Origin of the sequence: Belliella calami (genome assembly GCF_022549695.1) — a bacterium.
Taxonomy (GTDB): domain Bacteria; phylum Bacteroidota; class Bacteroidia; order Cytophagales; family Cyclobacteriaceae; genus Belliella; species Belliella calami.
Genome location: NZ_JAKZGS010000003.1, coordinates 288358 through 346028 on the forward strand (window position 1 = coordinate 288358; position 57671 = coordinate 346028).

At 36.6% G+C, this 57671-nt stretch carries 61 protein-coding genes (2 of these 61 only partly in view); 35 read left to right on the forward strand and 26 right to left on the reverse strand.

Translation table 11 applies throughout. The annotated features are described in order from the left end of the window. The 7 genes from infB to MM236_RS05925 all read left to right on the forward strand — a co-directional run. Positions 1 to 1970 carry the 3' portion of a translation initiation factor IF-2 gene (infB, locus tag MM236_RS05895; RefSeq protein ID WP_241274018.1) on the forward strand. The gene continues 1057 nt to the left of window position 1, outside the view, so the window shows 1970 of its 3027 coding nt (coding positions 1058–3027); the start codon falls outside the window, past its left edge; it ends in the stop codon at positions 1968 to 1970. 658 nt (positions 1971 to 2628) lie between these two features. Then, the gene (locus MM236_RS05900; protein WP_241274019.1) at positions 2629 to 3168 is read left to right on the forward strand and encodes a hypothetical protein; all 540 of its coding nucleotides are present in this window, start codon (positions 2629 to 2631) and stop codon (positions 3166 to 3168) included. Between the two features lie 507 nt (positions 3169 to 3675). Next, positions 3676 to 4788 (forward strand): hypothetical protein, encoded by a 1113-nt coding sequence (locus tag MM236_RS05905; protein WP_241274020.1) that lies wholly within the window; start codon positions 3676 to 3678, stop codon positions 4786 to 4788. A 113-nt stretch (positions 4789 to 4901) separates the two neighbouring features. Continuing rightward, on the forward strand, positions 4902 to 5141 hold the full coding sequence (locus tag MM236_RS05910) for an addiction module protein (protein WP_241274021.1): 240 nt from the start codon (positions 4902 to 4904) through the stop codon (positions 5139 to 5141). A gap of 72 nt (positions 5142 to 5213) precedes the next feature. Further along, positions 5214 to 5432 carry a type II toxin-antitoxin system RelE/ParE family toxin gene (locus MM236_RS05915; RefSeq protein WP_241274022.1) on the forward strand — a complete coding sequence of 73 codons (219 nt, stop codon included), beginning with the start codon at positions 5214 to 5216 and terminating at the stop codon, positions 5430 to 5432. Positions 5433 to 5471: 39 nt separating this feature from the next. Continuing rightward, positions 5472 to 5657 carry an addiction module antidote protein gene (locus tag MM236_RS05920; RefSeq protein WP_241274023.1) on the forward strand — a complete coding sequence of 62 codons (186 nt, stop codon included), beginning with the start codon at positions 5472 to 5474 and terminating at the stop codon, positions 5655 to 5657. 90 nt (positions 5658 to 5747) lie between these two features. After that, positions 5748 to 6911 carry a hypothetical protein gene (locus tag MM236_RS05925; protein WP_241274024.1) on the forward strand — a complete coding sequence of 388 codons (1164 nt, stop codon included), beginning with the start codon at positions 5748 to 5750 and terminating at the stop codon, positions 6909 to 6911. On the opposite strand, the gene MM236_RS05930 is transcribed toward MM236_RS05925, so the two are convergent. After that, positions 6912 to 8537: a carbon starvation CstA family protein gene (locus MM236_RS05930; RefSeq protein WP_241274025.1), complete on the reverse strand. Its 1626-nt coding sequence runs from the start codon at positions 8535 to 8537 to the stop codon at positions 6912 to 6914. It lies immediately after the preceding gene. A gap of 267 nt (positions 8538 to 8804) precedes the next feature. On the opposite strand from MM236_RS05930, the gene accD reads away from it, so the two are divergent. The 7 genes from accD to MM236_RS05965 all read left to right on the forward strand — a co-directional run bounded on the left by accD (position 8805) and on the right by MM236_RS05965 (position 15600). Continuing rightward, positions 8805 to 9647: an acetyl-CoA carboxylase, carboxyltransferase subunit beta gene (gene accD / locus MM236_RS05935; protein WP_241274026.1), complete on the forward strand. Its 843-nt coding sequence runs from the start codon at positions 8805 to 8807 to the stop codon at positions 9645 to 9647. Positions 9648 to 9788: 141 nt separating this feature from the next. Then, the gene (nqrF, locus tag MM236_RS05940; RefSeq protein WP_241274027.1) at positions 9789 to 11093 is read left to right on the forward strand and encodes an NADH:ubiquinone reductase (Na(+)-transporting) subunit F; all 1305 of its coding nucleotides are present in this window, start codon (positions 9789 to 9791) and stop codon (positions 11091 to 11093) included. Positions 11094 to 11181: 88 nt separating this feature from the next. Continuing rightward, a complete protein-coding gene (locus tag MM236_RS05945; protein WP_241274028.1) occupies positions 11182 to 12333 on the forward strand; it encodes a formimidoylglutamase in 1152 nt (383 codons plus the stop codon). 1 nt (position 12334) lies between these two features. After that, complete coding sequence (locus MM236_RS05950) at positions 12335 to 12565, forward strand: cytochrome b5 domain-containing protein (RefSeq protein ID WP_241274029.1); 231 nt, start codon at positions 12335 to 12337, stop codon at positions 12563 to 12565. 1 nt (position 12566) lies between these two features. Then, positions 12567 to 13424 (forward strand): N-acetylglucosamine kinase, encoded by an 858-nt coding sequence (locus MM236_RS05955; protein WP_241274030.1) that lies wholly within the window; start codon positions 12567 to 12569, stop codon positions 13422 to 13424. Continuing rightward, on the forward strand, positions 13405 to 14211 hold the full coding sequence (gene murQ / locus MM236_RS05960; RefSeq protein WP_241274031.1) for an N-acetylmuramic acid 6-phosphate etherase: 807 nt from the start codon (positions 13405 to 13407) through the stop codon (positions 14209 to 14211). The genes MM236_RS05955 and murQ overlap by 20 nt, the downstream gene beginning before the upstream one ends. A 93-nt stretch (positions 14212 to 14304) precedes the next feature. Next, the gene (locus MM236_RS05965) at positions 14305 to 15600 is read left to right on the forward strand and encodes a pseudouridine synthase (protein WP_241274032.1); all 1296 of its coding nucleotides are present in this window, start codon (positions 14305 to 14307) and stop codon (positions 15598 to 15600) included. Positions 15601 to 15677: 77 nt separating this feature from the next. On the opposite strand, the gene MM236_RS05970 is transcribed toward MM236_RS05965, so the two are convergent. The 3 genes from MM236_RS05970 to MM236_RS05980 form a co-directional block, all read right to left on the reverse strand. Continuing rightward, positions 15678 to 16256 (reverse strand): hypothetical protein, encoded by a 579-nt coding sequence (locus MM236_RS05970; RefSeq protein WP_241274033.1) that lies wholly within the window; start codon positions 16254 to 16256, stop codon positions 15678 to 15680. A gap of 648 nt (positions 16257 to 16904) precedes the next feature. Next, positions 16905 to 18176, reverse strand: a complete 1272-nt coding sequence (gene serS, locus MM236_RS05975) for a serine--tRNA ligase (RefSeq protein WP_241274034.1) — start codon at positions 18174 to 18176, stop codon at positions 16905 to 16907. Between the two features lie 52 nt (positions 18177 to 18228). After that, positions 18229 to 18900: a hypothetical protein gene (locus MM236_RS05980; protein WP_241274035.1), complete on the reverse strand. Its 672-nt coding sequence runs from the start codon at positions 18898 to 18900 to the stop codon at positions 18229 to 18231. Positions 18901 to 19074: 174 nt separating this feature from the next. On the opposite strand from MM236_RS05980, the gene MM236_RS05985 reads away from it, so the two are divergent. Both MM236_RS05985 and chrA read left to right on the forward strand, forming a co-directional pair. Continuing rightward, positions 19075 to 20055, forward strand: a complete 981-nt coding sequence (locus MM236_RS05985; protein ID WP_241274036.1) for an isopenicillin N synthase family dioxygenase — start codon at positions 19075 to 19077, stop codon at positions 20053 to 20055. A 3-nt stretch (positions 20056 to 20058) separates the two neighbouring features. After that, the gene (gene chrA / locus MM236_RS05990) at positions 20059 to 21255 is read left to right on the forward strand and encodes a chromate efflux transporter (protein ID WP_241274037.1); all 1197 of its coding nucleotides are present in this window, start codon (positions 20059 to 20061) and stop codon (positions 21253 to 21255) included. A gap of 171 nt (positions 21256 to 21426) precedes the next feature. Here the strand turns inward: chrA and MM236_RS05995 are convergent, their stop codons facing one another. The 3 genes from MM236_RS05995 to MM236_RS06005 all read right to left on the reverse strand — a co-directional run bounded on the left by MM236_RS05995 (position 21427) and on the right by MM236_RS06005 (position 24541). Then, entirely contained in the window at positions 21427 to 22599 is a 1173-nt protein-coding gene (locus MM236_RS05995) for an ATP-binding protein (protein WP_241274038.1), read from the reverse strand. A gap of 123 nt (positions 22600 to 22722) precedes the next feature. Next, positions 22723 to 23607, reverse strand: a complete 885-nt coding sequence (locus MM236_RS06000) for a lysylphosphatidylglycerol synthase transmembrane domain-containing protein (RefSeq protein ID WP_241274039.1) — start codon at positions 23605 to 23607, stop codon at positions 22723 to 22725. After that, complete coding sequence (locus MM236_RS06005) at positions 23600 to 24541, reverse strand: glycosyltransferase family 2 protein (RefSeq protein WP_241274040.1); 942 nt, start codon at positions 24539 to 24541, stop codon at positions 23600 to 23602. The genes MM236_RS06000 and MM236_RS06005 overlap by 8 nt, the downstream gene beginning before the upstream one ends. A 163-nt stretch (positions 24542 to 24704) precedes the next feature. Here MM236_RS06005 and MM236_RS06010 point away from each other — a divergent pair, with 163 nt between their 5' ends. Next, positions 24705 to 26345 (forward strand): ArnT family glycosyltransferase, encoded by a 1641-nt coding sequence (locus tag MM236_RS06010; protein WP_241274041.1) that lies wholly within the window; start codon positions 24705 to 24707, stop codon positions 26343 to 26345. A gap of 33 nt (positions 26346 to 26378) precedes the next feature. Here the strand turns inward: MM236_RS06010 and MM236_RS06015 are convergent, their stop codons facing one another. The 7 genes from MM236_RS06015 to MM236_RS06045 all read right to left on the reverse strand — a co-directional run bounded on the left by MM236_RS06015 (position 26379) and on the right by MM236_RS06045 (position 32942). Next, positions 26379 to 27890 (reverse strand): ArnT family glycosyltransferase, encoded by a 1512-nt coding sequence (locus MM236_RS06015; protein WP_241274042.1) that lies wholly within the window; start codon positions 27888 to 27890, stop codon positions 26379 to 26381. Between the two features lie 81 nt (positions 27891 to 27971). Then, positions 27972 to 28277 (reverse strand): ribosome hibernation-promoting factor, HPF/YfiA family, encoded by a 306-nt coding sequence (gene hpf / locus MM236_RS06020; protein WP_241274043.1) that lies wholly within the window; start codon positions 28275 to 28277, stop codon positions 27972 to 27974. 29 nt (positions 28278 to 28306) lie between these two features. Next, entirely contained in the window at positions 28307 to 29191 is an 885-nt protein-coding gene (locus MM236_RS06025) for a tyrosine-type recombinase/integrase (protein WP_241274044.1), read from the reverse strand. Between the two features lie 826 nt (positions 29192 to 30017). Next, complete coding sequence (gene rpsU / locus MM236_RS06030) at positions 30018 to 30212, reverse strand: 30S ribosomal protein S21 (RefSeq protein WP_241274045.1); 195 nt, start codon at positions 30210 to 30212, stop codon at positions 30018 to 30020. Between the two features lie 161 nt (positions 30213 to 30373). Continuing rightward, positions 30374 to 30616 carry an ATP synthase F1 subunit epsilon gene (atpC, locus tag MM236_RS06035; protein ID WP_241274172.1) on the reverse strand — a complete coding sequence of 81 codons (243 nt, stop codon included), beginning with the start codon at positions 30614 to 30616 and terminating at the stop codon, positions 30374 to 30376. Between the two features lie 88 nt (positions 30617 to 30704). Beyond that, entirely contained in the window at positions 30705 to 32207 is a 1503-nt protein-coding gene (atpD, locus tag MM236_RS06040) for a F0F1 ATP synthase subunit beta (protein ID WP_014771203.1), read from the reverse strand. Between the two features lie 240 nt (positions 32208 to 32447). Next, the gene (locus MM236_RS06045; RefSeq protein WP_241274046.1) at positions 32448 to 32942 is read right to left on the reverse strand and encodes a C40 family peptidase; all 495 of its coding nucleotides are present in this window, start codon (positions 32940 to 32942) and stop codon (positions 32448 to 32450) included. A gap of 81 nt (positions 32943 to 33023) precedes the next feature. Here MM236_RS06045 and MM236_RS06050 point away from each other — a divergent pair, with 81 nt between their 5' ends. Together MM236_RS06050 and MM236_RS06055 are read left to right on the forward strand one after the other, a co-directional pair. Next, positions 33024 to 33992 (forward strand): tetratricopeptide repeat protein, encoded by a 969-nt coding sequence (locus tag MM236_RS06050; protein ID WP_241274047.1) that lies wholly within the window; start codon positions 33024 to 33026, stop codon positions 33990 to 33992. Position 33993: 1 nt separating this feature from the next. Further along, positions 33994 to 34242: a hypothetical protein gene (locus tag MM236_RS06055; RefSeq protein WP_241274048.1), complete on the forward strand. Its 249-nt coding sequence runs from the start codon at positions 33994 to 33996 to the stop codon at positions 34240 to 34242. Between the two features lie 108 nt (positions 34243 to 34350). Here the strand turns inward: MM236_RS06055 and coaE are convergent, their stop codons facing one another. The 7 genes from coaE to MM236_RS06090 form a co-directional block, all read right to left on the reverse strand. After that, positions 34351 to 34959 (reverse strand): dephospho-CoA kinase, encoded by a 609-nt coding sequence (gene coaE / locus MM236_RS06060; protein ID WP_241274049.1) that lies wholly within the window; start codon positions 34957 to 34959, stop codon positions 34351 to 34353. Beyond that, a complete protein-coding gene (locus MM236_RS06065) occupies positions 34952 to 35917 on the reverse strand; it encodes a YbbR-like domain-containing protein (protein WP_241274050.1) in 966 nt (321 codons plus the stop codon). The genes coaE and MM236_RS06065 overlap by 8 nt, the downstream gene beginning before the upstream one ends. Positions 35918 to 35925: 8 nt before the next feature. Next, positions 35926 to 36243 (reverse strand): preprotein translocase subunit YajC, encoded by a 318-nt coding sequence (gene yajC, locus MM236_RS06070; RefSeq protein ID WP_241274051.1) that lies wholly within the window; start codon positions 36241 to 36243, stop codon positions 35926 to 35928. Positions 36244 to 36245: 2 nt separating this feature from the next. Next, positions 36246 to 36782: a DUF1573 domain-containing protein gene (locus MM236_RS06075; RefSeq protein ID WP_241274052.1), complete on the reverse strand. Its 537-nt coding sequence runs from the start codon at positions 36780 to 36782 to the stop codon at positions 36246 to 36248. Between the two features lie 10 nt (positions 36783 to 36792). Continuing rightward, complete coding sequence (locus tag MM236_RS06080) at positions 36793 to 37095, reverse strand: YtxH domain-containing protein (RefSeq protein ID WP_241274053.1); 303 nt, start codon at positions 37093 to 37095, stop codon at positions 36793 to 36795. Between the two features lie 10 nt (positions 37096 to 37105). Then, a complete protein-coding gene (nusB, locus tag MM236_RS06085) occupies positions 37106 to 38290 on the reverse strand; it encodes a transcription antitermination factor NusB (protein ID WP_241274054.1) in 1185 nt (394 codons plus the stop codon). A gap of 143 nt (positions 38291 to 38433) precedes the next feature. Next, positions 38434 to 39534: a Glu/Leu/Phe/Val family dehydrogenase gene (locus MM236_RS06090; protein WP_241274055.1), complete on the reverse strand. Its 1101-nt coding sequence runs from the start codon at positions 39532 to 39534 to the stop codon at positions 38434 to 38436. A 145-nt stretch (positions 39535 to 39679) separates the two neighbouring features. Between MM236_RS06090 and MM236_RS06095 the strand changes: the two genes are divergently transcribed. From MM236_RS06095 to MM236_RS19840, 4 genes are all read left to right on the forward strand, one after another. Further along, complete coding sequence (locus MM236_RS06095) at positions 39680 to 41470, forward strand: ABC transporter ATP-binding protein (protein WP_241274056.1); 1791 nt, start codon at positions 39680 to 39682, stop codon at positions 41468 to 41470. 87 nt (positions 41471 to 41557) lie between these two features. Then, entirely contained in the window at positions 41558 to 41875 is a 318-nt protein-coding gene (locus tag MM236_RS06100) for a hypothetical protein (RefSeq protein ID WP_241274057.1), read from the forward strand. Between the two features lie 219 nt (positions 41876 to 42094). After that, the gene (locus MM236_RS06105) at positions 42095 to 43990 is read left to right on the forward strand and encodes an ABC-F family ATP-binding cassette domain-containing protein (RefSeq protein ID WP_241274058.1); all 1896 of its coding nucleotides are present in this window, start codon (positions 42095 to 42097) and stop codon (positions 43988 to 43990) included. A gap of 16 nt (positions 43991 to 44006) precedes the next feature. Then, positions 44007 to 44363 carry a DUF6922 domain-containing protein gene (locus MM236_RS19840; protein WP_439648010.1) on the forward strand — a complete coding sequence of 119 codons (357 nt, stop codon included), beginning with the start codon at positions 44007 to 44009 and terminating at the stop codon, positions 44361 to 44363. On the opposite strand, the gene MM236_RS06110 is transcribed toward MM236_RS19840, so the two are convergent. The 4 genes from MM236_RS06110 to aroQ all read right to left on the reverse strand — a co-directional run bounded on the left by MM236_RS06110 (position 44311) and on the right by aroQ (position 47929). After that, complete coding sequence (locus tag MM236_RS06110; RefSeq protein ID WP_241274059.1) at positions 44311 to 45021, reverse strand: DNA alkylation repair protein; 711 nt, start codon at positions 45019 to 45021, stop codon at positions 44311 to 44313. The two genes, MM236_RS19840 and MM236_RS06110, sit on opposite strands and share 53 nt — an antisense overlap. Before the next feature lie 831 nt (positions 45022 to 45852). After that, on the reverse strand, positions 45853 to 46434 hold the full coding sequence (locus MM236_RS06115) for a MarC family protein (protein ID WP_241274060.1): 582 nt from the start codon (positions 46432 to 46434) through the stop codon (positions 45853 to 45855). 7 nt (positions 46435 to 46441) lie between these two features. Beyond that, on the reverse strand, positions 46442 to 47500 hold the full coding sequence (locus MM236_RS06120; protein WP_241274061.1) for an aminotransferase class V-fold PLP-dependent enzyme: 1059 nt from the start codon (positions 47498 to 47500) through the stop codon (positions 46442 to 46444). Between the two features lie 9 nt (positions 47501 to 47509). Then, positions 47510 to 47929 carry a type II 3-dehydroquinate dehydratase gene (gene aroQ, locus MM236_RS06125; protein WP_241274062.1) on the reverse strand — a complete coding sequence of 140 codons (420 nt, stop codon included), beginning with the start codon at positions 47927 to 47929 and terminating at the stop codon, positions 47510 to 47512. Between the two features lie 339 nt (positions 47930 to 48268). On the opposite strand from aroQ, the gene MM236_RS06130 reads away from it, so the two are divergent. From MM236_RS06130 to xerD, 12 genes are all read left to right on the forward strand, one after another. Further along, positions 48269 to 48499: a hypothetical protein gene (locus tag MM236_RS06130; protein ID WP_241274063.1), complete on the forward strand. Its 231-nt coding sequence runs from the start codon at positions 48269 to 48271 to the stop codon at positions 48497 to 48499. 498 nt (positions 48500 to 48997) lie between these two features. Further along, a complete protein-coding gene (locus MM236_RS06135) occupies positions 48998 to 49411 on the forward strand; it encodes a hypothetical protein (protein ID WP_241274064.1) in 414 nt (137 codons plus the stop codon). A gap of 616 nt (positions 49412 to 50027) precedes the next feature. Further along, on the forward strand, positions 50028 to 51050 hold the full coding sequence (locus tag MM236_RS06140; protein ID WP_241274065.1) for a PDDEXK nuclease domain-containing protein: 1023 nt from the start codon (positions 50028 to 50030) through the stop codon (positions 51048 to 51050). 759 nt (positions 51051 to 51809) lie between these two features. Then, the gene (locus tag MM236_RS06145; protein WP_241274066.1) at positions 51810 to 52067 is read left to right on the forward strand and encodes a hypothetical protein; all 258 of its coding nucleotides are present in this window, start codon (positions 51810 to 51812) and stop codon (positions 52065 to 52067) included. 14 nt (positions 52068 to 52081) lie between these two features. Beyond that, positions 52082 to 52405, forward strand: a complete 324-nt coding sequence (locus MM236_RS06150; protein WP_241274067.1) for a hypothetical protein — start codon at positions 52082 to 52084, stop codon at positions 52403 to 52405. A gap of 36 nt (positions 52406 to 52441) precedes the next feature. Continuing rightward, a complete protein-coding gene (locus MM236_RS06155; protein WP_241274068.1) occupies positions 52442 to 52885 on the forward strand; it encodes an SIMPL domain-containing protein in 444 nt (147 codons plus the stop codon). Beyond that, entirely contained in the window at positions 52882 to 53877 is a 996-nt protein-coding gene (locus tag MM236_RS06160) for a hypothetical protein (protein ID WP_241274069.1), read from the forward strand. The genes MM236_RS06155 and MM236_RS06160 overlap by 4 nt, the downstream gene beginning before the upstream one ends. A 259-nt stretch (positions 53878 to 54136) precedes the next feature. After that, a complete protein-coding gene (locus MM236_RS06165; RefSeq protein WP_241274070.1) occupies positions 54137 to 54361 on the forward strand; it encodes a hypothetical protein in 225 nt (74 codons plus the stop codon). Between the two features lie 243 nt (positions 54362 to 54604). Beyond that, positions 54605 to 55444 (forward strand): DNA damage-inducible protein D, encoded by an 840-nt coding sequence (gene dinD / locus MM236_RS06170; RefSeq protein ID WP_241274071.1) that lies wholly within the window; start codon positions 54605 to 54607, stop codon positions 55442 to 55444. A gap of 529 nt (positions 55445 to 55973) precedes the next feature. After that, positions 55974 to 56210, forward strand: coding sequence for a hypothetical protein (locus MM236_RS06175; protein ID WP_241274072.1), 237 nt, complete (start codon positions 55974 to 55976; stop codon positions 56208 to 56210). A gap of 2 nt (positions 56211 to 56212) precedes the next feature. Beyond that, a complete protein-coding gene (locus MM236_RS06180) occupies positions 56213 to 56530 on the forward strand; it encodes a type II toxin-antitoxin system RelE/ParE family toxin (protein ID WP_241274073.1) in 318 nt (105 codons plus the stop codon). A 104-nt stretch (positions 56531 to 56634) separates the two neighbouring features. Beyond that, entirely contained in the window at positions 56635 to 57537 is a 903-nt protein-coding gene (gene xerD, locus MM236_RS06185) for a site-specific tyrosine recombinase XerD (RefSeq protein WP_241274074.1), read from the forward strand. 1 nt (position 57538) lies between these two features. On the opposite strand, the gene MM236_RS06190 is transcribed toward xerD, so the two are convergent. Beyond that, positions 57539 to 57671: the final stretch of a hypothetical protein gene (locus MM236_RS06190; RefSeq protein ID WP_241274075.1), read on the reverse strand. The gene runs 548 nt beyond the window's last position; the window shows 133 of its 681 coding nt (coding positions 549–681); the start codon falls outside the window, past its right edge — the gene reads right to left on this strand; the stop codon is at positions 57539 to 57541.

Consider the following 57671-nt stretch of genomic DNA (forward strand, 5'->3'; position numbering starts at 1 on the left):
GTCCTCAGGGAAGACCGGGACAAGGTGGCAGACCGGGACAAGGTGGACACGCTGGAGGAAGAGTTCAAAAAGCTGAGCCTACTCAAAAAGAAATCCAAGATCAAATCAAACAAACACTTGCTAGATTGCAAGGTGGTAAGTCTGGTGGAGGAAAAGGAAAAAATAGAAGAGACAAAAAAGCTGAGAGAAGTAGAGATACTGAGGAGGGCTTTGAAGAAAACAAAATCCTTAAAGTAACCGAGTTTATCTCTGCAAATGACCTAGCTTCATTGATGGATGTGTCGGTAAACCAAGTGATTTCTACTTGCATGTCTCTTGGTATGTTTGTATCAATCAATCAGAGACTAGATGCAGAGGCGATTACAATCATTGCTGATGAATTTGACTTTGAAGTTGAATTTACCAAATCTGATGAAGAGGAAAATACAATAGTAGAAGTAGATAATCCAGAAGATCTAGTTACTAGAGCACCGATTGTGACGATAATGGGTCACGTCGATCATGGTAAGACTTCCCTTCTTGATTTTATCAGAAGGGCAAAAGTTACTGATGATGAAGCAGGTGGAATCACCCAGCATATCGGAGCTTATGATGTAATGACGAGTACTGGTGAAAAAATCGCTTTCCTTGATACACCAGGTCACGAAGCATTTACAGCGATGAGGGCTAGAGGTGCCAAAATCACTGATGTTGCGATTATCGTAGTGGCTGCGGATGATGATATCATGCCTCAGACCAAAGAAGCAATCAACCACGCGCAAGTAGCTGGTGTTCCAATGATTTTTGCGATCAACAAAATTGATAAACCAAATGCAAATCCTAACAAGATTAAGGAGCAATTGGCAAATATGAACCTATTGGTAGAAGAATGGGGTGGTAAATATCAGTCCCAAGATATCTCTGCAAAAGTAGGTACAGGTATAGACGAACTACTTGAAAAAGTTTTGCTTGAAGCTGAAGTTCTTGAGCTGACAGCGAATCCTGACAAAAATGCGGTAGGTACTGTAGTAGAAGCATCCCTAGATAAGGGTAGAGGTTATGTGACCACAGTGATGGTTCAGGCTGGTACGCTTAAAGTAGGTGATGTGATGCTTGCAGGTCAGCATTATGGTAAGGTGAAGGCGATGTTTGACCATAAAGGTAAAAAACTGAAAGAAGCTGGACCTTCTACGCCTGTTCAGGTTTTGGGACTTAGTGGAGCACCACAAGCTGGTGATACATTCAAAGTTTATGATACCGAGAGAGAGGCTAGAGAGATTGCCAACTCAAGGGAGCAGATCCAAAGAGAGCAAAGTATGCGTACCAAGAAGCACATCACACTTGATGAAATTGGACGTAGATTGGCTATCGGTAGCTTTAAGGAACTCAATATCATCATCAAAGGTGATGTGGATGGTTCAGTAGAAGCACTTTCTGATTCCTTGTTGAAGCTATCGAAAGATGAAGTGTCTGTCAATATCATACACAAGGGTGTTGGTCAGATTTCCGAATCAGATGTATTGTTAGCTTCGGCTTCCGATGCGATCATCATCGGTTTCCAAGTAAGGCCTTCTCCGAATGCGAAGAAAATCGCCGAACAGGAAGAAATTGAAATCAGACATTACTCTATCATCTACGATGCGATCAACCAAATCAAGGATGCGATCGAGGGAATGCTTGAGCCAGAATTTGAAGAAATCATCACTGGTAATATCCAAGTGAGAGAAATATTCAAAATCTCTAAAATTGGTACTGTCGCTGGTTCTTATGTTACTGATGGTTTCATTACCCGTAAGAATAAGATAAGAATCATACGTGATGGTATTGTGGTTCATGATGGAGAAATCGATCAATTGAAGAGATTCAAAGACGATGTCTCTGAAGTGAAAGCTGGCTACGAATGTGGTATTTCGATCAAGAAGTTTAATGACATCTTGGTAGATGACACCATCGAAGGCTACACTATGCAAGAGATCAAGCGTAAGAAATAGGATAACTATTAACCATATCAGAGGAACTTCCGCAAGGAGGTTCCTTTTTTTGTTTATATTCTAGTTTTTCCCGAAGATCAAAGTAGGTTCAGAAGAAATATTAATTGGTTTAAAATCATATGAAATCAAGCCTGCCTGGGGCAGACAGGCATGACGAAGAACTTCACACACTGGGATGATTATCAATCATGCGAGATTCCATAGCCTGTCCCGACCAATCGGGATGACCTCTGAAAAACAAATTATAAACACATGAAAGATGCCCTTCACCTTTTATTACAAATTCTAATTACAGGCTGTATCCTTTCCTTAATTCTTGGTCTTTATAAGCCTGTTTTGGTACTTTGGTTCCTGGATAGGTTTAATAGGTTGAAAGTGTTGAAAGTGTATGGTTTGTCATTATTGATATTGGCCTTTTTGATGTTTGTAAATAAAATTATATAATTATCCGCAATTTCACCAGAAGGTAAATAAAACAATTGGATCAAGCGGATAATTCGTCGACGGATGACAGTTGACAGTCGACAGCTGAATTCAAAATTTGTACCTAATTAAATATGGGTACTGGTGTGAAAGCGTATATTCATATAAAATTATTTAAGTTTCTTTTGTTTCACTTAAATTTTGCTAATTTTATAGACCCAAATAACTAATAAAGTTGAGAAAAATTTTAGCCATATTACTTTTAAGCGTTTTTGCTTTGTACCATTTCGGCTACTATGGTTTTTATTATACATTTTCGTTTCAACTTGAATCTCTGTGGACAGAGAAGATTTTCGATACAGATGAAATAGAGGAAGAGATCATGGAGATTCCTATTTCTGTCCCATACATGGCAGATCAAGACGAATTTCAGACTACCAACACTACATTTGAGAAAGATGGACAAAATTATCGGGCAGTCAAGCAAAGATATGCCAATGATACTTTGCAGGTTATCTATGTTCCAGATACAGCCAAAAACAAGCTGGACTCGGTTGTGAAAAAATGGATAGCTTCATTGGTTTCGGATGAAATACCTTCTGAAAACGGCAATTCTTTACTTTCCAAAATTTTCATCAAGGATTACACAAAACCAAATCAAGAATTTGTTGTTCCATTGGTGCTGGAAGAAGAAAGAAAATACATAGGGTTTATTTTTTCGACTTATAATGATTTGAATCTGAGTAATCACACTCCTCCTCCAGAGCTTGTTTGATTTTTAAGCCATTCATTTTGGTTATTTCATTTAGTTATTCACAAAGCAGTATTGCAGTATTAGTGTATCAAATCTATGTTTTTTCAAAGGGGTTTGTTGGACATGGATTGATAGCTGATGTGTGCGTGTTTTGATTTTCTAAATGAATTAAGATTTTCATACTTAGTTTTTTTTGATTGGGTTTTCCGATTCGGTGGAAATATGAATCAAAGACTTAGGTATGATTTTAATCAATCTTGAAGGCTGTCCCATAAGTGATTCCATAAACTTTATTCCCAAGTAATGTTAGTTTCAGCTTAAAGCTCTTTGCTTTTCCGTGCCTTTGTGGCTTGAGTATTCAAGATTCCCACAAATACACGAGCAGGAGAGTTTAGTAAGTTGATTTCAATGCATCATTTGAGCTTAGGGAAATTGGTTTTGCTTTTTGGACAGCCTCCAAGATTCCAATTCTGACATGGTTTGATTTTTCAGAATTCAAACAAATTTTAAAATAATCAAAAAATTTATATGAAAAGATTTATACCAATAATCCTAGGAATGCTATTGCCATTTGTTGCTCAAATAAACGTTAATGCCCAAGGCTGTGTAGCGATCCGACAATTTTCCGGGATCGGAAATGCAGTAGGTCAGGGGAATATCCTTGAAAAGGGAGAATGGAACATTAGCTCTAATTATAGATATTTCAAGTCATTCCGCCACTTCAGCGGGACAGAAGAGCATCCAAATAGGGTTGCAAACAACACAGAGGTGATCAACTGGTCACATGGTGTTGACCTGAATGTAAGTTATGCGATTTCAAATAGAGCTTACGCCGTAGTTTCATTGCCATTCGCTTACAATGAACGAAGTTCTTTGTACGAGCATGGGAGGAATTCCCGTCACATGACTTATTCCAAAGGCATCGCAGACATGCGAGTGGGGGCAGGGTATTGGTTGCTTTCTTCTGAAAAGGCTCGTAAGGGAAATACTGCTGTTGGGTTAGGAGTTAAACTTCCTACTGGTGATTACAATGCTCAAGGTACGTTTTACAACGTAGGTCCAAATGGAACTTCAGAAGTGAGACCTGTAGATCAGTCCATTCAATTGGGAGATGGAGGCTGGGGATTGATTGTAGATGCCCAAGGTATTTGGAATCTGCCGTCAAATTTCTTTTTGTACTATGATGGCTTCTACATGTTCAATCCTCGAAATACCAATGGGACGAGAACCAACAGGGGAAGGGCTTCGGAAGGAATCATGAGTGTTCCCGATCAGTTTGCATTCAGGGCTGGAGTATTTAAGCCTATTCCGGTTATCCATGGACTTGGGATTTCTCTTGGAGGACGTGTTGAGGGTGTCCCTGTTAGGGATATAATTGGAGACAGTGATGGCTTTAGAAGACCTGGCTATATTGCCTCTGTTGAACCGGGGCTTAGTTATATGTTAGGCAATTTCACCACGACATTGACAGTACCAGTGGCGTTGATCAGGAATAGAACCAGAAGCCTAACAGATATTGCCGATTCCACTCCAGACAATCGTAGGCATGGAGATGCTGCCTTTGCAGATTATTTAATCAATGTGAATTTGGCTTGGAGGATTCCCAAGAAAGTGAAAGGGGTGTTTAATAGTATTGATTGATTTACAGTGTAAATCTATTTCTACATCAGAGTTGTTGCACAGAGACACTTTCCAGATGGGTGAATCAATTAAATAAATAAATCGTTAACTTTAAGCAACAAAATACAATCGATATGGATGTGCAATCTGTTAAAATCGAACTCATCCATTGGCTTGCAGAGCTTCAAGACAAATCTGTCCTTAAAAAACTTCAGGTACTGAAAGAACAACAAGAAAATTCATTCGAATTAAGTACAGAACAGCAAGAGGAATTGGACATCAGGCTTGAGAAATATGAAAAAGGGGAAATGGAGTTTTCCTCTTGGAAAACTATAAAGAACAAGATAAAAACTAGCCCAAAAGATGCTTTATAACTATCGTTTGTCTGAAGAGGCGGAGTCTGCGTTTATCACTCCTATCTTTGGTATGAAAGGCAAAAAGAAGGTTTGGGAGATGAATTTTTAGACGCACTAGATGCAGCGGCCTTAGCTATAACCAATAACCCGACAACTTATAGAGTTCGTTATAAAAAGAAAGTCAGGTCTTTTGTTGTAGACCGTTTTCCTTACTTGGTTCTGTATGCTGTTAATGGAAATAATATTGATGTGATATCAGTGTTCAACACAAACCAGAATCCTAGAAGATGGGAAAAAAGAGTTAAATAAATGAGTCCTTGATTGGAGTGATAAATAGTTTGGAATGATGTGATTAATGCAATTGGACATATTGCAAAAGCAATCGGAATGACAAAAATTGCCGAAGAAACTGGAATGAGCAGGCCGAGTTTATACAAAGCATTATCTGAGGGAGCAAAACCGCAATTTGCTACGATAATGAAAGTTTTAAAAGCGATTGGTGGACAAATTCAAGTGAATCCGATATCAACGTAAAGTAACATAAACAGAATAAAATAGTATAAGTGATGGTTTGATTGATTTCGAATTACATGAAAATTCATGCTACGATTGTTTTATGAATATATGACAGCTTTTTTTAAAAATATTTGGAGCTTTCTCTTGTCTTTGTTTTTGATCTTTTCATGTACAGAAGACAAGGGAATACTTGAAGAATCGCTTGCACAAAATATAGCATTAGAAATAAATAATTCTTTACTTTTCACAATGAGTAGAGAAGATAGTCTTTTAGTTGAGAAAATTGAGAGCTTTATTTCCCTCTACAATGATAGTCAATATAAGGTTTCAGATGATTGGTTATTTGTGGATACTTTAAGTGTTTATCCTTATTTTGAATTTTACTCAAATATAGTAGAATCAAACTCAATACAAGTTCTAGCATTTTCTAACAAAGAAAAATATAAATGTGTCAAACTCGCATTTATGAAGGACAAAAATATTGAGGCAATTATTAATATCCCAGCAATGTTAAAGGAGAATGAAGAGTATATTTTGCTTAATTATTATGATCTTTATTCAAGAGTTACACCTGAGCAGTTTGATGGTAATAGGTATTTTAATCACTCTTCTAGTCCATTAGATCAAAAAAAGATAGAAGAAATGCATGAATTAAATGGGAAGCTATCTATATTTTTTGGGTTTTCTGAGCTTAAATTTGATTATTATCTTTTTGATAATGCTGAAAAACTATTTACAGCTTTAGGGTATGACTATAGTCCTGATATGTTCAGTAGATATCAGAGCAATTCATTCTGCAGACCTGCAGATATGTCTATCTTTGCAGGTAATGGATCAGCTTATCATGCTCATGAATTGACTCATTTATATGTGCATACGTTTGTTGGTAATGGTAATCCTAATTTAGACAACCCCAACAGCTTTCTTGACGAGGGCTTTGCGACCTACTTTGGAGGGTCACAAGGATTCGATCTAAAAGAATCTACAGAAATCACAAAACAATATTTCAGGCTTAACAATGTCTATTTTGATGATGTTAAAAAGTTCAATCTTTTAATAGATGAAATAATTAGTTTTAAATATGTTTTTTTTGGAAATTTCATTAAGTATCTTATTGATTTTCACGGCCCAGAGTATGCACTTCACGCTCTCAAAACATACAAGACAGATGATGAGCTGGACTTATTGATTGATTCGCATAGACTTCCAGATGAGACATTTAATGATTTTGTTTTGAGAATAATTATGTCAAATAATTTCGATAATGAATGATTAGTTTTTCAGGTTCATCTCTCTTCTTATACTTTTCACTGCCAGATAAATAAGCGCAAAAGAAAGTAGAAATAGCACAATAGCAATTCCAGCTAGTACATATACCTGATCTTGATAATTTTTCCAAGCAAATAATGCCAAAGAAGTCAATGTCACAGTGAACATAAAGAACATTGGGATCAGGACAAATGTGGCATTGGTTTTTTGCTTCATCAACCAAACTGAAATAGTCAATAATGCCAGTGCTGCTAGCAATTGGTTTGCAGAACCAAAAATTGGCCAAAGAATGCTAAATCCTCCTGAACCCAAAAGCAAAACTGCTAAAACGACAACGATCGAAGTGGACAGATATCTATTTTGAGCGACTTTTGCAACCTTAGGGCTTTTGATGTCCTCAAAATACTCCTGAAGTGTGAATCTTGCCAGTCTCGTACAGGTATCCAAAGTCGTCAAGGCAAATGCAGCTACCGTGAGTGCTACAAAACCAATAGCAAAGTCTTCTGAGATCCCCAAACTTGAAATAATATTGCCCAAACCATTGGCAAATAGCGGAACAGGCCCAAGTGTTTCTATTTTTTCTAAATACTCTGACCTAGTCAATACAATAACTGCTGCTACTGCAATGATCGCTAAAAACGATTCAATTAGCATACCTCCAAAACCTACTAATTTCGCATCACTCTCCTTATCAAGCTGCTTGGAGGTAGTGCCAGAAGCCACCAGTGAATGAAAACCACTGATTGCTCCACAGGCGATCGTGACGAATAATACCGGAAAGATATAGCCAAGATTGTCTGAGCTGATATGTACCTCGTTGTCCATGACGATCGTAGGGTTTGCAATAAATACTCCGATCACAGCTGCGAGAATAAGTCCATATAGCAAAAAGCTATTTAAGTAATCTCTAGGTTGCAAAAGCATGGAGACAGGTGCGACCGATGCGATAAACGCATAGATCAAAAGTATGTAAATCCATATTTGATAATCCAAAGCTATCGGGAGCTGCATGCCCAAATAGACGAAATAGTACATCAATACAATTCCGATCACTGAAATCACTATAAATGCTATTTTCTTATCCCCAATGATTTTATTGATAGTACCAAAAACGATAGCCAAAATGATAAAAAAGAGAGAGGCAGATGCTACTCCGGGGTTGCTGACAAAGGTTTTGGCAATGATATCTGCAAATACACCAATAATCAGGATCAATGTAGAGAAGCTAAAGAGAATAAAAAGCTGCTTCCCTTTAAAGCCAATTGTGTTTTGAATAATCACACCAATAGATTTTCCTTGGTTTCTAAGCGACGCAGCCATGCTTCCCAAATCATGGACAGCTCCAAAAAAGATCCCACCAATCAAAATCCAGATTACTGCCGGAATCCAACCAAAGGTCAAAGCGATAATCGGTCCTACGATAGGGCCTGCACCTGCAATAGAAGCAAAATGATGCCCCAATACCACAATAGGTTTGCTTGGGATATAATCTACGCCATCAGAAAATTCATGTGATGGAGCCGTTCTTTTGTCGTTGAGCTTGAATTTATTATAAACATATTTGCCATATACAAAATAAGCTGCAATCAAGATGACAGCTGATATGCTCAACAAAGAGATTAAATTCATGTTTTGGGTTTTTCAGTGATTTAGACTTTGAATATCTCTCTTAATAAACAATTTACAAACAGTTTACTTAATCAATGAAGATTTTTGTCCGCTTTTTTAGAGATATTCAATAAGTTTAGAGTCTTGAAAAGTTTATTAAAATACTGTAAAACAATTGTTTATATTTTGAACTGGAAGGAACATAGGATGTTAATTTTATTTAATGGATATAACCTATAAATTTGTAGTCCCTGAATTTTATCTTTGGGGTTTTAATAAGAATAAAATATGGCTTGGTTTAAGAGAACAGATAAAGGAATTAAAACCTCAACTGAGGAAAAGAAAGATGCTCCCGACGGTCTGTGGTACAAGACCCCAAAAGGGAACATTATCCATACCCGTGAATTGAAGCAAAACTCTTATGTATGTCCTGATGATGATTATCATGTCAAAATTGGTTCAAAAGAGTATTTTGAGATTTTATTTGATGGTAATAAATTTAAAGAGCTGGATGAAAAATTGACTTCTGGTGACCCTTTGAAATTTACAGATACGAAACCTTACACATCGAGAATAGAAGCGACAATTTCCAAAACTGAGCTGAATGATGCGGTAAGATCAGCAGTTGGAAAGATAAATGGTTTGGATCTTGTGATTTCCTGTATGGATTTTAACTTTATAGGAGGGTCAATGGGATCAGTCGTTGGTGAAAAAATTGCCAGGGCGATAGATTATTCACTGAAAGAAAAGATTCCTTTTTTGATGATTTCTAAATCTGGTGGCGCAAGAATGATGGAAGCGGGTTTCAGTTTGATGCAAATGGCCAAAACATCTGCCAAGCTTGCATTGTTAGATAAAGCAGGAATTCCTTATATATCATTATTGACTGATCCTACAACTGGGGGAGTCACTGCCTCGTATGCGATGTTGGGTGATTTTAATATTGCCGAACCAGGAGCATTGATTGGTTTCGCAGGTCCAAGGGTGATCAGGGAGACTATCGGAAAGGATCTGCCAAAAGGATTTCAAAGTTCAGAGTTTGTTTTGGAACATGGTTTTCTTGATTTCATCATCGATAGAAGGCAGTTGAAAAACAGATTGACTACTTTACTAAACCTACTGAATGGTTAATCTGTTATAGCTATAGTTAAATACCAGATAAAATGTCAAAAATCAAACAGCTTTTGGCCAAGTTTATCTATTTATAAATATATTTGTGTTCCCTAAGTAGGGACTAAATACTGAAAAATAAAAAGTAAAAATCGTTATTAAATGGGTTCAGTAATTATTACTTCGATTGTAGCATTTACGCTGATTATTTTGCTACTCGTTTTTATCCTTTTGTTTGCCCAATCCAAGCTGGTGAATTCAGGAGATGTGAAAATCATCGTTAATGGTGATGAAAGCAATCCTATCGTTACTTCTGCTGGTTCGACGTTGTTGAATACTTTGGGAAATAAGAAAATCTTCTTGCCATCCGCTTGCGGTGGTGGTGGTACATGTGCCATGTGTAAATGTGTCATTGAAGATGGAGGAGGAGAAGTGCTTCCAACAGAGGAGGGGCACTTGAGTAGAGCTGAGAAGCAAAGTAATGTGAGACTTTCATGTCAAGTGAAAGTAAAACAAGACATGAAAATCAGGATTCCTGAGGAAATCTTTGGGATCAAAAAGTGGGAATGCGAAGTTATTTCCAATTACAATGTTTCTACTTTTATCAAAGAGTTTAAGGTTAAACTTCCGGAAGGAGAAATTTTGGATTTTGAATCCGGTGGATATATCCAAATTGACGTTCCTGTAGTGACAGTGAACTTCAAGGATATGGACATCACTCCTCATCCAGACTTGGATCACCCACAGGATGTTTACAAAAGTGATTGGGATAAATTCGGCCTATGGGACTTGGTTATGAAAAATGACGAAGAACTCTTCAGAGCATATTCAATGGCTAACCACCCTGCTGAAGGAAACATCGTTATGTTGACAATCAGAATTGCAACTCCACCTTGGGATAGAGCGAATAACAAATGGATGGATGTAAATCCAGGCGTTTGTTCTTCTTATGTGTTCTCTCAGAAACCTGGTGATAAAGTAGTAATCTCTGGGCCTTATGGAGAATTCCATATCAATCCAACCGATAGAGAAATGGTCTATATTGGTGGTGGAGCAGGTATGGCACCATTGAGATCGCATATATTCCACTTATTCCATACTGAGAAGACAGACAGAAAAGTTTCTTACTGGTATGGTGGTAGATCGAAGAAGGAGTTGTTCTACACTCCTCAATTTAGAGATATAGAAAAGGATTTCCCTAACTTTAATTTCCATATCGGATTGTCTGAGCCTATGCCTGAAGATAATTGGCAGGTAAAGAAATCTTTAGAGGATAAAGAAGGTGATGGTTATGTAGGGTTTATCCACCAAGTACTTTATGATAACTACTTGAAGGATCATCCTGAGCCAGACGAGATAGAATTTTATCTTTGTGGGCCTCCATTGATGAATGCTGCAGTATTGAAGCTTCTAGATGATATGGGAGTTCCTCAAGAGAATATCAGATTTGATGATTTCGGAGGGTAAATAAAATATTGGGTCCCGCATTAGCGGGACTTTTTTTATTTCACTCTGATTTTTTTACTTATTTTTGAGTTAGACTTTGCGTAATCCTATGAACCTAAAATCATTCTTTGAGCCTGTTCCTGAAGTAATCACCCAACAGAAATATGCTCACAATTCTTTCTTCAATTTCATCCACTATCATGGTGAAACATTCCCTGACATCAAAGGGGTGCAATTGGCCATCATTGGGCTTTCTGAAAAAAGAGGAATGAAAAATGCTGATACCATCGAAAGGGCAGCTATAGAAATCAGGGAAAAGTTATATCATCTTAAAAAGGGGGAAGCACTCTATAAAATTGTTGATCTAGGTGATTTACACCCTGGAGATTCTCTCGAAGAGTCTATCAATATCTTGAAAACCGTAGGTGAGTTTTTGTTGAAAAAGCAAATTCTTCCTATATATATTGGAGGTACACATGACCTAGATTATGGACAGTATCTTTCATATCAGGGATTGAACAAGCTTGTGAGTTTGGTGACCGTAGACGCCAAAATAGATATGGAGGAAGATGCGCTTCCATTTCAAACCCACACTCAAAATATTATCCTTCACCAACCCAATTTTCTTTTCAATTATTCTCATTTGGCTTATCAGAGTTTTTTGGTGGACAAAGATCTCATCAATGTCATGGAGAAATTGTACTTTGACCATATTAGATTAGGAAATGTACGAGCAAATTTCAAAGAGATAGAGCCCTTGATTAGAAATGCAGATCTTATGAGCTTCGATGTATCGGCTATCTTGTCAGCTGATGCACCTGGAGCGGCTGATGCGCAACCCTTTGGCCTTACTGGAGAGGAAGCTTGCCAAATCTGCAGGTTTGCAGGGATGAATGAAAAATTAAGCTCAATTGGTATTTATGGCTATCAACCATATTATGATGATAGTCGAAATAAAACAGCCTCAATCATTGCTACTATGATATGGTACTTTATAGAAGGGTTTTATGACAGAAAGGATAGTTTGAGTTTCAAGAGCAATGATTACATAAAATACACCGTCTCTTTGGATGCACAGCCATCTGTGATTATCTTTTATAAGAGTAAAAGAAGTGATAAATGGTGGATGGAGATTCCGCAGAATGACCAAGAGAAATTTGAACGAACTACTATAATTCCATGTAGTTATAAAGATTATCAAATGGCACAATCTGGAGAGATTCCAGAAAGATGGATTAATGCTCAGCTAAAGCTGTTTTGATATGAATAGCTATACAAAGCAGCAACTTGCTTTGAGAAATGGGCAGGACAAACCTGAAATATGGATAGCTTATAAGGGAATGATTTATGATGTGTCCAACTCTAGGTTGTGGAAGAATGGTAAGCATTATGAACATTGGGCGGGTCAGGACTTGACAGAAGAACTTACTGATGCTCCGCATACCGAGAAAGTTTTTGAAAAATTTGATATCGTTGGGCATTTGAAAGAATAGAATGATCTTAATAGCTGATAGTGGATCCAGTAAAACAGACTGGAGGTTGATAAAAAACGATGGGAAGATAGAACAATACAGGGGTATTGGGTTTAATCCTTCCTACCAAACTAGCCAAGAAATGGCATTGCTTATTCAAGAAGCTTTCTTGCTTGGTATAGCAAATGATGTAAGTGAAGTTTTTTATTATGGGGCAGGTTGCTCTTCGGATCATTTAAAAGATCAGGTTAAGAGTGTTCTTCAGTCTTTTTTTTCCAATGCAAACATAAATGTTGATCATGATATGATGGCTGCAGCTAGAGCTACTTTTGGTTTTCAAGCTGGAATTGCCTGTATTTTGGGCACAGGTTCCAATAGCTGTGATTATGATGGATATAATATTGTGAACTCAATGCCTTCACCTGGTTATATTTTTGGTGATGAAGGTGGAGGAGCTTATGTTGGAAAGAGATTTTTACAAGACTTTATTCAGGGAGAATTGCCAGAGTCTGTCAATAAATTAGTAGCAGAGGAGCTTAAACTTGAATATAAAGATATAATAGCAAATACCTACAGAATGCCTTTTCCAAATAGATACATGGCTTCTTTCTGTAAATTTATTTCAGCGCATAAAAAAGACCCATACTGTTATATGCTTTATTATGATTCTTTTCAAGATTTTTTCAACAAGCATGTCAAAAAATACCCAAATTATAAAGATAAGCAAGTCAATTTTGTAGGTTCCATAGCATTCTTCAACAGCGATATTCTTCGAAGTGCAGCTGCAGATGCAGGAATTCAAGTGAATTTGATTTTGGAAAGTCCGATAGCAGGATTGTCATTATATCACCGAGAAAACCATGAATACAACAGAAAGTAGTTCCCTTTATGATGATTTGGAAAAACTAGATATCATCACTTTGCTTCAAAGCATCAACAAAGAAGATCAAAAAGTGGCTTTGGCCATAGAAAAGATTTTGCCTTCAATCCAAAAACTTGTAGAAGAAATTGTTCAAAGGATGCGTAAAGGAGGAAGGCTTTTTTACATAGGAGCGGGGACAAGTGGTAGGCTTGGTATTTTGGATGCTTCAGAATGTCCACCAACCTACGGCGTTCCGCATGATTTGGTGATTGGCATTATTGCAGGTGGTGATGCTGCTATCAGGAAAGCCGTAGAAAATGCAGAAGATAATGCTGAGCAAGCCTGGGAAGATATAGTATCTTTTGGATTTAATGAGCAAGATACTGTAATCGGCATAGCTGCTTCAGGTACCACTCCTTATGTAATTGGAGGTGTGAAAAGTGCCAAATCAAAAGGATTGCTGACTGCATGCATTACGTGCAACTTAAATACGCCATTGGCCGAAGAAGTGGAATTCCCAATTGAAGTTGTTGTAGGTCCTGAGTTTGTGACAGGAAGTACGAGAATGAAAGCGGGGACTGCACAAAAGCTTGTGTTGAATATGATCTCGACAACAGTGATGATAAAATTGGGTCGTGTGAAAGGTAATAAAATGGTGGATATGCAGTTGTCTAATGAAAAGCTTGTCAAGCGCGGTACTAAAATGATCATGGAAGCGACAGGACTATCTGAAGATGATTCTAAAGCAAAATTATTGGAGTTTGGTTCGGTGAGAGCTGCGGTTGAATCATTTTATCAAAAATAATCCGTACATTTGCATCCCCTTTGAATTCAGGAACTTAGATATGCCTGATAGTAAAGGGATTTACCAAAAATACAGCAGAGATGCTGCATGAAAATGAAAAGAGAAAATAACAAAAACCAAGGGTCAAATAGAGACTCTAAATCAAGCAAGCCTTATAACAAAGAAGGTAGAAGTGACAGGAAAAAAGATTTTTCAAAAGATTCTGATTTTAGAAAATCAAGATCTAAAGATGAATCTAAACCTGAAGGAAGATCTAAATCACCTTTTAGAAAATCAGAAGAATTGACAGAAAGAAAATCTGCAACTTCCAAAAGGACGTATAGCGAATCTTCAAAATCTAAATCAACAAAGCCAGATGGATTTAGCCTAGAAGGTCATCCGAAAAAGAAATACACTCCGAAGCCTCAGGAAGGTAGAAATAGTCCTTCTTATGGAAAAACCAGCAGTAGGTCAAAAACTGGAGATCCAAAATTGAATTCTGGGGAGTTTAAGACTGTGTACAAAGGTCGTGGAAAAGATGAAAGGCCAGTCTTCGAAACAGTAAAAAAATCTGATATCGAGAAAAAAATGGCTGCGAGAAAGAAATCCCAAAAGCCATCATTCCACGAAGCGCCGACTGAGCCAAGACCTGATTACAATTTTGATAGAATTGAGAAGAAATTCAACAAAAATCAAAATGATGATGTGATCAGACTAAATAAGTATATTTCAAATTCTGGTGTTTGTTCTAGGAGAGAAGCTGATACATTGATTCAAAATGGAGACGTCAAAGTGAATGGAGAAATTGTCATGGAAATGGGCTACAAAGTCCAAAGAACTGATACAATTACATACAAAGGAAAAACAATCAATCCAGAGAAACCAGTATATGTTTTACTGAACAAGCCAAAAGATTTTATCACTACAACTGACGATCCAATGGAAAGAAAGACAGTGATGGAATTGGTAGGGAATGCATGTAAAGAAAGGATCTTTCCTGTTGGGAGATTAGATAGGAATACAACTGGTCTCTTATTGTTTACAAACGATGGTGAGTTGGCAGCTAAACTATCTCATCCTTCAAATCAAATCAAAAAGATTTATCAAGTTACTTTGGATAAGCCTTTGACCAAAGCAGATGAGGAAACCATTTTGGAAGGTTTTGCCTTGGAAGATGGCGATATTAAAGTGAATGATTTACAAGTGCTTTCAAAAGACAAGACGATTTTGGGTCTTGAGATACATGTCGGAAGAAACAGAATCGTAAGAAGGATTTTCGCGCACTTTGGATATGAAGTTGTTGCACTGGATAGGGTAACCTATGCCGGCTTGGATAAGAAAGATTTGCCTAGGGGTAAATATAGATTCCTCAATGAAAAAGAAGTGATTAATTTGAAATATTTCAAATAATAACTTCCAAAACCTTGAAAATATAAAAGGGGCTTCTTTTCGCAAAGAAGCCCCTTTTATTATGGTTAATTAGTGTCTTATTTTGTTGCCAAAAGTTTTGAAAAACCATCTTCAGACTTTACAAAGAACTCGATTCTTGAGTTTGAAATTGGGTGGTTGAATACATATGTTTTTTGGAAGCCTTTCGTATCTTTCAGTTCTTCTTCATGAACCAATTGGTTGTTTTCATAAATTAGAATAGACATATTGGAAGGAAGTAGAGAGTTTACAAGCAATTTGTATTTGTTTCCTTGTACTTTTTCGAGTTTTGAAAATACAACAGGCTCAACTTTTTTGTCTCCTACATTGAATTCCATGTGTTCTACTTCGCCGTTGCCATTGTAAACACCAATCTGGTATTTTCCATCTTTCAATTTTGAGAAGTCATATGCTTTAGAGAATTCTTTTTTGGAAAGGATTCTATCTGAATGCACCAAAGCATTGTAGTCATCATAGATTTTTACTGTAACGGCTCCAGTAGGAACCATGCCATAAATCAATTGTACTTTGCTGTCTTTTACTTTTTTAAGTTTGACAGTTCCTTCTGTTTGTTCGTTTCCTGCAAAGGCTGTAAATGAAATGCTCAATGCTAGGATCATTGCTGTAAATAATCTCATAATAGTATAATTTAATAGGGTTAAGAAATACTTATTTCGGATTAACCTCTTGTGTCGATATCTTCGAGCACTTAAAATAGAGGCCAGCTACTTTGGGGGGTGATCCTTTTAAAAGATCATGGTACAAACATAGGTACGCTAGTGTTAAATTGCAAATAATTCAATAAAAATATTTAATGATTATCAAAAAGGTAATGATTTGATCACTTTAATGAAAATATGGTAATCAAGTGAAAATTCTTTCGGAAACGTTATCGTAAATTATACTATGGTCAAAAAATAGGTTTGTACAGAATAATATTTTGTTATCGGAAATAATTTTGATGGTATCAGAACATATATTTTTTTTCTGAAAAATTATTAAAATTTTACCTCAGTTGAATTTATTTTTTTCACAAATGCAAAAATCCTTAGAAAATGAGAGTTCATTCTCTAAGGATTTTGATGACTTTGGAATAAAAATCTTCTCTTTTTCTAATTACATCATAGGTGTAGCCGCTTCAAAAAAACACCCATCTAAAATAAAGTATTCATCATAAATTAGGCATTTGCATAGAATTCAGCTACTGTTGACAGTCAATCAGTGACGATTATCAGCATGATCTTCAAGTGAAAATTCATTTTCTGGTGTCACTGCAGATACTTAAATTATATTTTATCAAAACCAAGGTATGGTACGAGTACTTTTGGCATTTTTATACCATCTTCAGTTTGATTGTTTTCCAATATAGAAGCCACTATTCTTGGTAAAGCCAAAGCTGAACCATTCAATGTATGCGCTAATTGTGTCTTTTTATCACTTCCTTTGAACCTCAACTTTAATCGATTTGCCTGAAAGTTTTCAAAATTGCTGACAGAACTTACTTCAAGCCATCTTTCTTGTGCAGCAGAATATACTTCCATATCATATGTCAAAGAAGATGTGAATCCCATATCACCACCGCAAAGCCTAAGAACTCTGTAAGGCAGCTCAAGCTTTTGAAGTAAACCTTGTACATATTTGCTCATGTCCTCTAGGGTAATGTAAGATTGGTCAGGGTGTACGACTTGCACGATTTCAACTTTGTCGAATTGATGGAGTCTATTCAAACCTCTGACATGGGCGCCCCAACTGCCAGCCTCTCTTCTGAAGCAAGGGGTATAGCCCACATTCTTGATTGGGAAATCTTGTTCATTCACAATCACATCTCTATAAAGGTTTGTGATAGGAACTTCTGCTGTAGGGATAAGGAAAAGTTTGTCTGCAGTGGCCTCGTACATCTGACCTTCCTTGTCAGGAAGCTGACCTGTTCCATAGCCTGATTCTTCATTGACAAGAATCGGTGGTTGCACTTCCGTATATCCAGCTTTCATCGCTTCGTCCAAGAAGAAGTTTATCAAGGCTCTTTGAAGCCTAGCACCTTTTCCTTTATATACTGGGAATCCTGCACCAGCGATCTTTACACCCAAATCAAAATCGATGATGTCATATTTTTTTATCAAATCCCAATGTGCCATTTTTGATTCTGGCAGCTCAGGAATAGAACCATGCTCTAGGACGATCTCATTGTCTTCCGCTGATTTTCCCGCTGGAACGGAGCTATGAGGAATGTTTGGGAGGGTATATAGCTTTTGCTTAAGTTCCTCTTCAATCGTGCTGAAGCTGTCTTCAAGAACTTTTATTTGCGCCTTTATTTCTGCTGTTCTAGATTTTATCTTTTCAGCTTCTTCTTTTTTTCCTTCTCGCATCAACATTCCGATCTCTTTGGAAATATTGTTGGATTCGGCTTGTAAATTATCCCTTTCTGTCTGAGTTTCTTTCCTTTTGTTGTCAAGTTCGATGACCTGATGCAGCGTTATTTCAGCTTGCTGGAAATTTCTTTTTGATAAACCTTCCAAGACAACATCGAAGTTGTCTCTAATCGTATTTACAAGTAACATAAAATGTGTCGTTCTTTCTGATTATTGATAGCTGCAAAGATAAGGATGTTCTTTATTGAATTATTACACTTTTGCGAATTGTCGAGAATGGACCGTCTAATTCTTTACCGTCTCTGTGTACCAATTTGATCGTTAATAGGTGCTCTCCTTTTGGTAGGTTGGCGATTCTGACGGGTGTGACTTGCTCTACTTCATAGTTAATCTCGTCTACTGCGATGATTACCTTCAATTTGTCCTTTTTCAGGTCTCCTCCCAAAACCAAAAAATCTATCGTAACTTCTTGTTCAGAAGTGTAAGTCTGCTTATCAACCGGCAGATTGACAGCTATGTATGGCTCAGCTGAATATGGAAATGGTCTTGTGTCCCCAACCCTGAAGTCCCTGTCAACATAATTCCCAAACTCTTTCAGCATCAAACCTTCCTCATCTACCAAGTATGCAATAGATCTGTAGGTTCCTTCTTTGAGTTCTCTTTGGAAAATTGGCATGTTGTAGCCAACTGGGTCACTTGAATTTAGGATTAATTTCAATTGCAATCCACTTAAACCTTCGCCATATGGATAGTTCTTGACATTGAATTCAAAAGGGATTTTCCCAGGTTTGAAGACTTGATTTCCAAGCGGGCTAAACATTTCCAAAATTGCGTCTGGGTAATCATTTTTCTCCTCATAAAAATAAAAACTGATTTCTGGAGACACTGTTTCAAGCGTGTCGGCTGTTTGCATTTTATGTTTGATTTCTTCCTTTTTTTCTCGCCTGGATTCACAGGAAAACAATGTGTAGACTAAGAAAATAAGAGTGAAAAAGGATATGTGTTTCATAGTGTTTGCTAGCTAGAGAACTAAAGATATTTAATTTTAGCTTAAAAAGCTGTATATTTCGAAGTAAATTATACCCTTATGACTGAGATTTTATATGACGAAATCCCATCGCTAGATTTGGCGGATTTCACTTCTGGAAATGCGGAAAAAAAAGCAGCCTTTGTTGAGAAATTGGGCCAAGCTTATAATAATATAGGCTTTGCTGCTATCAAAAATCATGGATTGAATAAAGAGTTGCAGGATAAGCTTTATGATATCATCAAAAGATATTTTGCGCTTCCTGATGAGGTAAAGACAAAACATGAAAAGCCAGAAATTGGTTATCAAAGAGGTTATACCGGTAAGGGAAAGGAGCATGCAAAAGGCAGAAATACTGGGGATTTGAAAGAGTTCTACCACGTTGGTCAAGAAAGGGCTGATATACCAGACGCTGATCCTATCAAGTCTGAGTACCCTGAGAATGTTTGGCCTTCGGAATTACCCGAGTTCAAGGAAATTGCCTTGGAGACCTACAAGACTTTGGAGGCTGCAGGAAAAAATATGCTCAGAGCAATTTCCCTATACTTAGAGTTGCCTGAAGATTATTTTGAGGATAAGGTCATTTACGGGAATTCCATTTTGCGACAAATTCATTATTTCCCTATCGAAAACCCAGATGAAGTTCCTGCAGATGCAGTAAGAGCAGCAGAGCATGGTGACATTAATCTTATTACATTATTGATGGGTGCAAGTGCAGATGGATTGCAAGTCTTGAGAAAGGATGGTAAATGGATCCCGATCACAGCGCTTCCTGATCAAGTAGTGGTGAATGTAGGAGATATGCTGGAAAGATTGACAAACAAGAAATTGAAATCAACGATTCATAGAGTTGTAAATCCACCGAGAGAAAAAATGAATTCCAGTAGGTTTTCGATTCCATTCTTTATGCATCCAAGATCCGAAATGGATTTGACTTGTTTGGAAAGTTGTATTGATGAAAATAACCCAAAGCAATTTACAGATGCTACAGCAGGGGAGTTCCTTGATGAGCGTTTGAGAGAACTAGGCTTAAAGAAGTAAGCTGTGACCATAAAGAAAGTAAAATATTATCTTTACCTCAAGGATGTGTTGTTGCTTTCTGTTACCGCTTTTGGTGGCCCTCAAGCTTTTCTGGCCATGGTACTAGATACCATGGTCAAGAAAAGAAATTATATTTCTGAAGAGGATTTGTGGGAGCTGAACGCACTCTGTCAGATTCTGCCAGGACCAACATCCACACAGACAATTTCGGCAATAGGTTATAGAATTGGAGGTCCTAATTTGGCTTACTTATCTCTTTTTGTTTGGATTTTGCCAGCCACGGTTTTGATGATAGCCGCGGCTTTTTTGATAGATTTTTTGCAGGAAAATACTCCGGGAGCTTTGAGTTTTGCGAAATTCATACAGCCTATGGCGATAGGTTTTATTATATATGCTGCGCAAAAAACCATTTTTAAAATGGTCAAAACATCGGAGGCTACAGTATTGATGATGATGGCTGCATTTATATCTTTCTTTTATCATTCGCCCTATGTGTTTCCTATTTTGCTTTTAGTAGGAGGGCTTACCACTTCATTGAATTATAAAAGTCATCCAAAGCAAAAAGGAGATAGAAAGTTGATGATTTCTTGGGCGAACTTTTACCTCTGGGGAGGAATTTTAGTGTTTGCAGCTGTTTTGGGAGCATTGACAAAGAATCAGTCGATTTTGCTTTTTGAGAATTTTTACAGAAACGGAAGTTTGATCTTTGGGGGTGGCCAAGTTTTGGTGCCCTATCTTTTTACGGAGTTTGTTGAGTTCAAAAAATTCCTTTCTTCCGAAGAGTTTCTAACGGGCTATGCCATATCTCAAGGGATGCCAGGGCCTACTTTTAGTATCAGTTCTTATGTAGGAGCGCTTTCGATGCGAGAATATGGAGTGGTTGGATTACTGACGGGAGGTTTTATAGCTGCTGCTGGGATATTTTTGCCTGGGACATTCCTTATTTTCTTTGTAATCAGATTTTGGGATCAGTTGAAAAAGTATAGGCCTGTTCGTGCTGCCTTGGAAGGGGTGAATGCGGTGAGTTGTGGGATGTTGATCGCTGCTGCATATTTGCTTTTTGAGCCTTTGGATTCTAATTTATTCAATGTGCTCGCAATTTTTGGGACTTATATTTTGCTCCAATTTACAAAGATTTCATCTCCTTTGATTATTGTTATTGGAGTATTGGCAGGGATTGGGTATAATTGGATTTTTTGAAATTATGGATTTTGTAAGGGTCTTGAAGTAACCTAGATATCGATTTTTCTAAGTAGAGGAGATGGTTTTTTGATTTGTGAATCATTAAATACCAGTGATAATTGTTCTGTATGTATAAAGATTGTTCTTTAGGGATACTGAGCAAGGGGCATGGGAGTTCTAGGTAGACTTTTATAGCCCACCTAGAATTTCCAAGAAATTTAAAAGCGGAATGGCAGTGGTATCATTGCTGATGGGATAACTTTCGCTTCCACTGTAAACAATGTATCTGTCAGTTGCTTTGATATCCTCGCAAGAGATTACAAAACCCTTAGAAACCTTTGGACTCATGGTCCTTTTGATTTCAATAGCGATTACCTTGGTTTTATAAGTGATGACAAGGTCGATTTCTGCTCCAGAAAATGTCCTGTAGTGCCAATACTCAGCTCCTTTTGGTAAAACGGATAGGATGTTTTCAATGATAAATCCTTCCCAGCTTAATCCCAAGATAGGATGGCTAAGTAGTTCGTCCATTTCGCCTATATTCAATAAAGCATGAACCAAGCCTGAATCTCTGATATATACTTTGGGACTTTTCACCAAGCGTTTGCCGACATTACTATACCAAGGTCTGATACTTCTCAAGAGAAGCAAGTCTTCCAGCAATTCAATGTAGCTTTTGATAGTAGGAGAGCTGAGATCCATGCTACCACCAAGTTGACTCATGTTGAGTTGGGTTCCTTGTAGATGTGCAAGCATTGTCCAAAGTCTCCGAAGTCTATTTGCCGGGATAAATTGTGCTATTTGTGGAATATCTCTTTCCAGATAGGTCGTAATGAAATTATTCCTCCATCTCAAGCTTGCTGCATTTGATCTTGCCAAGAAGCTATCGGGAAATCCACCTCTTAGCCACAATCTTTCCAATGAATTGTCTTCTTTTTGGACTTCCAAAAGATTGAGGGCGAAGAGCTCTTCATAAGCGATCCTTCCCGCCAATGATTCAGATGATTGCTTGATCAATTCAAGAGAAGCTGATCCCAAAATCAGGAATTGACCGTACCTGTATCCTTCTTTTCTCCTTTTGTCTATGACTCCTCGAAGTATTGGATAGAGCTCAGGCACTCTCTGGATTTCATCCAAAATGATCAATTTGCCTTTGTGAATGTCGAAATATTGCTCAGGTTCTGCTAGCTTGCTCCTGTCACTTGGACTTTCTAAGTCTAAATAAATAGCTTCTTTGTCCAACTTGATAGCGATTTCCTGAGCGAGCGTAGTTTTTCCTACCTGCCGCGGTCCAAGGATAGACACGGCTGGAAAGTCTTGAAGTGACTCTTCTAGTTCTAACGCTATTCTTCTATAAATCATCCTTGCAAATTTAAATATTAATTTTAAAAAATCAATGCTTACTATCCTATCCAACATTGAAAATTTAAAATACAATTTTAAATTTTCAATGTTGGATAGCTCTATAATCTATTCATTTGACTTTTAAAGGCTGTTTTTGTCTTTATCAGATTTTTCTAAGTCGATTTTCAAAATTGAGCCAATTAGCGAGGCGATTGCTGAGATCAAAAAGAAGATTAAGCTGAAGGCTACAGCGGCATTTTTGTCAATTCCGATGTATTCATGGCTATAAATAAAAACCAATTCTCTAGCGCCAACACCACCAATCGTGAGGGGAAGCACTGCAACGATGGAAGAAAGAAGAAAAATAAATTGATACTCCAAGATTTTCTCGTCAATTCCCAAAGCCAATAGAATAAAATAGGCAGCTATCATTTGTGAGATTTGTCCAAGTAAGGAAAAACCATTTGCCTGAAGGAAGGAGGGAAGGAATTTTCCAAATAGATATTTTGTGATCAAATAAAATACGGGAAGAGTAAGCAGAATCAAAATGATGGCAATCAAGGACAAGGGAATCTCCTGAATAATGATTAGATCAATATCTACTACCAACAATAGTCCAAGTAGGAGTAGGATGATTGAAACCAATCCACCCAACCTGTCCAGTAAAACTGCTTGAAGGAGTGATTTTACTGGGATTTTGAAATGCTTGTTGAGTAAGTATACCTTGTATCCATCACCACCAATCCCACCCGGCAAGAATAGATTGTAAAACATTCCTATAGCATACAAGATCAGGTTCTTCTTTTCGCTGATGTACAAGTCAATGTTTCTAAAGTAAAGATTGAGCCTGAGTGCAGTAAATACTTTGCTCAAGATAAAAAGTAAAAATGCAGGGAATAGCCAAAACCAACTTGCTGATTGAAGAACAAGTAGAAGCTGATCGGTATCTATTTTTCTGAAAACCAAAAAAACAGCTAACCCTGTAAGGATTAGCTTGAGTACTAATTTCAGTGTTTTCTTATTCACCCTGATAGACGGATTTGATTTTGTAAGTTTTTTTGTCCTGAGACTCAAAGTAGGTCCTTATGATTATCTCAGCAATAATCCCTGTTGTGATCAACTGAATTCCTGCCAAGAGGAAAATGAACCCCAACAAAAGGATTGGTCTTCCCCAGATGTCACCACCCATTATTTTTTCGATCAACAAATAGAAGTTGATCACAAACCCAATCAAAAGTGACAGCAAACCCAAGGTGCCGAATATATGTATTGGTCTTTGGAAGTACTTTTGGAAAAAGAGCATCAGGATCAAATCAGCCATTACTTTGAATGTTCTGCTCAATCCATATTTTGAGGTGCCATGAATCCTTGGGTGATGCTTCACATCTATTTCGGTCATGCTAGCACCTTCTTGCTTCGCCAGTACGGGAATAAATCTGTGTAACTCCCCATACAAGCCCATGTTTTGAGCGATATTTGCCCTATACACTCTCAAGCTACATCCGTAGTCATTTAAATACACTTTTGTACTGTGACGTATGATGTAATTGGCGATTTTGCTAGGGAATTTTCTAAGAACGAAGCCATCTTTTCGGTTGGCTCTTCTTCCAGCTACCACGTCCCAATCTTCATCAATAGCTTTCCTTAGCATCCCGGGAATATCAGTAGGATCATTTTGCAGATCACCATCCATGGTTGCAATATACTCGCCTTCTGCCATGTCAATTCCGGCAGCTAGCGCAGTGGTTTGGCCATAGTTTTTGTTGAAAATGATCAGCTTCGTGCGGTTATTGGCGTATTTTTTTACTTCAGATACTGTTTTGTCAGTAGATCCATCCTCTATCAAAATCACTTCATAATCGATTTCTTTAAGTGCATCATAAGTTGCATCTAGGAGAGGCTTGATATTCTCTTCTTCGTTGTAAACTGTGATTACAACAGAAATTAATGGCTTGGTCATGGAAAATTAATTTCATCAAAAATACGGTTTTAATTTAGAGACAGCAAATAATGCTTTGAATTGACGCATTTCTTTAGTTTTATTTTGACTCATAAAGCTTCCGAAATTCTCGCAAGCAAATTGAAAATATTATCTTTGTTGCTAAATCTTGAAACTACAAGCTGTGAAAAATTTATCCATTTGGTTTGTCATGTTGGCTTTCGCCTTGTTGGTGGGGCCTTTTGCATTGAGTTTTCACATGCATTATCCGGATGAGATGTACTATTCTGATGCAGCAGTAAGGATGGTGCAAACTGGTGATATCCAAACGACTTATTTGGGTAGCGAAGAGCTTAGGTTCAAAAAGCCTATTCTTACCTATTGGTTTGTGCTCGCGGGTTTTGAATTGTTTGGTGTGACACCTTTTGCTTCAAGGTTTTTCTTTTTGATAGCAGGTGCTTTGACTGTCGGTTTGGTATATTATGGTGCGAAATTGATGTTTGAAGATCAAAAAATTGCCAAGCTTTCCGCCTTGATAATGGCTTCTCATCCAGTTTTGATTTTGAGTTCTACCCGATCGATTCCAGATGTATTGCTCGGAATGTTTATGGCCATGAGTGCAATTGGGTTTATTGGATTTTTACGATTTGGAAATGATGCTCCCAAGCGATTCAGTTGGTTTTTGTTTCTTGGGTTGGCTTTTGCATTTGAAGTAAAAGGTCTTCCGGCAGCAGCTTTTGGCAGTTTAGGCTTGATGTTTTTGGTTTTGAATCCTTGGAAAAGAATAAAGATTCAGAAAGCATTCTACTTACCAGCAGTGTTAGTAAGTTTGTTTATTGCGTTTTATTGGTTTGTGGCAATGTATTGGATTCATGGAGCTGAATATTTGGATTCATTTGTCGAAGATCAAGTAGGCATGAGGGTAGCATCCCGATATTTGTTGGTTTTGAAAAACCTCTTTTTAGCGATTCTTTTAATGGTAGTTTTATTTGTTCCTTGGTTTCTGTTTGGGGTTAGAGGTTTCAAAGAAAATTTCAAAAAATTATTTCATGAAGAGAAGGCTTTTACTGGATTTGTGGTTCTATGGGTCATTGGGATCATTTTGATGTCTGCCCTAGTTACCAAGTTTTATGAAAGATATTTGCTTCCAGTTGTTCCCTTGACGACTATCTGGGTAGCTTGGCTTTTGGTGAAAAATGGCCTGTTGGAAAAAATAAAAACAATGAAGTTTGCTTTGTTTTTTTTCGTGTTTCTCAATGTAATTGTACTGTTAGTAGGATTGTTTTTCAATGCTCTCTTACCTTCAAACATTTGGATTTGGCTTCAGGTAATCATCTTTGCATGCTTGATAGTTTATTTGATTGCTCAAAGGAAAGTTGAAAATAAATTGCCTTTTTTAATTTCTATGAGTGTGCTGCTTTTGTTTTTTGGTGCGAGTATTTCTACTTACCAAATTTCGCTACCTGACGCAGGGCAATTGATTAAAGTGTATGCAAATGATCAGGATATAGAAAAAGGAAGTTCAATAGCATATTTGGGTCATTTGCATACTGGGAGTAAGATCAGGATTGGTCTCGGTCCAGATTACAGAATGGTGGACATTGAAGAATCTGACTTTGACACAAAGGTTGTAGCTTTTGACTATGTGATAGTTGAAGAAAAATACTTGGATAAATTATCCAAAAATGAATTTGACATCCAATTGGCAGCGCTCAATTGGGACGCAAAGTATATATCAAAAATGTTTGCTGCCCTTTGGAATGGAAATGCAGAAGAAGTAAAGATGCAATACGGCAAGAAATTTTATTTTGCTAAACCTATTTAGAAAGCAAAAGTTCTTGAATACAAAAGGGTCCAATTAATATTCGCTCGTTTCTATTTCTTTGATTTGATTGAGGTCTTGAAAAACAGCTATGATGTAGGTTTTGACAGTGTCTTTTCGGTAGATGGTATAGAATTTCTCTTCCAATATAAAGTGTTCAAATCCTAATTTAACAGCATCTTGAACTTCGAGGTCTCGTGTGATATAAATTCCTGCAAATCCATCTTTCTCAAACTGACTGATTCCTGGCCAAAGGTCAAATTGGTTTTTTCTTCTTCCCAGATTTATATTGAATGTTTGAGGGTTCCCTTGAGAATAAAATGCCATTTCGGAGGAAATGTGGTAACTGTCACTGAAGACAAATGATTTCTCCAAATTCAGACTGTCTTTAAGGAAGTCTATTCGTTCACCCATTTGTCTATATCCAGCAAGCCTATTCATTGGGTCTTTAGATGGTTTTAGGATTTTCTTGAATCCAACAGCATCAAAAGGCGTAGGGAAAAATAATATCATCAATACAAAGCCAGTCAAAATACTCGAACCTAAAGCATACTTCCTCCAGGTTTGCGAAGCGCTATCCAAGTAATGCGCCATGATGATCGGAAGTGTCAGCATCCCAAATGCAGGCCAGTTAACATTCACATTTTTGAAAATTGACATCACGAGAAACAAGAGCCAAACAGCCAAAGTTGGTAGAACCAGGTACAATGCTCGTGGGTCTTTTTTGAATTCTATTTTCTTTAAACCTACCCACAGTATAGGGATGAAAAACGGCGAAAGGAAACCTAACTGACCGCCGACATATTCACCGATGTATTTGAATGATTGGGTAATGTTGAAGCTGCTTTTTTCACCTTCTACCCCTCCCAATGTTCCTACATGTTTGAAGGTCACAAAGTCATTTTGGAAGTTCCAAATGACAATCGGAATCAAGGAAAGGAACGAAACCAACACATATATCCAAGGGCCTTTGGTGAAGAATCTTTTGCGATCTGTCAATAAAATGTAGAGAGCCAAAATCGGCAATATCAAAACCATGATGTTTTTGGAAAGAATTCCAAAAACAGTTGCAAATCCAGCAAGAATCCACCAAGATAACTTATCTGATTGCCAAGCTTTCCAAATCCAAAATAAAGCTAAAATCCAGAAGAAATACAAAGATGAATCCGTCGTGTGGAAAATTGAACCAAGGTGAAAAAATGGCATCACAGACAACATCATACTCGCCCAAAATGCAATTTTACCTTTTCTGTAGATTGACAATGCAAATTCAAAAACCACCCAAGCTGTAAGAAAGCTAAATAATACAGCATTGAATTTGACGGCAAATTCAGTATCTCCAAAAACCGATGTGCTCATAAAGTTGTACACAGCGATCATCAATGGCTTGGAGTAATAATTCCAATCTAGGTGTTTTGACCAAAGCCAATACTGTGCTTCTTCTGTAAAAATGCTGTGATTTGAAAAATGAAAATAGACAAGTTTGAAAATGGCTATGATCGTCAATAGACTAAGCGTCAGTTTTCGATAAAAGGAGGGATTTTTCATTTGGACAGCTTTGGACTGCAAATATGCTAAAAAATGAAGGCCTTTCCATGTTGGAAAGGCCTTTTATGTATTTTTTGGGGCTTATTGATTTGCTAAGACGACTTTCTCTTTGAATTTCTTAATCTGTCTTCTCAGTCCTTCGACGGCTTCGTCCGCAGCGGCTTCAAAGGAGTCGCTTTGGTTTTTTGCAAAAAGTTGTTTTCCCGGGACATTCAGTTTTATTTCTATGATCTTATTTGCGTTTTTTTCATTCTTGTCGAGTCTCATAAAAACTTCTCCGTCAATAATGCGATCGTAGAAGGTGTCTAGCTTATCGGCTTTTCTTTGAATGAAGTCTGTCAGCTTTTGATCGGCATCGAAATGGATAGAATGCATTTGAAGTTTCATAACGGTATTTGTTTATAGTTAAACTTATATTACGCTTTTGGATGTGCTTGTTCAAACACAGCCTTGAGTTTTTCCATGGAGTTGTGGGTGTAAACCTGCGTCGCAGCCAAGTTGGCATGACCGAGAAGGTCTTTGACGGCGTTTAGATCAGCGCCTTTGTTTAGCAAATGAGTTGCAAAGGTATGTCTAAGTATATGTGGGCTTCTCTTCGAAGTCTGCGCAAAAAGATCTAAATAATGTCTTACGATGCGGTATATCTTCATAGGATATGCAGGTTCTTTTGTATTTGTAACGATAAAGTAATCACTCTCGTCTAGAAAAGAAAATGTTTCTTCAAATACTTTTTTATACGAAATTATATTCTTTTTTAGGTTCAAAGTGATTGGTATAATTCTTTCCTTTTTGCGCTTTCCAATCACTTTCACATAGTCCTCATGAAGGTTGATGTCTTTCCATCTGAGTTCCAAAAGTTCAGATAATCGTACTCCTGTCAAGTATAAAAACTCCATGACCATTCGATCTCTCTGCCCATCAAAATCAAAATCATAAATGTCCTGATCCATGATTTTTTCAATGGATTCTTCCTGTACAAATTCAGGAAGTCTTTTTGGGGTTTTGAGTGCTTTGAGCTTGTATGTAGGGTCTTTTTTGATTTCTCCAGATCTCAGTAGGAATTTGTAAAATGACCTTAATGTGGCTATTTTTCTATTGATAGAAGTTGCGCTGAGGTTTTGTTCGACAAGATCGATTACCCATGCCCTCAACTCAGCATGCTCAGCGAAGCTTATGTCATTCTTCTCGAATGAAAGACTACAGAATTCCTGAAACTGCCCCAGATCCTTTTCATAGGCGATGACAGTGTGTCTGCTTGCCCTTTTTTCGTACTCTAAGAAATTGATGAAGGATTCTATCATGTATGATGTTTCTGATATTTCAAGTTAATTGTTTTAAATGAAATATGGTAGAAATATCCTTAATAAAAAAAATTGAAATAGGGTATAAATAGGGTTGAAATAGATACTCTGCTAGGGGCAAGATATTTGTAGATATTGGATATGAGTCGATATTGTAATGAGTCTGAATTTATTGCTTAGCTACTCGCCTTCCAGGAGTAGTTTGCAACTACCCCTTATGTATTCTGATTTAGGAGATAGGGTTACTATGAAAGTGGAATTGTAAATTCCTGGGATAAAAAAGCTTAGATGCAATCTAAGCTTAGTCAGTCTCCGACTGGGTGTAGTTTGCAACTACCCCTTAGGTGTTCTGATTTATAAGATAGGATTGCTTTGCAAGTGGAATTGTAAATTCCTAGGATAAAAAAGCTTAGGTGCAATCTACGCTTAGTCAGTCTCCGACTGGGTGTAGTTTGCAACTGCTCCTTATGTATTCTGATTTAGGAGATAGGGTTACTATGAAAGTGGAATTTTAAATTCCTCAGATAAAAAAGCCTAGATGCAATCTAAGCTTAGTCAGTCTCCGACTGGGTGTAGTTTGCAACTACCCCTTATGTATTCTGATTTAGGAGATAGGGTTACTATGAAAGTGGAATTTTAAATTCCTCAGATAAAAAAGCCTAGATGCAATCTAAGCTTAGTCCAGATCAGAAATTATTCTTTTTTTGGGAGTGCTTCTTTGGGGATGTAGATGGCGTCCATTGATATTGCAAAAAAAAAGCGCATCCACTTTCGGTAGATGCGCCAATTGAGTGTATCTCAAAAAGATAGCAAACAATAAATAATATTATTTAGCTTCTTCAGTTTGTAACATTTGCTTGTATGCAGCTTTGATTCTCTGCTCTCTGTTTTTTACAGAAGGTTTTACAAAATGTTGTCTTGCTCTAAGTTCTCTTACAGCACCTGTTCTATCAAATTTCTTTTTGAAACGCTTAAGCGCTTTCTCGATAGATTCATTTTCTTTTACGTTGACTATGATCATATGTTTACACCTCCTTTCAGGGTTGCAAAGGTAGGGAATTTATTTTGGTTTAAAAACTATTGGTTGGATATAAATACCTTGAGTGAGTTTATATTTCTGATAAACCAAAAAAGCCCGGCTATTGCCAGGCTTTTTGTAATTAGAATATAATTTTTATGTGCTTAAAGTACTTTTTCAGCAAGGAGAACGATATTGTTGTCTTTTACTTCTACAACGCCACCATCTACAATCATGCTTTGCTTACCATCTTTAGTGGTAAAGGAAACAGTTCCTTTTGCCAAAGCAGAGACAAGCGGTGCGTGGTTTTTCAATACCTGAAAAGCACCATTTGCTCCCGGAAAGCTTGCCTCAGAGACTTCTCCCTGAAATACTTTTTTATCTGGTGTTACTATCTCTAGTTGCATCTTCATTTTAGTTATTGAGTGAATAGTTATTGGGTTATTAGTAATGTTTTTTGCAAAGACTGATAACTAATAACTGATTTCTAGTCACTTATTTTACTTCAGCAAGCATTTTTTCACCTTTTGCGATGGCATCATCAATGCTACCTACCAAGTTGAATGCTGCTTCTGGCAAATGATCCAATTCACCATCCATGATCATATTGAATCCTTTGATGGTGTCTTTGATATCAACCAACACACCTTTTAGACCAGTAAACTGCTCTGCTACGTGGAATGGCTGAGACAAGAATCTCTGAACTCTTCTAGCTCTATGTACGACTAACTTATCTTCTTCAGAAAGTTCTTCCATACCCAAGATTGCGATGATATCCTGAAGTTCTTTATATCTCTGTAAAATCTCTTTTACTCTCTGAGTACATCCGTAATGCTCTTCACCCAAGATCTCTGGAGAAAGGATTCTAGAAGTAGAATCCAAAGGATCCACAGCAGGATAGATACCCAATTCTGCAATCTTTCTAGAAAGTACAGTGGTAGCATCCAAGTGAGCGAAGGTCGTCGCTGGGGCTGGATCGGTCAAATCATCCGCAGGTACATATACTGCTTGTACAGATGTAATCGAACCATTCTTAGTAGAGGTAATACGTTCCTGCATGGTACCCATTTCAGTTGCCAATGTTGGCTGGTAACCTACCGCTGATGGCATACGTCCAAGAAGTGCAGACACTTCAGAACCTGCCTGTGTAAATCTAAAGATGTTATCAATGAAGAATAGAATGTCTTTACCTGCTCCATCACCTTCACCATCTCTATAATATTCAGCCAAAGTCAATCCTGTCAAGGCTACTCTAGCACGGGCCCCAGGAGGCTCGTTCATTTGGCCAAAAACGAATGTTGCTTTAGACTCTTCTAATTTCTTCAAATCTACTTTGGATAGATCCCATCCACCTTCAGTTTCCAAAGAGTGCACGAAGTCATCACCATAAGTAACGATTCCTGATTCGATCATTTCCCTCAAAAGGTCATTACCTTCACGAGTTCTTTCACCTACACCAGCAAATACAGAAAGGCCTGAATAAGCTTTTGCGATGTTGTTAATCAATTCTTGGATCAATACAGTTTTACCTACTCCGGCACCACCAAAAAGACCAATTTTACCACCTTTTGCATAAGGCTCGATCAAGTCAATAACTTTGATCCCTGTATATAGAACCTCTGTTGCTGTAGAAAGATCTTCAAACTTAGGAGCAGACCTGTGAATTGGAAGTCTTTTTCCTGCAGGAAGTTGTGGAAGACCATCGATAGCTTCTCCAACTACGTTGAAAAGGCGACCTTTGATACCTTCTCCAGTAGGTACAGAAATAGGAGCACCTAGATCGGTTGCCACCATGCCTCTTACCATTCCTTCTGAGGAATCCATTGCAATAGTTCTTACTCTGTCTTCACCCAAGTGCTGTTGAACTTCCAAGATTACTTTTTGACCGTTTTCTTTGGTTATTTCAAGTGCATCAAGGATATTAGGTAATTTACCTCCTTCAAAAGAGATATCCACTACTGGACCAATTACCTGAGTTATTTTACCAAGATTTGCCATTTTTATGTGTTGATGTAAAAAGGGAATGACGCTTTATTAATTAGAGTGCAAAATTAATTATAAAAGCTTAATACCAAAGGATGTTTGGAAATTAAATCGGGTTTTGTTATCCTTTTTGTTACAAACCTTATTTTTTTATAAGATTACTGCGTTTTTTGATGGGAGTCTAACAATCGACGAGCAAAATTAAGTGCTTGAACTATTTTTAGCTGTCACTTTTCGTTGATTTGTGAAATTCATTTAAAAAACCCGTCTTCCGAATAAATATGCCTTAGACCAATATTTATTGTTTAGATTATCCTCAGTTACACCCAGTGAAGTGGAAGAGTGGATAAATAAAACCTGACCTCTGTTGTTGCCAGTGACTATCCCTGCATGGGTGACTTGTCTTTTTCTTTTGCCTGTGGCAAAGAATAATACATCACCTTTCTCTAATTTACTTTCAGAGACTTTCTTCCCAACTTTGCTTTGATCAGCGGAGGTTCTGGGCATTGTCACCCCTACACTTGCAAATGAATGGAAAATCAAGGCAGAGCAATCAATACCAGAACGTGTTGTTCCTCCATATCTATATGGTGTTCCTCGGTATGACTTTGCTGTTTCGACTACTTGATTGATGTTCTGTCTTCGGATTTTTTTGGTGGAAGAGCAAGAAGTTAATTGGATAGTTGATAAAATCAGTATAAAAATGAATAGATTTTTCGTTTGGTAAAATTTTCTTGCTTTTGTACACATTTGTTCTCAAAACTATTTAAATTCAATTATACGTACCAATCTTAAAGTTTCAAAGTCTTAACGTCAAGAAAACCTATAATTATGAAATGGAAAGGAAGTTTTTTTCTCGGGATAATTGTTGTTTTATGTTCATGTGAAGGTAATACCACTATTAATAATAAAAAGTCAAAGAACAATTTTATTATTCATAATGAAAGTGTCTTTCAGGCTAGAAGCCTGAATGGAGACTCCTTGTTTACAAAAATTGATTCTGTAGGACAAAAGGCTCAAATAAAAAACCTTCAGGATGCTGAAAAGGCATATTTGAATGATTCCAACCTTGAGAATTTGATCTGGATAGGTAGAAGAGAGGCTTACTTGGGGATGTATGATTTGGCAATTAGGACATTTACGAAAGCTGTGTCGGAATATCCTGATGCATTCGAACCCCTGAGGCATAGAGGACATAGGTACCTCTCTATCAGAAAATTTGATGAAGCGATCCAAGACTTTGAAAAAGCGGTTTTGCTAATGAAAGGTTCTGAGATTCAAATCGAACAAGATGGAATTCCAAACAAACTCAATACTCCACTGTCGAACGTACAGTTTAATGTTTTGTATCATTTGGGACTTGCACATTATCTCAACGGTGATTGGAATGAGGCTTTGGAAGCTTATGAGGATTGTATGGAAGTGTCAATCAATGATGATCTTATGGTGGCTACGATGGATTGGTACTACATGACATTGATGAAATTGGGTAGGGAGGTAGAGGCAAAAAAGCTGATCAAGCCTGTTAGTAAAGAAATGAATATCATTGAAAACGATGCTTATTTCAAAAGAATTATGATGTATAAAGGAGAAATCAGCCCTGAAAAATTACTGAATGTAGATGAAAAAGCTTCCGATCAGAAGCTTCAATATGTTACTCAAGGTTATGGATTGGGGAATTTTTACCTGACCAAAGGAGATACTGCTATGGCAAAATCAATGTTTCAAAATGTGATAAATACTGGATATTGGTCTGCTTTTGGGTATATTGCATCAGAAATGGAACTGGCAAAATTGTAGTATGAGTAGAGAAGATTTCAAGACACTTACTTTGCAAAAGAAAATACAGAAGCTGTATATCGATGGGACGTTTGTAGTGGCAATTAGATACTATACCCACAAGGTGAATCTGTATCTACTAGGCAATGAATATGTGGAAGTATTTTACAACCACAAGCAAGATCGAATTGACAAAATTGATTTTTTGAATAGAGAACATACCAGAATGAAGTTTTATCTTGATCAGATCAATCTCAAAATCGAAAGTTAAGTACACTTATCAAACACTGGTATTTTAAGTTTGGCTGAAATATAATTCTGTGCTCTCTGAGGTTAAAATTTTATCAATGAGAATTGGGCTTCAAAAAGTTATAAAAGCTTATTTTTTACCCAATAAAAGAAGCTTGTCGTGAATCTTTAATGCCTGAGGGATCAGAAGCTTGTTGTCAATGTTTTTGATAACATAATCACTCAATTGGATTTTCTCTTCTTCAGCCATTTGTTGGTCGATGATGGCATTCAATTGCTCTTCATTTCTATGGGGATCTCTTAAAAGGACTCTATTGATTCTGATCCGAAGGGGAGAACTTACTGTAATTACTCTGTCTAATTCTTTGTATGATCCAGTCTCAAAAAGTAAAGCTGCTTCTTTTAATACATATGGGCTTTCTTGAGATTTAGCCCATTGTTCGAAATCTGATTTGACAGCAGGATGTACAAGACTGTTGATAGTTTTTATATTTTCAATATTTCCAAAAACATTAGAAGCGATAAATTCCCTGTTCAAACTGCCGTCTTCATGGTATGAATTGTTTCCAAACGAATTTTGAATTTGGTCTTTGAGAGCAGGGTCGTTAGACATAAGCCATTTTGCACGGTCATCAGCAAAGTAGATTGGAATTCCAAGAATGGAAAAAATCTTGGCAACTGTTGTTTTTCCAGACCCAATTCCGCCTGTTATACCTATCAAAAATGGTTTGCTATTCATATCTCAATCTGAATATTGAAGGCTCCAATCGGACATTTTCCAAAATAGAAGGTCTAGGATTAACGACAACATTGATTGTAGAGTCTTCTCTGTTTCTATTATTGTAATTCAATACCGCTTCAAATTCAAACTTTTTGAGTTCCTCGACTTTTCTTTCGTCAATTAAATAATACATCATGATATTATTTGGTTCCTGAAGTAGGCTTACATTTTCAGGAAAATTCGATTTATTAAGCTTCAGGCGTTTGTTGCCTTCCAAAAACTGGACAATATCAAACTTTACGTGTACACTTTCTTCTTGGAGCTGTAAGAAATCTTCCAAATCATTTGGAATAGATATCGGGATGATTTTATTGAAATTTTTATTGATTTTGTCTTCGTTCAGCTTTATTTTCAATGAACCATCGAGCTTTTCTAGTGCAGAAGTAGGACCTTTCAAGTCAATAGTTGATGGGTCGATATTGATTTCTCCGTCTATTCTGAAGTTGTTAGCCAATGCAAAAGAAGAAGAGTCTATTTCTACTTTGATTTTTCTGGTGACAATTTTATCAATTTTGAAATGGATTGTGTCAGAAACCATGGACACGAGTGTCGTAGGGCTGATATTTTCAGCAAGACTTCTCCTTACCTCAGAGGTTAAGATGTAGTTTTTTGTAGAGGGATTATTGATTTCTATTAAGAACGGGTTTTCGTTAATGTTGAAATATTTCCTCAATAAATCCCAGCCATTTCCATTTATTTCGATTTTGACTTTTTTGGGAAGCTGTTCGACTGCCATGAATTCTTCCGTGTCAAAAATTATATCTATGGGGTAATCCACAACGGTATTGTAATTGTCCTTGTTGAGGGCATTTAAAAACCAGAAAGTGGCAGCTGCAAGAAAACACAGGGCTACCACTTTCATGTTTGCAACTTTTCTAGGGTTGGCAGAAGAAAAGAATTTTTTCAGTTTTGTCAAGGGACAATTTATTTTGTTCCGTTTGCTCTTTTGGTGAAGTCCAATGAGATTGCGGACTTTTCAACTTTTATTTTGAAACCTTTGTCAAGGTCAAGGGTGATCGTGTCGCCATCTATTGAGTAGATTTTTCCGTGAATACCTCCTATTGTTACGACATTGTCTCCTTTTTTGATTTCTTCAAGAAAGTTTTTAGAGTCTTTTTGTTTTTTCTGTTGTGGTCTGATCATGAAGAAATACATGATCAAAATGATGGATCCGAATAGAAATACTTGACCCATGATGCCACTACCAGCACCTTCTGCTTGCAATAAAATAAAATTGTTCATAATTACTTTTTGATAGGACCTAATTGTCCTTCAGCACTGGCTGTTGTTTTTGGTGTTACATTTCCTTTAAGTCTCAATCTATTTACGCTTGGATTGGTATTGGCCTGAATAGATACTGTAGGAGCTTGTGTTCCTGGTTTACCAGTTGAGTTGAATGATACTTTGATGAACCCTGAGTCACCTGGTTTTATAGGTGTTTTTGAATAATCAGGAGTTGTACATCCGCATGAAGCGGTCACATTGGAAATTACCAAAGGAGCCTGACCTTCGTTGACAAAGTTGAATACATGATCCACAGTCTTCCCTTCGGCTATCGTGCCAAAATCAAATTCAACGTCCTCAAATTTAAACTGACCTAAAGTGGAAGGATCGGCAGCAGCAGTTGTCTGAACATTGGCAGGTACTGCTGGAGTTTTTGTCTCCATTTGGGCGATTTTTTGTTCAAGTTGAGCTATTTTTTCTGATTGATCATTATTGTTACAACTGGAAACTGTCATGGCTCCCATTAACAGCAATGCCGATAAATTTAAATACTTCATATTTAATTGATTAATTTGCTTCCTGATTAATTTGTTCAATAAGTTTGTTGACATCACTTAGAAGGTTTTCAGCTTTATTTTTCGCATCAGTGATCACTCTATTTCCCTCCGATTTAGCTTCATTGTGAGGCATGTTCTTACCTTCTTTCAGATCTCTCACAAGCTCTTCCAGTTCCTCTTTGTATCTAGACAATTTGTAGGTTAATTTATCTCGGGTGTTTTTTCCTGAATCTGGGGCAAATAGAACCCCTAAGGCTGCACCGATACTGGCTCCAGCCATTAACATGATCCAATTGTTCGTATTTTTGCTCATTGCTTTATTTTTATTTGTTATCCAAAAGGCCTCTTCCACTTTTCTTGATTTCACCATTCTCCATCATCTCTTTTGAGAGCACATCCAACAAGCCGTTTACGAATTGCTTGCTTTTTGGTGTGCTATAAGTCTTGGAAATATCGATGTATTCATTGATACTTACTTTGACGGGAATGCTAGGGAATTCTTTCATCTCTGTGATTGCCATAGACATGATGATTTTGTCTGTAAATGCGATCCTTTCGATATCCCAATTTTGTGTTTTGTTGGCGATCAACTCTTTGTTGATGTCCTCATTTTCGATTGTCAAGTTAAAGATATTTTGGAAGAATTCCTTATCATCTTCCCAGTTCATTGCTATTTCAGGAAGTAATTCAGCCCCTTCTTCAAGTTGTTCGTAGACATTTTTGATCACTTTGCCTGCAAGGCTTCGTACGACAGATTTGTTTTCTGTCCAATTCATGTCTTTTTCAGAGAAGAAATTCAAGATTACTTCATTTTTGAAGATGATTTTCTTCAATATTGATTCCAAAATATTAAAATCATCCGCTCGACTTGGTTGATCGATTTTGATGTATTCTTGATATTGCTCGGAAGGTTTAATGTATTGTCTAAACCAATCTTTGATTTCCAATTCCAAATCATCCAACAATGCGTCGTGTCGAATGATGGCTGTTTCGAATTCGGGTAAAGTCTTTAACTTTTCTAGAATAACGTTCTTTGCAAAGTTAAGTTCACCGCTTGTAGAGACTACTTGTTCAGTAGATAATTTTCTTTTTCTTTCTGCTTCATTTTTCACATGATCGCCAAAAGCAATCAGCAATTGAATGGAGTTAAGATAGAGTTGGGGAATAAGTTCGGCAGAGCTGATCATGTTTTTCAGCAGAAAATCATAATCCTTTTCGTTTGCTTTGTGGAAAGCATTGATCGCTTTGATGGCTTCTGATTTGATTTTGACAGTGACTTCTTGCTGGGATACAAGGGCTTTACTTTTTAGGTTTTTTGAAAAAAGTGAAACACAGATTTCAGCATCTTTTTTGAGCTGCACTTTGTCCTGCGTTTCCATGCTGTTTAAATCAGGAAGAAATGCTTCTTTTATTTGATCTTTGGCAAGATTGAAATTAGAGGCTTTGCACAACTCATATGCATAGAGATTTTGGAAAGCCTTAACTCTGAGTATTCTTCTGTTTAACATACCTAATTTTAAAGAACGTAAATATAAATAATTTAGACTAAGGTTTTGTGATGGACTCGTCTATTGCCATCAGATAATGTGTAAATCCACCTGATAGAGGTTTATGAGACTCTGATCAGGCGGAATATTTTTTTGTTATGTTTTTAATAAGGAAGCTTAACTTTTCCCATTGCTTCGATTCTGCTCCAAGCCATTTCTATGGCAGCTTGCTGAGAAGGGATATTCTCTACGGCTGATTTGTCCAAGATAGCGGTTGTGATATCGTAAATTTTTTCAGCATGCAAATATGTAGATTCTCTGTTGTATCCTCCCATAAATTCAGCACAAACATTTATCAAGCCACCAGAATTGATCAAGAAGTCAGGTGCATAAATCACACCTTTTTCCAAGAGGATCTTTCCATGTCTTTCTTCATCTTTCAATTGGTTGTTGGCTCCACCTGCTACAACTTTGCATTTCAATCTGTCGATGGTGTCGTCGTTGATCGTGGCACCTAGCGCACAAGGCGAATAGATATCCATATCAAAATCATATACCATATTTGGATCAATTGGGGTTGCTCCTGTTGCTTTGGCTACTTCTATTAATTTGTCCTCGTAGATATCAGTAATAAAGACTTCAGCATTTTCTTTTGTCAAATGCGAAACCAAATACTTTCCTACTTGACCAATTCCTTGAACAAGAATTCTCTTTCCTGTCAATGAATCCGATCCATAAGCTTTTTTGGCTGCAGCTTTCATCCCCAAGTATGTTCCGTATGCAGTTACTGGAGAAGGATCTCCACCGCCACCACGAACTTCAGGAAGTCCAGTAACATATTTTGTTTCCATTGCGATATATTCCATATCGCTGGTTTTCATGTTTACATCTTCAGCAGTAATATATCTTCCACCAAGACTATTTACAAATCGGCCAAATCTTCGAAGATAAGCTTCATTTTTTAGCTTTGGGTCACCTATGATTACCGCTTTTCCTCCGCCTAAGTTCAATCCTGAGATCGCAGCTTTGAAAGTCATGCCTCTAGAAAGTCTCAAGACATCCGTAATCGCTTCTGCCTCTGATGCATAATTCCACATCCTAGTCCCGCCTAGCGCTGGGCCGAGGACAGTGTTGTGAATACCAATAATTGCCTTCAGCCCTGTTGGCTCATCATAGCAGATGACCAATTGCTCATGACCTAAGGAAGTGATCTGTCCATAGATTGATCCTTCTCTTACTTTTTCCCCAGTATTAATCTCTACCATTTGAACTTGGAAATTTATATTGTGTTATATTTGGGATTGATGTGACGTAAACTCCGGTGCAAAATTATATATTTTTCTCGGGCTTTACCAATGCAATTAAAAGAGTTAAATAAAACTAATCAAGAGATTTAAAAGTTTTTATTTCGTGAAACCACTTTGGCGCTTAAATAAATATTTGTTAAAATATAAGGGTTACCTCTTGTTGGGGATCTTATTTACTATCATTTCCAATATATTTGTAATTATTCCTGCCCAACTAGTCAGAATTGCAATAGATTATGTGGTAGAGAGTTTTGCTTATTATCAGGTTTTTAGTGAAGGGGATTTGAGTGTTGTCGCCCGATCATCCTTCCTAAAATTCATTTTTATTTTTGGAGTGCTGATACTTATCATGGCGCTTCTTAGAGGTTTTTTCCTTTTTCTTATTCGTCAGACCATTATTATCTTTTCTAGATTGGTTGAATTTGACATGAAAAACGAAATTTTTGACCATTATCAAAAATTGCCCCTCAGCTTTTACAGGAAAAATAGTACCGGTGATCTTATGGCTAGAATCACCGAAGATGTCAGCAGAGTGAGAATGTATCTTGGTCCTGCTATTATGTATGGATTGAATTTAATTGTGCTTTTCCCATTGGTGATAGGTTATATGCTTAGTGTCAATGTAGAACTTACTTTATATTCTCTTTTGCCACTTCCAGTGCTATCCATCAGTATTTATTTTGTCAATAATCTTATAAATGAGCGCTCCGAAAAAATCCAGAGGAGTTTGTCCGGATTGAGCACTTTTGTGCAAGAGTCTTTTTCGGGAATTCGAGTATTGAAGGCTTTCGTGAGAGAAGATGATAGCGCAAATGATTTTAGGAAAGCAAGTGAAGATTACAAGGATAAGTCAATCCGTCTTACATTGGTGCAATCGCTTTTTTATCCATTGATTCTTGCTTTGATTGGAATTAGCACCATCCTGACAGTATATATTGGAGGTATGCAAGTCATTGATGGCACTATAGGATATGGTGTGATTGCGGAATTTATCCTTTATGTAAATATGCTTACTTGGCCTGTAACTTCGCTTGGATGGGTGACAAGTATCATCCAGAGAGCAGCAGCTTCGCAGACCAGAATTAACGAATTCATGGACGAGAAGAATGATATCTTAAGTACAGAAAAATTAGATACTTTTATAAAAGGGGATATTAAGGTAGAAAATGTGTCTTTTGTCTATCCGGATTCAGGCATCAAAGCTTTGCAAAATGTTTCTTTTGACATTCAGGCTGGGGAGAGTTTGGCCATCATAGGGACTACTGGTTCTGGTAAATCTACGATAGCCAATCTTTTGATGAGAATGTACGATGTGTCCTCAGGGCAAATTAGCATCGATGATCGTAGAATCGAAACCTATGATATCGCTTCATTGAGGAAACAAATTGGATTTGTTCCACAGGATGTTTTTCTTTTCAGTGATACCATTGCCAACAATATTGGTTTTGGATTAGATGAGATCCCAAATGGAATCGTAGAGAAAGCAGCTAAAGATGCAGATGTTTATGCAAATATCATTGATTTTCCAAAAGGATTCGAAACCAAATTGGGGGAGCGTGGAATTACACTTTCCGGTGGGCAAAAACAAAGGGTGTCGATCGCAAGAGCGATAGCTAAAGAACCAAGTATTTTGCTTTTGGATGATTGTCTATCTGCTGTGGATACCAAGACCGAGAACTCAATACTCAATGCTCTCAAGAAAATAATGGTAGATAGAACCTCCATAATTATTTCACATAGGGTATCCTCAGCCAAACTTGCTGATAAGATCATAGTGCTTGATGATGGTAAACTCGTCGAGCAAGGGACACATCAAGACCTTATGAATAAAAAAGGTGTATATGCAGAGCTGTATGAAAAACAGACCCAAAACAATGAAATAATTGATGAGTAGTAAATTCATAGTATGTTGGTAAACCCAAAAGTCTAAAATTTTTGAAAAACATTTGTAAATTGGGAATCATTTTAAACAATAATATTTATGACAGCTAAAAAAAGTAGCTTCGAGGAAGTGGAAAATATCCTGCAGGATATAGGAACAAAAATAGAAGAGTTGATAGAAAAAGCTGCTGAAGTAAGTGGCGAGGCTAAAGTAGAAGTAGAAAGAAAAATCAAAGAGTTAAAAGACAAGGAAACTACTATCGCTGCGGAATTTCAAAAAGGCAAGGAGAAAGCAGAAAAACTATACGAAGAAAAGAAATCTGAAATTGAGCCTAATTTGAAAAAGTCTAAAACACATTTTAAAAACGCCTTCAAACAGCTTGCCGCAGCATTCAAAACATTGTTTCAAAAAGGTTAAGAACATCATTTTATCAAAGAATACAGTAAAATTTTCCAAGGTTAGCATCCTATCGTTACCAAGTACTTGATAATATCAAATCCAGACTTTTAATTATAAATAACTGGAAAACAAACAACTAACTAGGTTTAGCTCGAGTTTCAAAGTTTGAAAGCTTTGAAAATTCAGGATTATCACAAAATTTATTTCTACAATCTTTAATTCCCCTATCTTTGCGGGATGAATTACCTATCTGTAGAAAATCTCAGCAAGTCATTTGGCGAGCGCAAACTTTTTCAAAATATATCATTTGGTCTTGACCAAGGGCAAAAAGTAGCATTAGTCGGAATCAATGGTGCAGGAAAGTCCACTTTGATGAAAATCATCATGGGCATAGAAGTCCCTGATTCTGGACAAGTAGCCATCAATCAGCAAGTGAAAGTAGCTTATGTGCATCAAAACCCTGTTTTTTCAGGTGAATTGAGTATTTATCAAACTATATTTGATGGAAGCAGCAATGAGACACTCAAAGTGATTGAGGATTACCATAAAGCGATGCTGGATTCTGAAAACGGAAAGGATAATTCAGATCTTTTGCAGACTATTTTTGAAAAGATGGATCAGCTTGAAGCTTGGGACTTTGAGTATCAGGTAAAGGAAGTTTTGGGCAAATTGGGACTGCATGACACGGATATTTCTGTAGGGAATCTCAGTGGTGGACAGAGAAAACGTGTTGCGTTGGCAAAAGCCATTTTGGAAAAACCAGATTTACTACTTCTTGATGAACCGACCAACCATTTGGATTTAGAGACCATTGAATGGTTGGAAGAATACCTTTCCAAAGCCAATCTTGCTTTGTTCATGGTGACTCACGATAGGTACTTTTTGGAAAAAGTGACGAATCAGATCCTTGAATTGGACAATGGCAGTATCCATCGTTACATGGGTAATTATGGCTATTTCTTGGAGAAAAAGGCAGAAAGAAGAGAAATCGAAGCTACAGAATTGGACAAGGCAAAAAGCTTGTATAAAAAAGAGTTGGACTGGATCAGAAGACAGCCAAAAGCTAGAAGTACAAAAGCAAAATATAGAGTGGATGCCTTTGAAGAAACGAAAGAGAAAGCATTCAACAAAAGAGAGGAAAGAGAGATCGAACTTTCTGTCACTTCACAAAGACTGGGAAACAAGATCATTGAGATCGAGAAACTGAACAAATCTTATGATGACAAAAAAATTGTAGAGAATTTTAGTTACACCTTTAAGAAAGGGGATAAAATCGGGATTGTAGGTCCAAATGGAGCTGGGAAGACCACATTTTTGAACATGATTACGGGTGCTTTGGAGCCTGATAGTGGAAAAGTCGGCATTGGGCAGACGACAGCTTTTGGATACTATAGGCAAGAAGAAGGCTCTTTTGATGAAGAAAAGAGAATTCTTGATATCGTAAAGGAAGTAGCTGAAGTAGTAACAGTAGCTGGTGGTGCTACAATCACAGTTGCTCAATTTTTGAATAAATTCGGTTTTCCACCAAAGCAACAACATACTCCTGTATCCAAACTAAGTGGAGGGGAAAGAAGGAGATTGCAGCTATTGATGATCTTGATCAAGAGTCCTAATTTCCTGATCCTCGATGAACCAACCAATGATTTGGATATCGTGACTTTGAACACACTAGAAGAATTCTTGGATAATTTCCCGGGCTGTTTGATTATTGTTTCCCATGATAGGTATTTTATGGACAGGTTGGTTGATCACCTTTTCGTTTTTGAAGGAGAAGGTCAGATCAAAGATTTCCCTGGGAACTATACCGATTTCAGAGAGTGGGAAAAAGAAAGCAAGCTATTGCAAAAAGATGAAAAGCCGGTAAAAGAAGAGAAAAAGGAACAAGTTTCCAATGCTTCAAATGAATCAAAGCCAAAAGCGAGTTTCAAAGAGAAGAAGGAGTTTGAGGAATTGACAAAGAAAATAGAAACATTGAATACAGAGAAAGCCAAGATCGTGGATTTGATAACTATTGGCACTGAAGATCATCAAAAATTAATGGATTGGTCCAATAGGATTCAGGAAATTGACAACGAAGTAGAAAATTTGGAGTTGAGATGGTTGGAATTGAGCGAATTGGAGGGGATTGAATAAATTATTAAATTGAGATATGAAATATTTTGATTTACATGATATTGATAAAAAACGTCATTCTTCTGTTAGAAAACATTTGCTGTGGGAATTTGATTTGAAAGATTTTGACTTTCAGAAATCAAAGGACATTGTAATAGAGAGAGTCGTGCAAAGAGGTGATAAGGATGATTGGTTAAGTGTCTTTAATCTATATGGCGTTGATGTCGTGAAAAATTCAATTAGGAATATCAAATACCTCAATCCTAAAGATCTCAATTTTGTAGTTTGGGTACTTGAAATACCAAAAGAAGAAATGAAATGCTTCAAAATAAGGATTTTAATTAATCCAAATTTAGAATCATTTTCCTGTCCCCTTCTTCATATTTTTCAATAGCATAGCGAAGCATTGTACGAGGCATTTTGTCAATATACTTTAAGACAAAATCTCTTGCAATGTCAAGATCCCTGTTGCCGATTTCCCTCAGCATCCAACCGACGGCTTTATGGATAAGGTTATGAGGATGGTTGAGAAGTATTTCTGCCAGTTGAAGAGTAGTATGAAAATCATTCCTTTTGATAAAATAAAAAGTGCTCATTATTGAAATCCTCTGATCCCAGAGATTGTTGGCATGAGCTAGCTCGAACAGTAAATCTCTGTTTTTGTCAAACAGCCATGCACCCAAAATTTGAAAAGCAGAACTATCCACGAGATCCCAATTATTCACACCAGCTTTGTTTTTCAGGTAAAAGCCTACCCACTTTTCTTTTTCAATAATGGACTTTGATTTTTCATATTTCAGCACAAGCATAAAAATACTCGTCAATCTCACTTCATGAAAAGGAGAATGAATCAGTTTCTGAAGTTCTGATGCATTGATATCTTTCCAATAGGTCTTGGCAATTTTTCGTTGAAAAGGGACTGTTACGCCCAAAAACAAATCACCTTCAGCATATTGTCCTTTTCCTGTTTTGAAAAAATGAGGGAAAAATTCAGCCTTTTCAGGTAAGGCAACTTCTTTTAAGTCCGATACAATTTGTGCTGTGAGTTTCATCGAGGTTTTTAAAGATTTTCACACTAATATCAAATCAGGGATTGAAGTTAAGGTATATATTTCGCAAAAAGGTGGAGATTGGTTGAGTTTCGATGGATTAATAGCTAATTGTTAAACGTTAAAGTGGGTTAGATAAAGGGTTTGAGGTTAAAGAGTTTAAAGTGTTAATGTTTGTTTCGAAGAATTCTAGGGCGTTAATCGTTAAGGGGCCAAAATTCTCTTTGCGTTCCATAGCGACCATTGTGGCAAAACACTTAATAGCATCTTGGCTCCGAAAGTATTTGGGAAGAATTATTTACCAGATATTTGACTTGATACTAGTAGCTACACATAATTCAATATGTCTATCCGCTTGATTGCACGTAGCCAATCAATAGAATGTTTGATAAATGATTAGAGGTTCTATTGACAGTTGACAGTTGTCTGTTGAGAATCCGCAACACATAGTGCCTCTTCTGAGCCAACGTGCAACATTGCGGATACTCATATAATTCAATGTCGTTTAGTTAAGATACAAGACCTGCCAGATTTAAATCTTTTATTGGTCTTCCCTGCCGAATAAGAGACATATTCTGATTTAATAGAAAACCTGGCAGATCTTATCTAAAAGGCATGATACATTATTATATATTCATCATTTTCAAACTGTCTACAGTCATCTGACCACAGCAGCTAGAAATGTACGTCAAACAATGTTGCAAATGGCTACTAGTATGAAAAGGGATATCCAATTAAACGAAGAATCAAAACCTGGCACTAGACACTATTGTGTAAACCAAATTCAGGAAAGATCACTAGAGCAACCGTTGACTATCGTCCATAGACCGTCGTCTATATCATTTCCCCTGAAAACAGCGCGGATTTAAATATTTTAATAGCAATGGATAAGAGTATAATCCCAAAGATCCTTCTCAATACATCCAAACCGGTTTTTCCCAATTTCCTTTCAAGCCATGTTGTGCTTTTTAGTACTACATAGACAATGATTAAGTTTATGACGATTCCAATTCCGATGTTGATTTGAGCAAACTCAGCTTTCAATGTCAAAATAGTCGTAAGTGTACCTGCACCCGCGATCAAAGGGAAAGCGATTGGTACAATAGACGCACCACCACTTGCGTCTGGATCAGGTTTAAAGAGTTCGATTCCAAGGATCATCTCAGCACCCAAGGCAAAAATGATCAAAGCTCCCGCTATTGCAAAGTCTTCAACCCCAATCCCGAAAAGATTGAGGATGGATTTGCCGAGAAACAAAAACAGAATCATTAATAACCCAGCTGCTAGCGTAGCTTTTTCGGACTCGATATGTCCAACCTTTTTTCTCAGATTGATCACTATGGGAATAGAGCCCAAGATATCAATGACCGAAAATAGGATCAAGGTGACCGAAAGTATTTCTTTGAAATCGAACATTGCTGATTTAATATTGCTTTATAAATGAAATCAATTTTTCAAATTCCGCTTCAGTGATCGCTGGGAAGTTGGCGATTCTGAAACTAGTTGGCTTCAAAGGACCATAACCACCGCCCATTTGCATCCCTTCTTTTTCAGCAGCTTTTTTGACAGAAGTGATGAACTCCTCTGATCCTGATATCGCCAAAACCGTCGAGCTTCTGCTTTCTTCATTCTCTACCAAAAGCTTCATTTTGCTCGTCATGGCAACAGTATATTCCAACTTCTGCATACGCTCTTTGGTGATTTGATCTATGTGCTGGATTTCTGGCATGTCTTTCAACACCCTGTTCAACAAATATATTCCTAAAACATTGGGCGTATAGTGAGTTTGGTAATTGTCCGCATTTTCCAACATAAAATTCATGCTGTTGTATCTGCCTCTTTCACCTTTGTCTTTTGCTTTCTCAATAGCCTTCGGTGAAACGATCAATACACCAAGTCCTGCTGGCAAGCCAAAGCATTTTTGAACAGATGCATACCATATATCAGCCAGGCCGAAATCCAGTTCAATTCCACCCATGGAAGAAGTTGTATCGACTGCAATCATCTTTTCGGGAAACTTCTCCGCTATTGCAGCTATCGTTTCATTTTTTACCTGAGTGGCGTTTGATGTTTCATTTTGGGTAATTGCAATTACATCAAAATCATTATCTATTTGCAGATTTTCTACATCGATGATGTCATTTGCGCTGATCTTTAATGATTCTGTTTTTGTATTAATGTGCTTTGCATATTCAAACCACTTTTTTCCAAATGAACCTGAGAATATATGATAACTCGCTCCTTGAACGATAGATTGGGTGATGATTTCCCAGTTTTCAGTCGCCGAAGAAGTGAATAGCAATTTATAATCAGCAGGAACATGAAGTTTTTCCTGCATCAAAGTCTCCGTTTCTTTATATAGATTCATAAAGGCAGCACCTCTATGGCTTGCACTTAGAATTCCTGATTCATAAGCATCTTGCAAGTATTTTGGCAATGCTTCATAGACCTTGGAAGGTCCAGGTGAAAATGTAGTCGTCATGATGATAGGTTAGGTTGTGAGAAAGTATTGCAATCCAAGTTCGTATCCTCTAAGTCCAAGTCCGGAGATCATTCCTACACACTCTTTTGTGATGATACTTTTATGTCTAAACTCCTCCCTTTTGTAGATATTGGAGATATGGACTTCCAAGACAGGAGTATTGACTCCAGCGATGGCATCTGAAATCGCAACAGAAGTGTGGGTATATCCGCCAGCATTAAGTAGGATAGCATCACATTCAAAACCCACTTCATGGATTTTGTTGATGATTTCTCCTTCTACATTGCTTTGGAAATAACTCAATTCTAACTCAGAATATTTGCTTTTAAGCGTAAGGAAGTAATCCTCAAAAGATTGGTTTCCATAGATTTCCGGCTCTCTTTTTCCGAGAAGATTGAGATTTGGACCGTTGATAATGATAATTTTCAAAATAGCGAATGGTTAGTGGTTTGTATTATTGGGCAAAGTTATTTGATTAATAAGAGATAACATAAATAAAGGAGAATTAAACTTTGTGAGTAGGGGGGGGTTATTGGGGGAATGGTTATCGGTTAATGAGTTATTAGGGGACTAGTGATTGGGTTATCAGGTGATGGGTTATTGGTTGTTGTTGGATTAGTTATTAGGGGATTTGTTAGTGGTGGGGTTGAATAACAAGCTTAAAAGCCTTCGATCGTAGCGTAAATAAATGAACTAATTGATTGATTAGATGGGATTCTTGGTTAAATAAGATGTTTTTATCATTTTTAGTCAATAAAGAAGCGAAGCATGAAATTCAATAAATCTGGAATTACTTTTAAAATACTCTTGATTCAAACTTTGGTATTTGTAATAGGGATGTATGTATTTGGTTATTTTAGAAGTGATGGTGATCCAAACTCCTTAAAGTCCCTTTCAGGAATTTTGGTTAGCTCTTTGGTTTTCCTTGGATTTATGTGCTGGACTTATGGATTGAATCCGTTTAAAACCAAAAAGCAAATTGAAAATAGTAAAGAATAAAAAGCGGATTTTTATCTTCAAACATGGCAATAAAATTAAGAATTCGAGTTTGGATAAATTTTCCGAAGAGTTTCTCCTCGTTAGAAGCTACGTTTTTGAAAAAGGGAAATTAATTTTTTGAATAAAAAAAAGGTTGAAGATTTTCAAATATACCCTATAGTTGGTATTTTTTCTTTAATGGGGAATTGGTAGGTTTGATGATTGAGAGATAACCCTATAAAATTTCAGAGTATATCATTCGCTGATTTTCTTATTTTGAAGATTGCTAAGCGAAAGTTGTTTTGGGGATGTTGGAGTTATAGCGCATTTAAATAAAGACACTCCTTGAGACAAGTTACAAGCATATTACTCATTGCATTTTTGATTTTCTCATGTAATACGACAGAGGTAAATCAAGAGGAAAAATTCATTAATGATGTTCTATTTTCCATAATCACGGACAATCCAGACATTTTTACATCTAACTGTAAACTTTTAAATAAAATGAGTAATCGATTTATGCCTCCCTCAATTAATTATGGAAATGATTCGACATTTATCGAAACAATCAAAGAGTTTATTGAAGAAGAAGAATTTGATGAATTGCTAAGACAAAAACGAAATATTGAAAAATACGAATTCATTACAGAACAATTTAAAAATAAGTACGAGATAATAAGCGAAGCTAAGATTGATTCCCTAATAAATAGAACCAACACAAATAAAAATTTGGATTATTGGACAGAGTTTCAAAATGAGATTGGATGTTTACAGATTTTTTCCAGACCAATTATTTCCGCAGATAAAAAAACTGCAATAATTAGACACATGGGATTAAGTGGACCTCATGCAGCCGGTGGTTTTATCATTATTTTTCAACTGCAAAATGGAAAATGGACTATTATAGAGGACATTGAATCATGGATAAGCTAAGGAAAATAAAAACGCGCTATAACATTTAGCCCACTAGCCAAAAGTCCATGCAAAAAAGCCCTGATTGATGTAAAATCTATCTGGGCTTTTTGTTAGTGGCTGTTGACTGACAACCGGAGGGTGAAGTGTTTGCTAGGTGTATTAGTACTCTTTTTATGTGTTTAATTATTTTTCATTAGTTATGATTTCTACTAATATTTGACCAATCCCTGTGGAATAGGCATAATAACCCTTACCCATAATTGGGGTATTCTGCTTTAGAGATGTCTTGGACCCAACCATTGTTTTCTTAGATCCTGAATACATGTCAGGAAGGGGCTGGATTTGGTTTGCAAGGTTTTTGTTTTTTATATTAACATTGAAAATTGGTTCAACCTTAGGTAAATTAGAATCTAAGCGTATTAAAAGCATAATAAGCCCCTGATGCATCGGAGCTGGCAGAGTGAGGCGACAGTCTCACGCATAGCTTTTCTCGATTTTCGGGAGATTAGTGGGAAAGTGAGTGGGGAATCCCATGCCTGACCCTATTAGCAGTAAGCAGTGAGCGACACTTCAACAGAGAGAAATCTGTATGTAACAAGGCCGTTTTCATTATCAATTTTTTACCTTTGACGAAATGGATATTGAACAATCAAAATATACTGACTTAATAAGCCAAATTGGTGGACTTCTTCAAAAAGGGAGAGAGCAAGTTGCCAAATCTGTAAACATAATTTTAGTTCAGACTTATTGGTATATAGGCAGGCACATTGTTGAATTTGAGCAGGGTGGTAAAGAAAAAGCTGAGTATGGGACTTTTCTCTTTGAACAACTTTCCAAAGACTTGACACGGCTTTACGGAAAGGGATTTAGCAGGTCTAACCTATTGTATATGAGGAAACTGTATTTGAATTTCCCAAAGAGTGAGACACTGTCTAACGTATTGAGTTGGAGCCATTATTTTGAGATTTTGCGTTCCGACAATGAACTTGAAATCAACTTCTACGTCAAACAAGCCGAGAAAGAAAATTGGAGTGTAAGAGAACTTAAACGCCAAATAAAAAGTATGCTGTTTCATCGCTTGGCATTGAGTAAAGACAAGAAAGGAGTATTGGAACTTTCAGAACAGGGACAAGAAATTCAAAAGGCAGACGATATTCTTAAAGACCCTTACGTTTTGGAGTTCTTGAATATCCCAGAAAGCCATCAATTTTTAGAAAGCGAGTTGGAAGAAAAACTGATTTCAAATCTTCAACACTTCTTATTGGAACTTGGTAAAGGCTTTACGTTTGAAAAAAGACAATACCGAATTTCAATCAGTGGAAAGCACTTTTTTGTTGACTTGGTTTTCTATCACCGTATATTAAAATGCTTTGTGCTGATTGACTTGAAACGTGGAGAAGTAACACATCAAGATGTCGGACAGATGAACTTGTATCTGAATTATTTTAAGAAAGAAGTTAGCACCGAGGGTGACAACGAACCAATCGGAATAGTTTTAGGAGCAGCTAAAGACCATGTTTTGGTAGAGTATGCGACTGAGAGTATTAGTAACCAGCTTTTTATAAGCAAATATCAACTTTATTTACCAGACAAAAAACAACTTGAGAACGAGCTAAACAAACTCTTAGACGAAGATGATAGTCCTGGCAGCCGCTAACATTTAGCCTACTAGCCAAAAGCTCTTCGTACCGACCCCTATAGGTAAGCCATGATTGATGTGAAAATCTACCATGGTTCCGAAATTCTTCGAATTAAGTGGCTGCTGCTTACCGCGGCGTACATCCGCAGGGTGAAGGGTTTGCTAGGTGGAATAGTATGCTGATTGGTGGGTTTTGAGAAGTGTTTTTTTAGTTTTTGGTTGTATTTAGGGAATTATGCTATTAGTTGGGCATGGCATCCCCACCATTGCTTTGGGATTTAATTTTTCAGCATGTCTTGGATCCAACCCTTGATTTCTTAGATCCTGTAAGTGGATCAAAAAGGTGCGGGATTTGGTTTGAAAGGTTTTGGTCTTTTAGCAGACCTATCCCTTGTATCAAAGATGATCCACATTCAAGATTGGGATTGTGTTGTTTTAGTTTTTGATCTTCTTCTGGCTTACTGGCTCTGGATATGAATTCCAACGGGTCCAAATCAAGCTAATCGATAATGGTGTCGATTACCCTGACGGGATTAAAGGAAGGTATTGCATCTTCCATACTTGAAAAAGTTAGTTGGAATCGGTCTTTTCCTTGGATGTTGTTCATAGAAATAAGTTGATTTTCTTAAAACTAGTATCACTAAATTCACTAATTTTAGAGGGATTCCCACAATTCGGCGGGCCAGGTGTGAAATAGTTGAACTAAGAAAATGTAGAGACTTATTTCACAGTCTGACGTTGTGCAACATTTAACCAAATCAACAAAACCTGAACAAAATGGAATTAATTGCAGGTAACTATTATGAAAACATAAAATGTGAAAACTTTAATGACAAGGAAACAGGTAGAATTAGAGTAAGACCTTTAAGTGGACAAAACTTACCTACAAACTTGGTAATTGAATGTAGTAAAAGCGAAAGAGAATTACATCCAATCGGAACTAAATTCATAACGAAAAATGTAAAAGTTTGCCAAAAACCAGATGGACGAATTTACTTGCGAGCTAAAGACCAATTCATTAAAAAAATTGGTTAAGTCATTAAAGAATTGTGACTAAAATAAAATACGAAATTGAAGGAGGAAGTGGTTTTAGGATTTTCCATCCATTCGCAAAGCTGGAACAGAAAAAAAAACAAACACATATGAAACAGACACTTTTAATTTTAACACTTTTACTTTCTTTAAATACTTTCGGACAAACGGGTCAGAAAAATTTTATTGACCAAAATTATATTGAAGTGAATGGGACTTCTGAAATTGAAGTTTCACCTGACAAGATTATCATAAATATCATTATCAATGAAAAGGATCATAAAGGTAAAACTGTAAATGACGTAGAAAAACTTATGGTTGATAAATTGAAGGCCTTATGAATTGATATTCAAAAGCAATTATCCATTTGAGATTTTGTGAGTAACTTAAAGAATAATTGGATACTCAGAAATGAAATTCAGTCAATCAAACAATATGAATTATTAGTGAAAGATGCGGAAACGGTCAGTAAAGTTTTTAAAGAACTTAATAGTCTTGGAATTTCTTCCTTTTCAATTGACAGATTAGAAAATAGTGAAATAGAAAAATACAAAAGAGAGGCAAAGTCCAAAGCAATAAAACAAGCAAAAGAGAATGCGGAAACTTTGGTTCAAGCCATTGGACAAGAATTAGGAAGAGCATTATTAATTAGTGAAGAAAATTACCCTCAAAACATAACAGGAATGCTGCAGGGAAGAGTAGCAGGAATAAGAATAAGAGGAGCTTCATCTTTATCCTCGAATTGGGAAACAACACCTGAAATTGAATTCGAAAAGATTAAAATTGAATATCAAGTAAAAGTGCTATTTGAATTAAAATGAAAGCACGAAATGCTAACATCACCTTGGAAATAGCCGGCGGTACGTGTAAATATGAAAATTCATTATCATTAATTAAGTTAGGAGTAAGTATGAAGAAAATGGCTCCGAATGCCTGCCTGAAGTCAGACATGCCCGAAGATTTCAAGCTGAATCAACTTATAACTCACTTAAGTAATATGAAGCACATATTTTTGGTATTCTTATTTTTGATAATTGTAGCATGTTCTTCAAAGCCAGAAGATAGGGATAAACAAATTTTAGATCAAACAGTAGAAGACCTTGCGATAATAGAGGAGGAAGAAGATATCCAAGAGATACTAAAAGGAGAGAGGATTGATGGGCCAGCTAATTTGAGAGATAAAGAAAATGGGAAGATAATCCTTTCTTTTGATGATAATGTTTTGATAGAAACTAGCCCAAGTCAAGGTGATTGGTTAAAAATTGGATTTTTTGTTCAAATTGCCTCAGATGAAAGCCCAATGATTAAATTATTTCCAGAAGATCAGCTGAAAGCACCTGATGGATCTTACATTGGTAGAGTAAAAGATACACTTGAAGTTTGGAGAATTCATGAAAACGTAGGCTTGATTGAAGGCTATACTCACATTGGCAACATAAAGCAAAATTCGATTCCTGAAACTGCACTAGAAAATGCTCTCAAAAGAAGTGATTTCACTAAATCGTCATTGGATAATTACATAGAATCCTTTGGATTTATTGAGTATAAATTGAATCAAGAATTAAATTATAGGCAATTATTCATCTATGAAAGTTATGTCGTAGACCCGTCACCAAGAGATAGAATTACATTAATATTTGATGATTTCGATATGCTAATGGGAATTTTTCATTCTAGAGAGCTCCAATTACCAGAATATGAAACATTCAAACTTATCCGAGGACATTCATTCACATGTATTGCAGATCTGGATAAATCCGAAACACAAAGAATAATCCAAGAACGCATTAAATTTTACAATTCAATTGATTAAAATAGAAATGTCTTTTGAAGGTAAATCTAATTGACAACTTTTTTTGAATGTTATTAACTTTAAAAAATGATAGTAAACGGACGAGATGAATGATAAAATGATCGTTGATTTAAAAAAATCGTATCTTTAAGAAAGATTAAAAAAATGGAAACTATTAGGATCGATATTTTGAACCCAAAGGCTAAAGCCCTATAAAAGACTTGACTAATTTCAATTTTTTCATCATATTTAGATCTTTGTCTCAATGAATAGGAAACCTATGGAAATCAATAAATTCGGTATGACTTTTAAAAAGCTTTTGTATCAAGCATTCATATTTTTCTTAATGATGATAGTTTTGGAGCTTTTTTGGCTCTCCGAAAATCCTGACTTGTTGAAAATATTAACGGGAGTTTCTGTTGGATCTATTATTTATCTCGCTTTTATGTGCTGGATGTATGAGGTGAATCCATTTAAAAAGAAACTAAACCACAACAAAAAATAGATCCATGATGACTTTTAAGAATCTATCGATACAGGCGCTTTCCGTAGTTTTTATTTTTATAGTAGTTCAATACCTTTGGCTTGGTGAGTATATCACTTTTACCAAGGCATTACTCTCTGGGATTGTTTTTTTTGCATTTTACTTTCTATACTTAGTCTGGCTACACGAGGTTGATGTTTCAGTTAGGTTAAATACCATATATTCGATATTTTCAAAAAACAAAAAGCTTAAAATATCAAGCAGATGAAAAAGGAATTAATATCAGAACTTTTTGACAAATTTGAAAGTGCTTGTCATGATCTTGATGGACTTGAATGCTGGAGTGGACGTGAATTACAAGAAATTTTAGGCTATTCTGATTGGCGCAATTTCACAAATACCATACAGAAAGCTGTTAAATCTTGCGAGAACTCTGGAGAGAAAGAATCAGATCATTTCGTTGGAGTCAACAAAATGATAGAAATTGGAAAGGGAGGGCAAAGAGAAGTACAAGACGTAGCCTTAACAAGGTACGCATGCTATCTTGTAGCCCAAAATGGCGATGCCTCTAAACCTGAAATTGCTTTTGCACAAACATATTTTGCTGTTCAGACGAGAAAGCAAGAACTAATTGAGCAAAGACTTTTGGATATTACAAGAGTAAATGCTCGGGAAAAACTTTCAAAGTCAGAGAAAAAATTATCGGGTATCATTTACGAGAGGGGTGTGGATAACAAAAGCTTCGCATTAATACGTTCAAAGGGAGATCAAGCACTCTATGGAGGAAAGTCCACACAATTCATGAAAAGTAAATTAGGAGTGCCAACAAATAGACCTCTTGCAGATTTCCTTCCAACATTAATGATAAAAGCTAAAGATTTTGCTGCAGAATTAACAAGTCATAATGTAGTTGACAAAGATTTGTCAGAAGATCATGCTATTAGCCAAGAGCATATTGACAATAATAAAGAAGTCCGAAAAATGCTTCTAAAACGAGGTGTGAAGCCTGAAAATTTACCGCCTTCTGAAGATGTTAAGAAAGTCCAAAGAAGAATTGACAGTACAGAAAAGAAAATATTAAAAGACTTGAAAAAAGATAAGTAAATCCATGATGACTTTTAAGAATCTAACGATACAGGCGCTTTCCGTAGTTTTTATTTTTATAGTAGTTCAATACCTTTGGCTTGGTGAGTATATCACTTTTACCAAGGCATTACTCTCTGGGATTGTTTTTTTTGCATTTTACTTTCTATACTTAGTCTGGCTACACGAGGTTGATGTTTCAGTTAGGTTAAATACCATATATTCGATAGTTTCAAAAAATAAAAAGCTCAAAATTTTACTAGGGGGCTTTGTTTATTTCTTGGTTTTCGGACTATTGTGCATTTATATTGGTGGTGATTCATTAAAACAGACTTTGCTTAAAAGTGGAATAACAACTTTGTTTTATATGATTTTCATGAGTTTTACTTTTTGGAAAAATAAATCTAAAGTGATAAAGCAGTAGCCTGGAAGGATTGCCAATTAATTTCTTGTTAAACAAATTGATTCACATATTTTTAGGGTCAATGAAAATCCTCTTACAATCAAATATTTAAGTAAAAAATTGTATTTTTGAATAAATTCTCGAATTATGGATTTACAAACTAGAAAACTTAAGTTAATAACTTATTTGGCTCAAATTAAGGACGAAGTGTTTTTAGATAAATTAGAAAGTTATATCCTGAAACAAGAAGTTGAAGGTAATTCCGTCTTGAAATCATTTACTTTTGAAGAGTTTATTAATAGGATTGAAAAGTCAGAATTGGATTTTGAAAACGGAAATTTTAAAAGTCAAGATGATTTAGAGAAAATATCTACAAATTGGTAGGGATGAAAATAGTTTGGACTGATTTTGCAATCAGAAATTTAAAGGACATTTTTGACTGTTATTCTACTAGAGTTAATAAAAAGGTTGCCCATAAAATTAGACTTCAAATTCTTAAATCTTCCAGACAACTCAAATACAATCCTAATTCTGGATCAATAGACCCCAACCTTATTAGCTTAAATAAAAATCACAGATATTTAATAAGCGGATATTATAAATTGATTTACAGGGTGGTAGAGGATAAAGTTGTTATAAATGATGTTTTTGACACAAGACAAGACCCATCAAAAATGATTGACGAAAAACGAAAAACTAAATAATTTCTTAACTCAAATTCAGTGATTTTCTGATTCGAAGATTAACCTCGGTTTAGCGTCATAGATATTACGCAAGTGACAGCTAACCATCCTAAGCAAACTCAAATATGTCCACTTGGACTTCCTATCTCAAGCAATTTCAGCACTATCTCAAACTCGAAAGGTCTTTGAGCAAAAACTCCATTTTGGCATATCAACAGGATATGGAGAAGTTGATTCGCTATATGGAAAATAACTTTCCGTTGGTGAATCCGCTCCATGTGCAGCTAGAGCATCTTCGCTATTTTGTCAATGGACTTGCTGATCTTGAAATTTCCGAATACACCCAAGCAAGAATCATCTCTGGAATCAAAGCGTTTTATAAATTTTTGATGTATGAAGATTTGATTCACGAAGATCCAGCTCAATTGCTCGAAGCGCCAAAGCTTGGAAGAAAATTGCCAGATACGTTGAGCTATCATGAAATCAGTCAGATTTTGGATGGCATTGAGCTGGGACTTCCAGAAGGCCACAGGAATAGAGCTATGTTGGAGATTTTGTACTGCAGCGGTTTACGAGTTTCCGAATTGACAGATCTCAAAATTGGGAATGTGTATGCCGATATTGGTTTTTTGCGGGTGATTGGAAAAGGAAACAAAGAGCGGCTGGTTCCTGTAGGCAGGGATGCCTTGAAGTACTTGAAAATTTATTTGGAGCAGTTTCGTGTTCACCAATCCATAGCCAAAGGACATGAAGAATTTGTATTTCTGAATCGAAGAGGGAAGAAATTGACCAGAGTGATGATTTTTTTGATCATCAAAAAACAAGTGGAGGCTATAGGTTTGAAGAAAAATGTAAGTCCGCACACTTTTCGTCACAGCTTTGCAACGCATCTGATAGAAGGCGGCGCCGATCTAAGGGCTGTGCAGGAAATGTTGGGACATGAAAGCATCACCACTACAGAAATCTATACCCATCTTGACCGTGATTATTTGAGGCAAGTGCTGAATGAATTTCATCCAAAAAAATAGACTAAAACTCAAATTTCACCCCAATACTTGGTTGGATCAATTGGAAAGCGGTGTTCCTTGGGCTTAAAGTGACATTTCCTTGATCATTGTAGCTAGCGTCATTTTTTGTCAGGATATTCATATTTCCAGTTTGG

Coding starts and splice junctions, on each gene's coding strand:
- MM236_RS05905 (WP_241274020.1), top strand. CDS start 3,676: ATGAAAAGATTTATACCAATAATCCTAGGAATGCTATTGCCATTTGTT.
- MM236_RS05910 (WP_241274021.1), top strand. CDS start 4,902: ATGGATGTGCAATCTGTTAAAATCGAACTCATCCATTGGCTTGCAGAG.
- MM236_RS05925 (WP_241274024.1), top strand. CDS start 5,748: ATGACAGCTTTTTTTAAAAATATTTGGAGCTTTCTCTTGTCTTTGTTT.
- MM236_RS05930 (WP_241274025.1), bottom strand. CDS start 8,537: ATGAATTTAATCTCTTTGTTGAGCATATCAGCTGTCATCTTGATTGCA.
- accD (WP_241274026.1), top strand. CDS start 8,805: ATGGCTTGGTTTAAGAGAACAGATAAAGGAATTAAAACCTCAACTGAG.
- nqrF (WP_241274027.1), top strand. CDS start 9,789: ATGGGTTCAGTAATTATTACTTCGATTGTAGCATTTACGCTGATTATT.
- MM236_RS05945 (WP_241274028.1), top strand. CDS start 11,182: ATGAACCTAAAATCATTCTTTGAGCCTGTTCCTGAAGTAATCACCCAA.
- MM236_RS05950 (WP_241274029.1), top strand. CDS start 12,335: ATGAATAGCTATACAAAGCAGCAACTTGCTTTGAGAAATGGGCAGGAC.
- MM236_RS05955 (WP_241274030.1), top strand. CDS start 12,567: ATGATCTTAATAGCTGATAGTGGATCCAGTAAAACAGACTGGAGGTTG.
- murQ (WP_241274031.1), top strand. CDS start 13,405: ATGAATACAACAGAAAGTAGTTCCCTTTATGATGATTTGGAAAAACTA.
- MM236_RS05965 (WP_241274032.1), top strand. CDS start 14,305: ATGAAAAGAGAAAATAACAAAAACCAAGGGTCAAATAGAGACTCTAAA.
- MM236_RS05970 (WP_241274033.1), bottom strand. CDS start 16,256: ATGAGATTATTTACAGCAATGATCCTAGCATTGAGCATTTCATTTACA.
- serS (WP_241274034.1), bottom strand. CDS start 18,176: ATGTTACTTGTAAATACGATTAGAGACAACTTCGATGTTGTCTTGGAA.
- MM236_RS05980 (WP_241274035.1), bottom strand. CDS start 18,900: ATGCAAACAGCCGACACGCTTGAAACAGTGTCTCCAGAAATCAGTTTT.
- MM236_RS05985 (WP_241274036.1), top strand. CDS start 19,075: ATGACTGAGATTTTATATGACGAAATCCCATCGCTAGATTTGGCGGAT.
- MM236_RS05995 (WP_241274038.1), bottom strand. CDS start 22,599: ATGATTTATAGAAGAATAGCGTTAGAACTAGAAGAGTCACTTCAAGAC.
- MM236_RS06005 (WP_241274040.1), bottom strand. CDS start 24,541: ATGACCAAGCCATTAATTTCTGTTGTAATCACAGTTTACAACGAAGAA.
- MM236_RS06015 (WP_241274042.1), bottom strand. CDS start 27,890: ATGAAAAATCCCTCCTTTTATCGAAAACTGACGCTTAGTCTATTGACG.
- hpf (WP_241274043.1), bottom strand. CDS start 28,277: ATGAAACTTCAAATGCATTCTATCCATTTCGATGCCGATCAAAAGCTG.
- MM236_RS06025 (WP_241274044.1), bottom strand. CDS start 29,191: ATGATAGAATCCTTCATCAATTTCTTAGAGTACGAAAAAAGGGCAAGC.
- rpsU (WP_241274045.1), bottom strand. CDS start 30,212: ATGATCATAGTCAACGTAAAAGAAAATGAATCTATCGAGAAAGCGCTT.
- atpC (WP_241274172.1), bottom strand. CDS start 30,616: ATGCAACTAGAGATAGTAACACCAGATAAAAAAGTATTTCAGGGAGAA.
- atpD (WP_014771203.1), bottom strand. CDS start 32,207: ATGGCAAATCTTGGTAAAATAACTCAGGTAATTGGTCCAGTAGTGGAT.
- MM236_RS06045 (WP_241274046.1), bottom strand. CDS start 32,942: ATGTGTACAAAAGCAAGAAAATTTTACCAAACGAAAAATCTATTCATT.
- MM236_RS06050 (WP_241274047.1), top strand. CDS start 33,024: ATGAAATGGAAAGGAAGTTTTTTTCTCGGGATAATTGTTGTTTTATGT.
- MM236_RS06055 (WP_241274048.1), top strand. CDS start 33,994: ATGAGTAGAGAAGATTTCAAGACACTTACTTTGCAAAAGAAAATACAG.
- coaE (WP_241274049.1), bottom strand. CDS start 34,959: ATGAATAGCAAACCATTTTTGATAGGTATAACAGGCGGAATTGGGTCT.
- yajC (WP_241274051.1), bottom strand. CDS start 36,243: ATGAACAATTTTATTTTATTGCAAGCAGAAGGTGCTGGTAGTGGCATC.
- MM236_RS06075 (WP_241274052.1), bottom strand. CDS start 36,782: ATGAAGTATTTAAATTTATCGGCATTGCTGTTAATGGGAGCCATGACA.
- MM236_RS06080 (WP_241274053.1), bottom strand. CDS start 37,095: ATGAGCAAAAATACGAACAATTGGATCATGTTAATGGCTGGAGCCAGT.
- nusB (WP_241274054.1), bottom strand. CDS start 38,290: ATGTTAAACAGAAGAATACTCAGAGTTAAGGCTTTCCAAAATCTCTAT.
- MM236_RS06090 (WP_241274055.1), bottom strand. CDS start 39,534: ATGGTAGAGATTAATACTGGGGAAAAAGTAAGAGAAGGATCAATCTAT.
- MM236_RS06100 (WP_241274057.1), top strand. CDS start 41,558: ATGACAGCTAAAAAAAGTAGCTTCGAGGAAGTGGAAAATATCCTGCAG.
- MM236_RS06105 (WP_241274058.1), top strand. CDS start 42,095: ATGAATTACCTATCTGTAGAAAATCTCAGCAAGTCATTTGGCGAGCGC.
- MM236_RS19840 (WP_439648010.1), top strand. CDS start 44,007: ATGAAATATTTTGATTTACATGATATTGATAAAAAACGTCATTCTTCT.
- MM236_RS06110 (WP_241274059.1), bottom strand. CDS start 45,021: ATGAAACTCACAGCACAAATTGTATCGGACTTAAAAGAAGTTGCCTTA.
- MM236_RS06115 (WP_241274060.1), bottom strand. CDS start 46,434: ATGTTCGATTTCAAAGAAATACTTTCGGTCACCTTGATCCTATTTTCG.
- MM236_RS06120 (WP_241274061.1), bottom strand. CDS start 47,500: ATGACGACTACATTTTCACCTGGACCTTCCAAGGTCTATGAAGCATTG.
- MM236_RS06130 (WP_241274063.1), top strand. CDS start 48,269: ATGAAATTCAATAAATCTGGAATTACTTTTAAAATACTCTTGATTCAA.
- MM236_RS06135 (WP_241274064.1), top strand. CDS start 48,998: ATGCCTCCCTCAATTAATTATGGAAATGATTCGACATTTATCGAAACA.
- MM236_RS06140 (WP_241274065.1), top strand. CDS start 50,028: ATGGATATTGAACAATCAAAATATACTGACTTAATAAGCCAAATTGGT.
- MM236_RS06145 (WP_241274066.1), top strand. CDS start 51,810: ATGGAATTAATTGCAGGTAACTATTATGAAAACATAAAATGTGAAAAC.
- MM236_RS06160 (WP_241274069.1), top strand. CDS start 52,882: ATGAAAGCACGAAATGCTAACATCACCTTGGAAATAGCCGGCGGTACG.
- MM236_RS06165 (WP_241274070.1), top strand. CDS start 54,137: ATGGAAATCAATAAATTCGGTATGACTTTTAAAAAGCTTTTGTATCAA.
- dinD (WP_241274071.1), top strand. CDS start 54,605: ATGAAAAAGGAATTAATATCAGAACTTTTTGACAAATTTGAAAGTGCT.
- MM236_RS06175 (WP_241274072.1), top strand. CDS start 55,974: ATGGATTTACAAACTAGAAAACTTAAGTTAATAACTTATTTGGCTCAA.
- MM236_RS06180 (WP_241274073.1), top strand. CDS start 56,213: ATGAAAATAGTTTGGACTGATTTTGCAATCAGAAATTTAAAGGACATT.
- xerD (WP_241274074.1), top strand. CDS start 56,635: ATGTCCACTTGGACTTCCTATCTCAAGCAATTTCAGCACTATCTCAAA.